The sequence below is a fragment of the Streptomyces sp. NPDC001941 genome (genome assembly GCF_040296945.1).
GTDB lineage: Bacteria > Actinomycetota > Actinomycetes > Streptomycetales > Streptomycetaceae > Streptomyces.
In genome coordinates this window covers 61,202-118,268 of the sequence record NZ_JBEOYE010000015.1, presented here as the reverse complement: position 1 = coordinate 118,268, position 57,067 = coordinate 61,202, and the positions used below count along the sequence as shown (strand labels likewise).

Below are 57,067 nucleotides of genomic sequence, written 5' to 3'. Positions count from 1 at the left end.
CGAAAGAGGGCCAGGAACGCTTCAGCCCTCTCCTTCGGGACGACGAAGGTGTTGGCCAGGACGATGGGCCCGGTCTTCTCCTTGAACTGCGCGAACATCGGCGTGTGCGGGTCGAGACTCTGCAGCTTGGCCATTTTCGGTACTTCCCTTCGCTATCGGTTGTCCCACGGCATCAAGGCCGGCCAGCGCCGTACTGGGTCCGGCGACGCTCACGACGCTCGCTAGCTGTGGCACGAGGAGATCTGACGGACGCTCAAGGGGTATCGCAGGTGACACCAGGGGCCTCCAACGACAGCGACCTTGCCAACACTGTTGGCCAACACTGTTGGCAAACGTAGAGCCGCAGCGATGGACTGTCAACACCTGTTGGTCTACGTTGTTGGCATGACCGGCACCACGGAGAACCAGCAGGCCGCCAGGCGTTCCGACGCCACCCGCGCCACGATCCTCGACGCGGCCCGCGAGCGGTTCGTGGCGGACGGCTACGAGAAGGCGACCATCCGGGCCATCGCGCGCGACGCGAAGATCGACCCGTCGATGGTGATGCGCTACTACGGCAACAAGGCGGGCCTGTTCGCGGCGGCCGTCGCGATCGATCCCGGGTTGCCGGGCCTGTCCCTCGAACCGCGCGAGGAGATCGGCCGTACGCTGGTGCGCCACTTCCTCACCCTGTGGGAGGAGAACGGGGAGCTCACCGCGCTGATGCGAGTCGGCGCCACCGACCCGGCCGCCGCCGATCGCATGCAGAGCGTGCTGCGCGAGCAGATGATCCCGCTGGCCCGCCGGCTGGGCCACGAGCCGGAGCAGGCGCAGGCGCGGGCGGCACTGTGCGTCTCGACCGTGCTGGGGCTCGCGCTGACGCGCTACGTGCTGCGGTTCCCGGCGAGCATGGCGCTCGGCCGCGAGGAGATCGTGGACTGGCTCGGACCCACGGTCCAGCGGTATCTCACCGCACCCACGCCCTGAAGAACGCGTCGAGGCATCCGCCGCGACCTCGGTCACGGCGGATGCCCTCAAAGGAAGACCGAAAAGATCAGCCCTGTTTCTGCGGCTTGCGGGACTTGCCACATGCTGGTCGTACAGGGCCGCAGCGACGACGCATATCTGGAGACGCTGACCCACGCGATCGAGGCGGCACTGAAAGCCGCCGTCCGCCCAGAGCCGTGAACGGGGCTTCAGCCGCTGTGGGCAGCCGGCTCGGGGCCGGCGTCGAGCGCGTCGAGGTCACGGCCTCCGGGTCACGCAGTGGCCGCGACCTGTCGACCGGCTCGCCCCCGTCCTCGTCAGCTCAGCTCGGAGCGCCGACTGACTCTCCTTGTGGACTGCGCGGGCCGGGCACCGTGGCCCCGGTGGCCGCAAGGTCCAGGTCGAGACGGCTGTTCATATCCAGTTCGAATCTTCCGTACGGGTTCACATGGGTCCAGAACAGAGGCGACAGCCCCCGCCGGTCCGCCTCGGTGAGCGTGTCCGCCCACTTCGGATCCGCCAAAACCTGCTGTACCAGCAAGGTATTCACATGCACGAGGCTGCTCTGCAAAAGGTGCAGGGCGAGCATGGAAACCTCCTGGCTCTCCTTGTCCGCGCCCGTCAAGTCGCCGCCCTTGCCGTAGAACAGGTCGGAGTTCGCCGAGTTCCAGTTCTCCACCACCTGCAAGCCCTCACCGATCTCCCTGCGCATGTCGGCATCCGAGAGGTAGTCGCAGATGAACGCCGTCCGCACCACGCGCCCCAGCTCCTCGATCGCCTGGTAGGTCGGGTGCTTGGGCCCGCCCTTGGTGAAGCGGCGCAGGACCTGCTCGGCCTCGGCGGTGCCCAGGCGGAGTGCGGTGGTGTACTTCACGATCTGGTCGTACTGCTGGGCGATGAGGTCCCAGTCGATGGTGCGGGTGGAGAGCACCGGGGCCAGGTGCGGCCAGTTCTTGTCCTCGCCCGCGGCCGGCCGGTACAGCCTCGCCCGCCCGATGTTCTTCAGCCTCGGCATCAGCTGGAAGTCGAGCATGTGCGCGAAGGCGAACCCGACAATGGAGGCGCCGTGGGTGTCGGTGTACTGCCGATCGACCTCCATGTCGGTGCAGTGCCGCAGCACGCCCTCGATCATCGACGCGACCTCGGAAGCCGAACAGGACTTCAGCTGGCTGTAGATGCAGACCGATTTTCGTTCCACGTGCCAATAGATCATGACCCCCGGGCCCCGGTACCGCTGGTGCCACTCCGTCATGAAGTTGGACGACCACGCACCGAACTTGCGGCTGTCGGAGGCGCACGCCGTCCCGGTGCCCCACCACATCTCGTCGCGGGCCGCGAAGGTGGCGTTGACCAGCTTCACCAGGGCCACACGCATATTGGCCCGGTTCACGAACAGGTGCCGCACCCGGCGAAGCGTCGCCTCCGACTCACCGTGCTTGCCCGTCACCGCGACACGCTTGATCCCCATGTTCGTGCCCAGTCCGAACAAGACCAAAAGCAGCCTTCTCCGGAGCACCTCCCGGGACAGGCTCTCGCGGGTGGCCACCGTGGTGAACTCGGCGATGAAGTCGGTGTCGAACTCCGCGTACTTCAGGATGTCCAGCAGATCGATGGTGCCCCAGCGCCGTTCGATCTCCCCCTTCACCGCGACCAGGTTTTCCGGCTCCTCCTGCTTGGGCCGCGGAGAGACCTTGATCCATCCCTCGCCGTTCTTCTTGACGATCGCCACCCCGCCCGTGGTGTCGTTGGCCAGCGCGGCCTCGAACCGGTCCAGGGCCTCGCGGTGCGTCCTTTGCAACTCCGCGATGAACTTCGCCGGGTCCTGGGGCTTCTGGATCGCGTCGTAGTGCACGTCCCGGTTGTCCTCGAAATCCTGCGGCAGGTCGTCCTCCGGGTTACGCCACCGGTTCGCCCCCACCACCCATATCTCCCGGCGTCGCAACGCCTCGCGCAGGGAGACCAGCACACACAGCTCGTAGGGGATGCGCTCGACGCGGCCCTTGTCGTCCACCACCGCGGCCCGCCACTGTTCGGGCACCACACCCTCCAGCGGCACGGCCTCCGCCGCGTCGAAGAACGCGCCCTCCTTCAGCGGTTGCTCCAGGTACCGCTGGAGCAGGTCGATGGCGTCCATCACCGGCCGGTAGGCGGTGTTGTTGCACTTGAGCGTCAACGCCTTCAACAGCGGGGTGAGCATCCGCCGCCAGTGCGCCGAGTACGCCGATCGCAGCACGGTGCGGATCCGCGCCTTGTACTTGGCCTCGTTCGCCGCGGCCTCCGCCGCGAGGGCCTTCAACGTCTTCTCCCCGCCGACGACGGGGTAGATCACCTTGCGGACCGTGCCGGAGGGCTCGGACAAGGCCGCCGCGGCGACCCGCAGCATCATCGCCTCCTTGCCCCGCACCTTCTTCAACTCACCGGTCATCTCCTTGTCGACCTTCTTCTCCGCCCGGGTGTTGATCTTCAGCACCAGCTGGATGAACAACTCCACCAGCGAGTCGGTGATCTCGGTGTGCCGCACATGGCACAGTGCGGCCAGCAGCGTCAGGCACATCGGCGGCTTCATCCGCTCCAGGTTCGCCGGGTACTCCTTCGCCGCCCGCGCCCGCCAGGCGTCCACCTGCTTCTCCGACACGTCCGCGAACAGGTCGGCCGGAAGATCCAGCTTCCGCACCCGCTGGAGCTTGTCCACCTCCGCGAACAAGCTCTCCAGCCCCGGGGCTCCCGGGTCGGCCTTGAGCTCGGTGAAGAACGATCGGCCGCCGCCGGCCACCGCCTGGTCCCCAGCCGTCTCGTCGCCATCCTCGCTGCCCGCGACCAGGTCCTCCAACCGCGAGCGGGTCGCGTGGGACAGCCGGTCCACGGTGGTACGGCAGAACCGCGTATCGAAGTCCCTGACCGCTTTGCCCACCAGGCGCCGGACCTTGGCCGGGGCCGGCGGCTCGACGAAGTCGTTGCGGCAGCGGGCCACGACCGCCTCCGCCAGCCGCTCCCGCGACAGTTCCACCCCGCACAGCTCGGCCGTCAGCCACTCGGCCAGCCGCTCCTGGTCCTCCTCCGTACCCGCCCGGAACCCGAAGGCTTTACGGATCTCCTTGCGGTGGCGCTTGATCCGGTCGCCATGCCAGTCGTACGCCGCCCACTGTTCCGCCGGCACCTTCACCTGCTGAGCCACGTAACCCACCGCGGCGACCGGGACTTCCCTGTCGGTCTCCGGGAAGCGGGCCTCCACCTCGAAGAACTTCAGCAGCATCGCGAAGCCCAGCCGGTTCGCCCCGGACTTGTTCCGCAGCCGCTTCATGTCGTCTTCGAGCAGCGTCCAGACCTCGATGAGGTCCTCCGGCTCCCAGCCCTGCCGCACTCGTGTGCACCTCGCTCCGAATCTGATGATCACCACAGCGTGGCGACCTGCCGGTAGGAGCGAAGCGGATAGATCCAATCCGTTGCCAAAGGGGTACTCAGTGCTACTCGCCACTTGGCGGCAGCTATACGAGAACTGGGCCTTCAGTGGCGGACCGGGAACCACCAGTCCGCCTTGCACAGCCAGGTGACGGCGAGCCACGGGGCGGCGGCCGCAGGGAGCGCCAGCACCCGGGACCACACGCCGAACAGGTCGAGCTCCAGGGCGAGCGGCACGAGCGCCGCGACGCCCAGGAGCAGGATCGCCAGCGCGGGCAGGTGGACCCCGGGGCGGAAGCGGCGCATCTCGTGCACGTCCCGCTTCGCCATCTGCGACTTGACCGCCGCACTCGCGAAGCCCGCGAACGGGACGATCCAGAACAGGAGGAACCCCCTGCCCCACCCGGCCCAGTCGAGCGGCGCACTGGTGCGCACTCCGGCTTCGGGGTGTGCGGGCGAGAACCAGAGGGTGACCGACTCGCCCTTGTGCGGGCGCCCGACCTGCTGGTGAGCGCGGAGCGTGAACTCCTGGGGTCCCCGGTCGAAGGGGATCCGGAAGACCAGGTCCGCGCGGTAGAGGTCCTGGCCGTCCTCGTTCCGCCCGGCGGGGGCGGGATCGGCCGCCACCCGGTGGACGCGCACGGTGTGCTCGTCCATCCCGGCTGCCAGCGCCCGCTCGGTCTCCTTGCCCTCGGCGCTCGTCGGGGTGAGGGCCAACAGCAGGGCTGCCGCGCAGGAGAAGGGGATGCCGAGGGCGAAGAGGTACGTCAGCGGACGGCTGGGCCTGCGCGTCTCCTCGTACGGATCGGCAAAGGGGTTGTCCCCGGCCCTTGCCCGCCAGGAGGTGCACACCCACACCACGGCGCTGACCGCGCTGAGCCCGGCCAGTGCCAGCTCCCCGGTGAGCGGTGGGTAGGAGGAGATGCCGACCAGCGAGCCCACCACGGCCCCCGCCGCGCTGAGCACCATCGTCCAGCCGCTGGCCGTCGTCCATCGGCTGCGCCCCGGTCTGAACCGCGTTCCCTGCTTCACATGGCCCCCCTTGTGTGTCGAGGCCTCGCAGCGTATGCGGAGGTTGGGGCGGGCCGTACGGCGCTCCACCTCCGGTCCTCGCTCCGTGAGCTCCGTGAGCTCCGTGAGGGAGGGCCGCACCGTGGTCCGGGGGCGTCGTGCCCCGAATCCGGTCGCATCCTTGAGCACCTCCGGGCAGTTAAGCAGAAAAAGTGCCTAGAGTTCTGGAGTCGTCATGCCCGCCCTCGACCCTCTGTCCGCCACCGGTCCGGCCTGGTGGACCGGCCTGACGTCCCAGAAGCTGCGCGAGTTCGAGGACGAGGCGCTGCCGCCGCGCCACGTGCGCCCGGCCGAACCGCTGGGGGCGGACGAGGACACCCTCGTCGTCGCGCGCTCCCTCCTCACGGCGCTCTGGGCCCTGGCCGGCGCGGGCGGCCCGGACTCCGAGGAGGCCCACAGCGCCTTGCGGGACGTGGAGTTCGCGGCGGACTGCGCGGCGCGGGCGGCCCGGGACGTGCTCGCCCTGCGCACCACCCGGGATGACGACGACGCGAACGCCCTGGAGGACCGCGACTGGGAGCGGAGCCGGCCCAGCTTCGGACCGCCCGCCACGCACCTGCTGGAGGCCACCTTCACCGTACGCCTGCCGGGATACGGCGCCGACACCGTCACGGGCAGCGTCCGCGTCGACGGCGACGGCGCGCTGGACCTCACCGGAAACGGCCCGCTGCACGAGACCGACGTGCGTGGGCACCTCGACGCGCGGGCGGTGGCCAGGAGCATCGAAGCCCTGGTGGACGGCCAGCTCGCCCAGCGGGACCTGCGAGCGGCGAGGACGAGCCCCTCGACCGCGTGAGCGCCGGGGGCGCGTGACGGCGGTGCTGTCAGGGGCGTGAAAGGCGGGTGACAGGGCCGGTGGCGAAAGTAAGGGCATCGAGAAACCGCACGGACCGCCCCGGACAGGGGCGGCCGGCCACACCACTGGAGAACGCCACCATGTCGAACAACACCCTCACCACCCAGGACAAGACCACCCTGCGCACCGCCGCCTACGGCGCCGTCGCCCTCCTCGCCGCCGCCGACGCGGCCGGGTCGCCCCACAAGACCGCCACCACCGGCAGCCTCACCCTCGCCTCCGCCACCGGCCTCGTCGGGCACGTGCTCGCCGAGAAGGCCGGGAGCATCACGATCGAGGGCAAGACCGTCGCCGCCATGGCCGACCACGTACTGCCCGCGCTCACCGAGTCGATGCGGCTGCTGAAGGCCAAGGACGCGGGCGAGGCCGAGAACTACCGCGCCACCGTCCTGCGCGCCGTCGAGGCCGGGATCCTAGCCGGGAAGGGCGACCCGAGCCCGGCCCTCGTCGACATCACGGGCAAGATCACCCAGGCCCTCGACGCCACGTGACGGCGGGAGAAGGGCGGGCGCGAGAAGGACGGACGTGAAGAGGACGGGCGCGAAGGGGGCGGGCGCGGGGGAAAGGTTCCCCGCGCCCGCCCCGTACCGCCTCACATCCGTGCGTACCCCTGAGGTACGACCGTCTCGAACGGCAGGCGCACCGTCGTGGCCGTTCCCGTCGACGCGTTTGTCAGGCGCAGCGCGTCCACCTCCTGGTCGCTCAACGCCCGCCGGATCAGGCGGAATTCGTCCAGCGAGCCCTTGAAGCGGTCCGCGCCGTCCGGGCGGGCGCCCAGCGTGAAGCCGGAGACCGCGAAGGCGTCCCCGTAGGTGAGCGAACCCGAGGGCGCCGGTGCCTCGCCCAGGGTCTTGCCGTCCACCGCCAGGGTCAGCGCCGTCCCCGTGCGGCGCAGTGTGACGTGGTGCCAGGCGCCGTCGCCGAAGCCGGCCGCCGTGCTCGCGTCCGGTGCGTAGACCATCGTCGTCGCCGTGTCCGTCTGGACGAGTGCGGCCAGGCGGTCCTGTCCGGGCTGGGTGCGCAGCCACAGCTGGCGCTCGCCGGCGCCGACCCCGTAGGCCCAGGTCAGGACCTGGCTGGGGCTGGAGGCGGTGGCGGTGTACTTCACCCAGGTGGAGAGGGTGAAGTCGCCCGAGCCCAGGGCTTGTTGGGCGCCGTAGGGGAGTTCCACGGCGTCGTCGGTGCCGTCGAGGGCGAGGGCGTTGCCGTAGCGTCCTGCGGTGCGGGCCGGGTTGCCGCGTACGTAGCCGTGGCCGCAGTGCTCCGAGGACGACGGGGTGGCCGGGCCGGTGGCCGGGCGGGCGACCGGGTGGACCTCGGTGTTGCCCGACTCCATCGACCACCACAGGACCGGCCGGTCGGAGGGGTAGCCGCCGCCGGAGCCCGGCGCGGACGCGGCGACCTTCGCCGTCTCGGCCTGGGTGAGCGCCCGCTGGTACAGCTTCACCTCGTCGAGGCGGCCGGTGAGGACGTCGCTGCCGCCCGGCTTGGAGCCGACGCGCAGCCCGTCCGGGTCGGCCGAAGTGAGCGAGCCGGTGAGGCCGGTCGTCTCGGTGGGTGAGGTGCCGTCCACCGAGAGCTTGAGGCGGTCGCCGGAGCGGGCCAGGGTCAGCAGGTGCCAGGTTCCGTCGCCGTACGCGACCGAGGTGCCCGGGTCGGGCAGGGCGATTTGGACGTTGCCCGCGGGGGTCTCGGCGAAGGCGAAGAGCCGGTCGCGGCCCGGTTGGGCGCGGACCCACAGGGAGGGCTGCCCGGTCGTGGAGCCGTAGGCCCAGAGGAGGGCGGCGTCCGGGGTGGAGGTGCTCGCGTTGTAGGAGAACCAGAGGGTGTACGTGAAGTCGTCCGCGCCCACGTCGAGCGCGGGCAGGTAGGGCACCTCGATGCCGGGGCGGGTGGCCGAGACCGACACCGCGCCCTTGCCGACGCGGCCGTCGACCTCGCCGGGCAGGCCGCCGAGCAGGGTGCCGTCCGCGCAGTGCCCGGACACGTCGTCCTCGATGCCCACCTGCGTGAGGGTGGGAGCGTCGGCCGTGTCGATCACCTGGAAGGGCAGCCGGACGGCGGCCGGGACCGGTTCGCCGTTGCCGCGCACCGACTGGAGCTGAGTGTCCGTCAGGGCCGTTTTGTAGAGCCGGAATTCGTCGAGGCTGCCGGTGAAGGCGTCGCTGGCGCCGCTGTCCTGCTTGGCGCCGAGGCGGATGCCCTCGGCGCCGTCCGCGCGCGGTGCGGCCAGGGGCCCGGAGGCGCCGGTGGCGGTGGCGGGGGCGCCGCCGTCCACGGAGAGGCGGACCTGGCTTCCGGTGCGGGTCAGGGCCAGGTGGTGCCAGTTTCCGTCGCCGTACGCCACGCCCGCCGACGGGTCGGGCAGCGCGACGCTGGCGGTGCCGCCCGTGCCCTGCACCCAGGCGAACAGGCGGTCCTGGCCCGGCTGTGCGCGCACCCACACCTGCGGTTTGTCCGCGCCCTGGCCGTAGGCCCAGAGCAGTGCCTGCTGCGGTGAGGCGGCGGTGGCCGAGTAGCGGAAGAACAGCGAGTACGTGACGTCCCCCGCGCCCGGGTCGAGGGCCGGGGCGTAGGGGAGGTTCGCGTGGTCGGGGGTGTTGTCGGAGGCGTCGAGCGCCAGGCCCTGGCCGTAGCGGCCCGTGCCCAGCGAACCACCGGTCAGGTAGGCGTCGTTGGCGTCGGGCGCGAGGTCGGGCGTGGTGCGGCCGGCCGGGGTCAAGGGCTGCGGGAAGACCCGCGAGGAGGACGTGCCGGGCACGCCGACCGCCGTGGGGGTGAAGCGGTTGAAGTAGATCTGCGCGGCGGAGAAGCCGGCGCCGCCCTCGTAGACCATGCCGAGCTGGCCGTCGGTGAGTTCGGCGAGGTCGGAGTAGCCCGCGCGCTGTGCGCTGATCTTGCCGCCGGAGGCGTCGTGCCAGCTGGCGCCCCGGTCGGTGGACCAGCGCAGCCGCATCTCCTGGCGGTCGGTGGGGTGCCCGGGCGCGGCGAACACCAGGGTGTCCCCGGGGACCTGGCGGTAGGTCTTCTCCAGGGCGAGGAGCGAGCCCTGCACCTGCGGCGTGGTGATCGGGACGATCCGCTGGGCCGGGACGGTGGTGCCGCCGTCGGCGGAGACGGCGTGGGTGCGGTGTCCGGCGTCGTTGTTGTTGCGGGCGTTGACGTACAGGCTGCCGTCGTCGAGCTCGGCCACGGCGGGCTCGCCCGGACTCAGGCCGTCCTGGTAGGAGTTGGCCGTGTCGCTGGCCTGCCAGGTGTCGCCGTGGTCGTCGCTGTAGAGCACGCCGATGAGCTGGGTGGCCGTGGCCGGGCTTTCGTAGGCGCCCACGACCAGGCGGCCGGGGTGCTGGGTGTTGCGCTTGAGCTGGATGCCGTGGGTGGGTCCGGTGCCGAACCAGCCGTTGTCCTGGCCGCTGAGGCGGGGCGTGCGGCGCGGGGTGTCGAAGGTGAGGCCGTCGTCGGTGGAGCGCTGCACCCAGGAGAGGCGCTTGCCGCCGGGGACGGCGAGTTCGGAGGTGGACAGCAGGAACACGTCGCCGGTGGTGAGGTCGGCGACGGGGGAGGCGTTGCCCCGGGTGGCGGGCGCGTTCGGGTCGCTCTCGGCGCCGGACAGGACCACGCGTACGGGTCCCCAGGTGCGGCCGTCGTTGGTGGAGCGGCGCACCACCGTGTCGATCGGGCCGCGGTCGGCGCAGGACGGGGAGACGCGGGCCTCGGCGAAGGCGAGGAGCGTGCCGGTCTTCGTGCGCACCAGGGTGGGGATGCGGAAGCACCCGTAACCACCGGTGCCGGACCGGAAGAGCACCTGCTCGGTGCCGATGAGGGCGTCGGTGGAGGGTGCCGCGCCGCTGGCGGAGGCGGGGGGCGCGGCGACGGCGCCGGCGGTGAGGAGGGCGAGGGCGGTGCCGAGGGCGCCCACGAGGGTGCGTGTGCGTGTGCCGGGGCGTCTGCGTGTGCGTATGCGTATGCGTAGGGATGACAAGGGACGTGCGTGCCTTTCGGTGGGGCGGTGGTCCGCGGTCGTGCGACGGATTGAAGTATCGCCGCACCGGTGGGTGGTGGGCTTCCGGGTTTCCGGTGGGTGGTGGACCGCCGCTGTTTCCGGAGGCGGCCGGGCTGCCGGAGGGTATGCCGAACCGCCGCCCGGCGCTGGGCCGGGCGGCGATCAGGGCGTGCCGAACCGCTGTCGTGCGGTTACGGAGTCGGTTACGGAGTCGGTTACGGGGTCGGCTACTGGGTCGACAGCTGGTAGACGATGTTCTGGTTGTTCGCGTTGCGGAACACGTAGGCCCAGGTCATGCCGCTGGGGCCGGTGTAGGTGAACGCCGTCGGGTCGGTGGCGGCCACGTCGGTGCCCAGCTTCTGCCAGCTGCGCCAGGTGCCGCTGCCCTGGGTCGTCTCACCGGTGTTGTACAGCGTGCCGTCGGTGGCGCGCACGACGACCTCCAGCAGGCCGGTGGTGGGCGACAGCACCGCGGTGGGGGAGCCCTGGGCGACCAGCGGGTCCACCGGGGTGCCGGGGTTGTTGGGGTCGTGGGCCGCGTCGCCGAGCGGGTTCCAGGCGCCGAAGGCGCCGCCCTCGTCGCTCTGGGCGGTCATCAGGACCTTGCCGTTGCCGTCGTTGGCTACGACGCGCAGCCGGTAGCCGGGGTAGACGACGACGGACGGGGTGCCGGTGACGGCCTGGTTGCCGAGGGCGGTCCACGCGGAGAGCGTGCCGGCCTCCTTGAACTGCGCGGTCTGCAGGACGCCGCCGGCGTTCTTGCCGAACAACTGGATCCCGTCGCGCACGGTGACGGCGGTGAAGGGGCCGGTGAACCCGGAGCCGCCCAGCGGCATCCAGCCCATGAAGTCGACGTTGGCGCGCTGCTGGATGCGGTACCAGGGCTTGCCGTCGGCGTCGGAGGCGAACTGCACCATCAGGCCGGAGGGCGTCTTCGCGGTGATGGCGTGCTGGGCCATGTGGCCGGACAGGTCGATCCAGCCGCCCCAGTCGGCGCTGGAGACGGCGGCCTGGTTGCGCTGCCAGAGCGCGCCGGTGACGTTCTGGGCGGTGACGACGACGCGTCCGTCGGAGTGCTGGGAGAGCGAGGGCGCGCCGCTGAAGCCCTCGTTGCCGGAGATCGTCGTCCACTGGATGCTGGTGATGTCGGCCGGGTCGCTGCGGCCGTGCACCAGGTGTCCGATGGCGTCGGTGTAGGCGAACTCCAGCTTGCCCGAGGAGCCCTGCATGGCGACGGTGGGCGTGCCGCCCTCGAAGTCCTGCTTCACGACGGCGGGGGTGTGCTCGGGGATGCGGCAGGCGTCGGGGGCCGCGGTGACCGAGGTGTAGGCGGCGTAGCCGGAGGCGGCCACGGTCTTGTTGTAGACCGGCCAGTCCCTGATCGTCTCGTCGAAGCGGTAGTAGACGACCGAGCCGTTGCCCTTGACGCGCACCAGGGTGTCGCCGCCGTAGGAGGCCATGGACTTGGTGTCGCTCCAGTCGGCGGAGGACTCCAGGACGTGGCGCTCCAGCCAGCGGTGGCTGGTGAGGTCGTAGCGGGAGCGGTAGAGCTTGTGGTCGGTGGCGGAGCGGCCGTAGATGACGCCCTTGTCGCCCGCGTAGATGGCGTCGTAGCGGTTCCAGCCCATGTCGATGATCTTGCCGCTGCCCGCGTCCATGGCGTTGGCCGTCGGGTTGTAGTGGTTCCAGCGGATGCCGCCGTTGGAGTCCAGGGTCCAGATGTAGCCGCTGCGGTCGATGGTGATGTCGTCCGCGGCGGTGCCGGTGCGGAAGCCGGTGAAGCCGTCGCTGATCTTCTTGTGGTGGACGTCCCAGGTGGCGCTGGAGCTGATCCGGTGGCTGTAGTAAAGGCCGTCCGACTTGATGCCGTAGAAGGCGGCGGAGGGGCCCGCGAGGATGCGGCCGTAGCCGGTCCACCCGGTGTCGATGGTGCTGCCCGCGGGCAGGTTGCCGCCGGTGGCGGGGGTCGGCATGTCGAGGCGCAGGAGCTTGCCGGCCGAGTCCAGGGCGTAGGTCGGGCCGGTGGTGGTGCAGGTCAGCGAGACGGCGGCCTGGGCGGTGCCGGGGAGCGCGACGAGGCCTGCGGGCAGGAGCGCCGCGGTCACGGCGACGGCGGTCCGGAGCCGTGCCGCCCGAGGTCTGCGGGGCTGGAACTTTGTCATGAGCCGGACGGTAAGGAAGTGCCGGTGAACGCAGCGGGGGCGTTGGGTTGCCCAAATGCGTTCTCTGTACGTCCAGTTGGTGAACCGGGTGTGTCGTGCGGGCCGGTCGTGGAGGGCCGGGGGACAGAAGCGGCTCGTCACGGGCCCGATCCCCAAGTCTCTTGTGTACGGCGGGAGTTCACAAGGTGAACGGACGGCGAACTAGTACATGCGTTCGGATCCGTGCGCCGACACGGGATTCGGCCACCCCGCGAGGGCCTCCGGCGGGGAGAAAGCCCTTACCAGGCACGGCGTGCGGCCCTTACGCGGCCCTTATCGAGCGATCACGAAAGGATCACGGCCACGTGAATGGTCTCCCCAGGCAATCGACAGCCGCCCTGACCCCGCATCAGGATCAACGCGCTCATCCACCGCCAGTCCTACGGGGGGACCGTGCCCGCCTACCGCGCCGCCGTGCGCAAGTTCCTTGTCGCCAGACTGGCCCGTGGCCGCTGGGGCCGGGCCGTCGCGCTCGCCCTGCTGCTGTCGGTGGGCCTCGGCTCGCTCGCCGTCGCGGGCAGCGGGCTGCCGCTCTTCCCCGAACTGCCGCGCCCCGCCCACGGGCCCGGCCAGCGCTGGGGCGATGCCGAGGGCCGCGGCCACCTCGCCGGAGGTGCCGGGAACACCCGCGCCCCGCGCTCGCTGCGCGCCAAGTACCCGGTGACCCAGCCGGTGGCGGCGCGCCCGGCCGCGGCCGGCAACAGCGCCGCCGTCGCCACCGCGCCCGAGCCCCGCGTCACCGGCTTCGACCGCGCCACCAGCGAGGAACTGCCCGCCGAGCGCGACGCCCGCAGCCGTACGTACGCCAACACCGACGGCACCCGCACCACCGAGGTCTCCGCCACCCCGGTCAACTACCGTGCCACCGACGGCAGCTGGCAGCCCATCGACACCCGCCTCACCGAGCGCGCCGGCGGCTGGGCCAACACCGCCGACTCCGTGGGCGTCCGCCTCGCCGACCGTGCCGACGCCCCGGCGCTGGCCACCCTCACCCTGCCGGGCGGCGGCAGCCTGGCCTACCGGCTGGCCGGCGCCGCCGCCGTCACCGGCACGGTCACCGGGTCGCGCGCCGCCTACCCCGGCGTCCTGCCCGCCACCGACCTGTGGCTCGACGCCCGCGCGGGCGGCCTCAAGGAAACCCTCGTCCTGCGCTCGGCCCAGGCCCCCGGCTCCTTCTCCTTCCCGCTCGACCTCAAGGGCCTGACCGCCCGCGCCCGTGGCGGCGCCATCGAGCTCGCCGACGCCGACGGCCGTACGGTGGCGGTCGTCCCGGCCGGATACATGACCGACGCCCAGGGCGCCGAGTCCCGGGCGGTGGCGTACGAACTCGCCGACGGCGGGCGGACCTTGAAGGTCACCCCGGACCGCGCCTGGCTCGCCGACCCGGCCCGCGCCTTCCCCGTGCTGCTCGACCCGTCCGTGGAGACGGGTGCCGCCTCCACCTCGATGTACGTCAAGAGCGGCGGGTCCGTCGACGGCAAGGACGAGCTCCGCGTCGGCAAGAGCGCCTCCGAAGGCTCCACCGCCTCCTACCTCGGCTTCCCCGGCCTCGACGACAAGCTGCGCCACCACCGCGTCTTCGGCGTCCAGCTCCAGGTCGTCAACTTCGACTCCGCCTCCTGCAAGCCCCGTTCGGTCTCCGTCCACCCGGTCACCCAGTCCTGGACCGCCTCCACCGGCAGCTCCAACGCCTACCCGGGCCCGTCCGTCGGCGGCGCGCTCGCCTCCCGCTCCTTCGCGCACGGCTACATCGCCACCGGCCAGTCCCAGTCCTCCTGCCCCGGCGCGGGCGAGCTCTTCGACCTGGGCAAGGGCGGCCGGGACCTGGTGCAGCGCTGGGCCGACGGCAGCCAGGCCAACTACGGCCTGTCGCTGCGGGCCTCGGCCACCGACACCGCGGCCTTCAAGCGGTTCACCGGCCACGGCACGGCCAACCCGCCCAAGCTGTTCGTCACCCACTCCCCGTACAGCGCGAGCTACTCCTTCCCCAAGCCGGTGCCCGACCCGCCGGTGCTGCAGAACCAGGACGGCAAGGTCAAGGTCACCGTCACCAACAAGGGCGCCGAGACCTGGACCCCGTCCACGTACTACCTCGCCTACCGGGCCTACAACTCCAAGGGCAAGATCGTCGGGCAGCAGCGGTCCGCGAACCTCACGGGGAACGTGGCCTACGGCGCGAAGACCACCCTGGACGCGACGATCAAGGCGCTGCCCCCGGGCGCGTACATGCTCGACTTCACCATGGTCCGCCAGGGCGGGAAGGTCTTCACCGACGAGCAGGTGCCGCCCGGCCGGCTGACGCTCCAGGTCTTCGACATCGCGCCGGTGGTCAAGGAGCAGTTCCCGCCCAACGGCTACCAGGCGCAGACGCTGACCCCGCAGCTGTGGGCGGCGGGCGTGGACATCGACGCGCCGCCCGGCTCCTCGCTCCAGTACAAGTTCGAGATCTGCGAGGCCGACAAGGCGGGCAAGCCGACCGGCTGCACCACCTCCGCGTACCAGACCGGATCGGCCTACCCCGTCCCGGCGGGCAAGCTGAAGTGGGGCAAGACCTACCTGTGGCGCGGCTTCGTCAAGGACGCCTCCAACGAGGTGCCCACCGCGCAGGTCGCCCTGATCGCCGCCGTGCCGCAGCCCGAGGTCACCTCGCACCTGTCCGCCGGGCAGGGCAAGGAGTACGACCCGAACGTCGGCAACTTCACCACCACCGCCATCGACGCCCCGGTCACCGGCATCGGCCCGGAGCTGACGCTGGTGCGCACCTACAACAGCCTCGACCCGCGCCGCGACCTCGCCTTCGGCGCGGGCTGGTCCACCCGGTACGACATGCGGCTGACCCCGGACGACGACGGCACCGGCAACGTCGTGATCCGCTACCCCGAGGGCCAGGACGCGCGGTTCGGCAAGAACGCCGACGGCACGTTCGCCGCGCCGCCCGGCCGGTTCGCCAAGCTGACGCAGGACGCCTCGCTGGGTACGTACAAGCTCCAGGACAAGTCCGGCACGACGTACGACTTCAGCGTCACCGGCCTGCTCACCAAGGTCACCGACGCGTACGGCACCGCCGTCGCCTACACCTACACCTCCGGCAAGCTCTCCACGGCCGTCAACTCCCGCAACGCCCGCTCCCTGAGCTTCACCTGGACCGGCAACCACGTCACCCGGGTCGCCACCAACGCCGTCGACGGCGCCGCGCTCGCCTGGACGTACTCCTACACCGGCGACCTGCTCGACAAGGTCTGCGACCCCCAGGGCGGCTGCACCCAGTACGCGCACACCACCGGCAGCCACTACCGCTCCGCCGTGCTCGACTCGCGGCCCGAGTCGTACTGGCGCCTGGGTGAGGACGAGGGCGCCGCCGCCAACAGCGAGGTGGAGACCAACCTCGGCAAGGACCGCGGCACCTACGCCAACGCCACCCTCGCCCAGGCCGGCGCGATCACCGGCGACCCGGGCACCGCGGTGTCCTTCAACGGCACCACCTCCCGCGTAGACCTGCCCTCCGGCACCCTGAAGAAGAGCCGCGACGCGGCCGTCGAGGTGTGGTTCAAGACCATCGCCACCGGCGTCGGCGGACCGCTCCTGGGCTACCAGAACAAGGCCTGGGGCACCACGCCCACCACCGGCGTGCCCCTGCTCTACGTGGGCACCGACGGCAAGCTGCGCGGCCAGTTCGCCACCGGCACCGTCGCCCCGATCACCGACACCACCAAGAACGTCAACGACGGCAAGTGGCACCACGCGGTGCTCTCCGTCTCCGGCTCCGACCAGAGCCTGTACCTGGACGGCAAACTGTCCGGGAAGCTCACCGGCAAGCAGCTCGTCCAGACCGACCTGACGTACAACCAGATCGGCGCGGCCAACGCCACCACCCCCGGATCCTGGCCCGGCTGGGGCGCCACCGGCGCCAAGTCCTTCGCCGGCACCCTGGACGACGTCGCCGTCTACCACCACCCGCTCGGCTCGGCCGCCGTCGCCGGCCACTACCGCGAGGGCACCCGCACCGCCGACCTGCTCGCCAGGACGACGCTGCCGTCCGGACGCACCGCCTCGGAGGTCTCGTACGACACCTCGCGCGACCGGGTCCAGGAGTACACCGACCGCAACGGCGGCACCTGGCGCCTGGGCACGCCCGCCGTGTTCGGCGACGACAAGGACCTGCGGCGCACCGTCGAGGTCCGCGACCCGGCCAACGACCCCTACTTCTACGAGTACGACGGCCTGTCCTCCCGGCTGCTGCGCTACGGCGAGCCCACCGGCATCGCCGCCCGCGAGGACGACGCGCCCTCGCCCTCGCAGTCCCCGTCCGACCCCGGCCAGGTGTGCACCAAGCCCGACCCGGGCGACCCGGCCTTCTGCACCAACCCGCCCTCGGGCAGCGGCACCGAGCCCGACTTCATCCGCTACCCGGCCGACGGCGTCGCCATCCGCACCTTCGCCTACGACGACAACGGCTTCCAGACCGGCGCCACCAGCGAGAACGGCGACACCGTCACCCTGGGCTACGACGACCGGGGCAACGTCACCAGCCGCACCACCTGCCGCGCCAAGGACGACTGCCAGACCGCCTACACCACCTACCCCGTCCCCACCGGCGACTTCGACCTGCGCGCCGACCAGCCCTCGGAGTCCCGCGACGGCCGCTCCTCGGGCCCCACGGACAACCGCTACCTGACCAAGTACACCTACAACGCCACCGGCGCCCCGCTCACCCAGACCATGCCCGACGGCGGCACGGTCGTCACCACCTACACCAACGGCGCCGAGATGGCCGTCGGCGGCGGCAACACGCCCGCCGGGCTGCCCGCCACCGTCAAGGACCCGCGCGGCAAGCTCACCCGCTACCAGTACTACAAGACCGGCGACCTGGCGCAGGAGACCGGCCCGTCCGGCCTGGCCACCAAGTACGCCTACGACGCGATCGGCCGCAAGACCACCGAGACCCAGGTCTCCGACTCCCAGCCCTCCGGCACCACCACCACCTACGCCTACGACAAGCTGTCCCGGCTGACCACCACCACCGAGCCGCCGGCCACCAACGCCGTCACCCTCGCCAAGCACCAGCAGCGCACCGTCACGGGCTACGACCCCGACGGCACGGTCGTGCGCACCGAGGTCTCCGACCTGCTCGGCGGGGACGCTCCGCGCGCGATGACCTTCGAACTCGACGACCGGGGACGGCCGGAGAAGGCCGTGGACGCCGAGGGCGGCGAGACGTCGTACACGTACGACGCGTTCGGCAACAAGACCTCGATGGTCGACGCCAACGGCAACCGCTTCAGCTACCTCTACACCGCGCGCAACATGATGGCCGAGACGCGGCTCGACGACTGGGACGACGACGGCGGCGACCCCGGACACACCGTGCTCGCGTCGTACGCCTACGACCTCGGCGGCCGGGTGGCGAGGCACACCGACTCGATGGGCCGCACGCTGGTCTACCAGTACTACGGCGACGACCTGATCAAGTCGATCACGCAGAAGGACTTCCACAACCCCGACGGCTCCAAGCGGGACCTGGTCGTCGAGGCGAACACCTTCGACGGCGCGGGCAACGTCCTGACCGAGTCGTCCAGCAACGGCAAGCTCACCACCTCGTACACCTACGACGCGGTCGGCCGCACCAAGACCGAGGTGAGCGACCCCAACGGCCTGGCCCGGCGCACCACGTACGCGTACGACCTCGCGGGCAACGTCCTCAACACGGTCGCCAGCGGCAACGCCTCCAACGTGCCCTGGCCGGTCAGCGTCAACACCGAGAGCGTCACCTACACCTACGACGACGCGGGCAACGCCAAGACGGAGACCGTCGACAACGGCTCCGACTCGCGCACCACGACCTACGACTACGACCAGCGCGGCCTGCTGAAGGCGCGGACCGAACCCGGCGGCGCCAAGAGCGAGTTCGCCTACGACGAGCTGGGCCGGGCGATCTCCACCACCTCGCCCGCCGTCAGCACCGAGTCCGGCGGCGCCGCCCCGGCAACCACCCGGCCGCAGACCTACATCGGCTACGACACCTACGGCGCGGTCACCGAGTCCGTCGACGCCAACGGCAACACCGGCCGCACCACCTACGACAAGCTCGGCCGCGCGGTCAGCGCCTCCTCGCCCTCCTACACCGCCCCCGGCTCCACCCAGGCGCTCACCCCGACCGTCACCACCAAGTACGACGCCCTGGGCAACGCCGTCGAGGCCACCGACGCGCTCGGCCGCACCTCGAAGTTCACCTACGACCGCCAGAACCGCCTCACCGTCAAGGACCTGCCCGTCGGCACCGGCGACGAGCGCGGCCAGTGGAAGTACACCTACACCCGCACCGGCGAGGTCCTGTCCGTCACCGACCCCAACGGCGCGCGCGCCGAGAACACCTACGACGACCTGGACCGCCCGGTCACCCGGACGCAGATCGAGCGCAAGCCGACGCCCGGCGCGTACACCACGCGCATGGAGTACGACGACGCGGGCAACGTCGTCCGCCAGACCGCGCCCGGCGGGGCCGTCAGCCGCTTCGACTACGACGCGCTCGGCCAGATGACCAAGCTCACCGAACCGACCGGCACCGCCACGCAGTTCGGCTACGACGCGGCGGGCCGCCAGGTCCGCATGACCGACGGCAAGGGCCGCACCTCCACCCAGCTCTACGACCAGCTCGGCCGCCTCGCCGAGGACACCGACCTCGACCCGGCCGGCAAGCTGCTGCGCCGCAACGGCTACGGCTACGACACGGCCGGCAACCTCACCAGCTCCACCGACCCGCTCGGCCGCACCACCACCTACGCCTACGACGCGCTCGGCCGCCTCACCGGCCAGAGCGAACCGGTCACCGACACCAAGTCCATCGCCACCGGCTTCGGCTACGACGCCAACGGCAACCGCACCCGCTACACCGACGGCCGCGGCAACAAGACCGTCTACACGGTCAACAGCCTCGGCCTGCCCGAGTCGGTGATCGAACCGTCCACCACCCGCGACCCGGCCGCCGCCGACCGCACCTGGACCACCGCCTACGACCAGGCCGGCCAGGCGGTCAAGCTCACCGCACCCGGCGGCGTCGTGCGCGAGCGCGAGTACGACAAGGCCGGGCAGCTGGTCCGCGAGACCGGCAGCGGCGCCGAGGCGGCCACCCCGGAGAAGCGGTTCTCCTACGACCCCGGCGGCCGGCTCACCAAGGCCTCCTCGCCCAAGGGCGACAACACCTACGACTACGACGACCGCGGCCTGCTCCTGAAGGGCCAGGGCCCGTCCGGCACCGCCACCTACGACTACAACCCCGACGGACAGCTGCTCAGCCGCACCGACGCCTCCGGCACCGCCGCCTTCGGCTGGACCAACCAGCGGCTCAGCTCCGCCAAGGACCCGCTCACCGGCACCAGCCAGAGCTACGGCTACGACGCCGCGGGCAGCCTGGAGACCATCGGCTACCAGGCCGGACAGCAGCGCAGCCTCAGCTACGACGACCTGGGCCGCCCCGACACCGACACCCTGAAGAACAGCGCGGGCCAGCCGGTCCAGTCCGTCGACTACGGCTACGACGCCGACGACCACCTGCGCTCCAAGACCACCACCGGCACGGCCAAGGCCGGCACCAGCACCTACGAGTACGACCAGGCCGGGCGCATGACGTCCTGGACCGCGGGCGGCACCACCACCGACTACGGCTGGGACGACAGCGGCAACCGCGTCAAGAACGGCGCCAAGACGGCCACGTACGACGAGCGCGACCGGATGCTGTCCGACGGCGACTACACCTACGACCACACCCCGCGCGGCACCCTGGCCTCCCGCACCAGCTCGGGCCTGAAGGAGGACTTCACCTTCGACGCCTTCGACCGCCTGACCAAGGCGGGCGAGTCCGGCACCACGTACACCTACGACTCCCTGGACCGGGTGGCCGCCCGCAACGGAACGGACTTCTCCTACTCCGGGCTGTCCCCGGACCCGGTCAAGGACAACTCCTCCACCTACGGCCGGGGCGCCGCCGACGAACTGCTCTCCGTCCAGGAGGGCACGGCCACGGCGGACCTCGTCCTGACCGACACCCACGGCGACGTCGTCTCCTCGATGTCGTCCACGAACGGGACGGCGACCGCACCCGCCGCGTCCACGGCGTACGACCCCTACGGCGTCCCCGCGGCAGGCACGGACGTGCCCGGCAACGCGGGCTACCAGGGCGACTACACCGACCCCGACACCGACCAGGTGAACATGGGAGCGCGCTGGTACGACCCGTCCGCCGGGGTCTTCGACTCCCGCGACTCCTACCAGTACGCCTCCGGCGCCTCCATCCTCGCCAACCGCTACGCCTACGGCGCGGGCGCGCCCCTGGACTACTCCGACCCGGACGGCCACTGGCCCAGCTGCGGCTGGTGCCACACGGCGGGCAAGTGGGTGGGCAAGAAGCTCAACGACGGCAAGAAGTGGGCTGTCAAGACGGCCAAGCAGGTCTACCACGGCGTCAGCTACGCCGTCCGCCACCCGATCGCGGCGCTGCGCACGGCCCTGAACTACGCGGGCAAGGCGGCCGGCTGGCTCTACCGCAAGTCCGGCCTGAAGACGGTCGTCGACAAGGTCGTGCAGGTCACGAAGTGGGTCGGGCAGAAGACCGGCGTCACGCAGTGGGCCCGGGAGAAGGCCGCGGCGGCCCGCCGTCAGTACCAGGAGATGCGGAAGGCGATCACGCGCAAGGCGCAGCGGGCCGCCGAGTTCGTCGCCAAGCACAACCCGATCCCGGCGATCGTGGCGGCCGCGAAGCCGCTGATCACGGTGACGAAGATGATCGTCACCGCGGACCCGGCGCTCCCCGCGCTGCTCCTGGGCGCCGCCCGCAACGTCGTCGCGGACGTGGCCAAGGTCGCCGACGACCTGCGCCAGGCCGTCGTCGACGAGGTCGGCGCGGTGATCGAGACGGTGAAGAACATCGACATGGACGACGTCTGGGAGGGCGTCAAGACCGTCGGCAACGTGGTCGGCGAGGTCACCGGCTTCAACGACATCAAGAACTGCGTCACCAAGGGCGACGCGGAAGCCTGCGCCTGGGCCGTCGCCACGGTCGCCGGTATCGCGCTGGGCGGAGCGGGCGCGGGGCTGGTCCGGGCGGCGAAGGCCGGGCGGATGGGGATGAAGGCCGCGAAGTACGCGGATGACATCGTCAAGGCGGCCAACAAGGCGGACGACGTCCTGGACAAGGTCGAGACGGCGGTCGAGTGCACGCAGCTCGCGGTGGACGTGGCGGGCAACAGCTTCGTGGCCGGCACGGAGGTCGTCATGGCCGACGGCAGCCGCAAACCGATCGAGGACGTACGGGAGGGCGAGAAGGTCGTCGCGACCGACCCGACGACCGGGAAGACCTCCGGCCAGGAGGTCACCCGCACGATCGTCGGCAAGGGCGAGAAGCACTTGGTCGAACTGACCCTGGACACCGACGGCGCCATGGGCACGGCCATGGAGAAGCTCACCGCGACGACGGGCCACCCCTTCTGGGTCCCGAGCCTGAAGAAGTGGCTGACGGCCGGCGAACTGAAGCCGGGCCAGTGGCTGCGCACGGGCAGCGGCACGTGGGTCCAGGTCCAGGCGGTCCGGGCGTGGACGCAGCAGGCCGCGGTCTACAACCTGTCGGTGGACACCGCCCACACGTACTACGTGTCGGCGGGGGCGGCGCCGGTACTGGTCCACAATTGTGACCTCGCCCTGGGCCAGAAGGTGACCAATACGTCCGGCATGGTGAAGTGGCTGAAGGGCAAGACCGGCCGCAACATCGACGACTACGTCAACGTGCCCGACGGCACGTGGCAGGACCCCGTCGAGCGGGGCATTAGGGACCGCAACGTCCGCCTGCACGTCAACCTGCCCGGCAGGGACTTCGTCGGCGGGGCTCAGCGCGGCCTGGACAACAGCGGCACCGCGACCGAGCTGGAGATGAGCTGGATCGCCCGGTCCGTCGCCAACGGGGAACGGGACTGGGGCTCGGTCCACTTCTACGAACCGCACGGTGACGGCTTCCGTGGGGTCGACATCGACGAACCGGACTGGGGCTCCGACTTCACCCGGTTGTTCGACAGGAGGAAGGGTCCGGAGAAGGCGAGGCCCAGGGCCTTCCCGGAGGACTCGTCGCCGTACTGTGGATGCTAGGGCTGACACGGAGAAGGGCGGTGCGCGGGTCGTGGCCGACGGCACTGGTGGAGAGAGCGGCGGACCCTTCGGCAGGGTGGAGCCGGCGCACTACCCGGACCTGGCGGCCGGAGGCGGACTGCTCCGCGTGCTGAGGAGCACCGCCCGTGAGCGAGGTGTCGATCCGGAGTCGATCGGCACCCGCTCACGGGGGGTGCACGCCGGCTACACCTCGGTGGTCATCGAACTGGGCACGGCGACCATGCGGGTCGGGCTGGCCATCGAGGAGCGGGGCTTCTCCGTCGGCATCGGCCGGGACTGGCTGCACGTGGCGAACGGCTGGACGGAGCAGCTGCGCGATCTGCTCGACCTGGCCCGGGCGTGGCGGGAAGGCGCCGGCTACGAGGAGTTGGCGCGCTCCTGGCCATTCCTGACGTTCAGCCCGCTCGCCATGGTCCTCGCGGCCCCGGATCCGGTCGCGGCGCAATGGGAGCTGCTGCTCACGGCCCCCGAGTTCGCCGAGGACCGTCCCCTGGTCGAGGCCGCCCACGCGGTCCTGGGGCTGCGTGACTTCTTCCCCGACCTCAGTCACCGCGCCCTCCGGCTCTCACGTTCCTACCGCGAGAGCGCGGGAGCAGTGACGATCACACCCCTCGCGGACGGTACCGCGCGGGTCGACCGGGTCGGCGAAGCGACGGCAGGGGAGACCTACGCCGTCTACCCCGACGCGGCGGAAGCGGCGGCGGCGCTCCTCGGACGTACCCCGCCGGCGAGCGGGGAGTCCAGGCCCTGACACCCGGGAGGCGACGCCTACGCCCGTCCGCCACGCCGCACGGGCCGGCCTTGCGGCACGAGCCGAACGACCCGGGTGGCACCGCCCGGTACGGGCCAGGCCGGGTCCGGGCTACCGGGCACACTGCGCCGACCGGCGCAACCCCCAGCTTGATCGCCCCCCGGCCGGGTACCAGCCCCACATGCCCACCGACGCCACCCCGCCCCCCGCCGCACCCCGCCCCACCCCCGGCTACGTCCAGCCCACCCTCGACGTACCCGCCCTTACCGCCCTCCTCGACGGGCCCTACGCCGACGTCCGCGACCTCGTGCGCACCAACCTCACCGCCCACGCCGAGATCCTGGACGACGCCGAGCGGCTCGACACCGACGCCTTCCGCGAGCGGGTGCGCGACCTCGTCGTGAAGATGGCCGCCACCGGGCAGACCGGCATGGGCTTCCCCGAGGAGTACGGCGGCGGCGGGGACATCGGCGCCTCCATCGCCGCCTTCGAGACCCTCGCGTACGGCGACCTGTCCGTCCTGGTCAAGACCGGCGTGCAGTTCGGCCTCTTCGGCGGCGCCGTCCTCCAGCTCGGCACCGAGCGCCACCACCGCGCCCACCTCCCCGACGCCGTCACCGGCGCCCTCATGGGCTGCTTCGCCATGACCGAGACCGGCCACGGCTCCGACGTCCAGGCGCTGCGCACCACCGCCACCTACGACGCGGACACCGCCGAGTTCGTCATCGACACCCCCGACGACCAGGCCCGCAAGGACTACATCGGCAACGCGGCCCGCCACGCCGAACTCGCCGTCGTCTTCGCGCAGCTGGAGGTCGGCGGCACGTCCGAGGGCGTGCACGCCTTCCTCGTCCCGATCCGCGTCGGCGGCGCCCCCGCCCCCGGCGTCCGCATCGAGGACGCGGGCCGCAAGATGGGCCTCAACGGCGTCGACAACGGCCGCATCTGGTTCGACGGCGTCCGGGTCCCGCGCGAGGCCCTGCTCAACCGGTTCGCCGACGTCACCCCCGAAGGCGTCTACGAGAGCCCCATCGACAACCCCTCCCGCCGCTTCTTCACCATGCTCGGCACCCTCGTCCAGGGCCGCGTCAGCGTCGGCGGCGCGGGCGTCAACGCCGCCAAGGTCGCCCTCGCGGTGGCCGTCAAGTACGCCGTGCGCAGGCGCCAGTTCACTGCCACCCCCGACTCCGGCGAGCAGCTGCTCCTCGACTACGGCATGCACCAGCGCCGCCTGCTGCCGCTGCTCGCGCACACCTACGCCCTGCACTTCGCCCAGGACGTCGTGCGCACCCAGCTCCACGAGGTCTTCTCCGGGCTCAGGGACGACGAGCAGACCCGCCGCGAGCTGGAGTCGCGCGCCGCCGGCACCAAGGCGCTCGCCACCTGGCACGCCACCCGGACGATCCAGGAGTGCCGCGAGGCGTGCGGCGGCGCCGGGTACCTGTCGGTGAACCGGTTCGCCGCCCTCAAGGCCGACAGCGACGTCTTCACCACCTTCGAGGGCGACAACCACGTCCTGCTCCAGCTCGTCGCCAAGGGCCTGCTCACCCACTACGCCGACGCGTTCGAGGACATGAACCAGCTCGGCATGGTCCGTTACGTGACCGAACTCGCCGTCGAGACCGTCATCGAGAAGACGTCCGTGCACAAACTCCTGGAGCGCGTACGGGACTTGCTGCCCGGCGGCGACGAATGGGACCAGGAGGCCGGGCTCCTGGACTCCGAGTACCACCTGGCCATGCTGCGCTACCGCGAGGAGCACATGCTGGCCGGGGTCGCCCGCCGCATCAAGCGCGGCACGGACCAGGGGCTCGACCCGGGGGCCGTCTTCTCCCGCGTGCAGGACCACGTCATCGCCGTGGCCCGCGCGCACATGGAGCGCCTGGTGCTCGAAGCGTTCGTCGAGCGGACCCGTTCGGTCCCCGACGGCGACAACAAGGTGGCGCTCGGGCTGCTCTGTGATCTCTTCGCGCTGTCGACGATCGAGGCGGACCGGGCGTGGTTCATGGAGCACGGGCGGCTGACGATCCAGCGCTCCAAGGCGATCAGCCGGGAGATCAACGACCTGTGCCGCAAGGTCCGCCCCCTCGCCGTCGACCTCGTGGACGCCTTCGGGATCCCGGAGCGGATGCTGAGGTCGCCGGACCTGATCGGCTGAGTCGTCGGATCCGATCGGCTGAGCGGAGCCGCCCGGAGCCGACCGGGTCGCCCGGAGGCCGCCAGGAGTGCCCGCACCCGTACGTGATCTACTGTGCGGGCACTTCCGGGGGAACATGAGGGGGAATCCGTGACGACCCGTTCGCGCGCCGCACTCGGCGCCGCGTCCGTACTGGCTCTCGCGCTGCTCACGGCGTGTTCGGACGGGGGCGGCCGGGCCGAGCCGTCCGCGCCCACGTCCCGCCCGCCGACGAGCGCGGCCCCGTCCCCGACGTCCCCGACCACGGCCCCGTCGTGGCAGGCGTCGCCCTCGCAGGCGCCGGGCCCCGCCCCGGCGGAGTCCTCCCCCGAGACGCTCCCGTCGAGCCAGGTGCGGTCCCCGAAGGGCAAGCCGCTGCGCTCGTACGACCCGGCGGCGAAGGCGAAGGCGAAGCGCCCGTCGCGCAAGCACTGACGTACGCGATCCCGGGCGAATGGTGCGCCGGGAACTACGCCCGGTAGCCGTACGTCGGACTGGGCAGAAGCAGCAGGAGCAGAGGCAACGGAGCGGCCCGGGCGGCAGCCCGGGGGAACGGGGGACAGGACCATGGAGACGACGAAGGTCACGCTGGCCGAAGAGGTCATGCTGTTGTCGCTGGACGACGACTCGGGCTCGGCGAAGCAGCGCCAGGCCGCCGGCTGGGCCGTGGCGGGCGGGATCCTGCTGGACCTGGTCCTGGCCGAGCGGGTGTCGGTGGCGGGCAAGTACCTGTCGCTCGTCGACGCGAAGACCCCGACCGGGGACCCCCTGCTCGACGGCCGGGTCGAGCTGATCCAGACGTGGCTGCGCGGCCGCGACAAGCGCCAGGTCACGCAGTGGCTGTCCAAGGACCACATCAAGTCGGTGCAGGCCACGCTGGACCGCCTGCGCGACCGCGGGATCGTGGTCGAGGAGCAGCGCAAGGCACTGGGCCTGTTCCCGGTCCGCCGCTACCCCGAGGCCGACGGCACGGTCGAGGCGGAGCTGCGGGCCCGGCTGGGCGCGGTGGTGCTCAAGGGGGCGGAGCCCGACGTGCGTACGGCGGGACTCGTCGCGCTCCTCCACGCCGCCAAGCTCCACGCCCTGGCCTTCCCCGGGGTCCCGCGCAAGCAGGTCAGCGGGCGCATGGCGGAGATCGCCGAGGGACAGTGGGCCTCCGAGAGCGTCCGCAAGGCGATCCAGGACATGCAGGCGGCCGTCATCGCCGCCACGGTCGCGGCCACGGCAGCGGCCACCGCCTGACGGCACGGCCGGGCGCCGGTGGCCCGCGCGGGGTACCGTCCGTGCGGGCCGCACTCGTGAACTCTCGTCAAGATCACCCGTGTTACAGCCCTGTCCCAGGCGGAGGCGCCGCGGAAAACTGCCCGTCAGAGACGGTGTGGCCCGCATCGGCACGGGTGGAGCGTGTGGAGTTCGAGTAGTGGGTGTAACAGGAATGTACGAGCGCGCCGACCGGTGGAACGGCTCGGGGTGCCGGGTGCCTCTTGGTGAGTACAAGGGCCCGCCCGCACCGACCGGTTCGCGGTGGGACCCACACCCTCAACCGACCTACGAGGTGCACTCCATGCGCGTTCACAAGCTCACCCTCGCCGCCCTGGCCGTCACCGCGGGCCTCGCGCTCACGGCCTGCCAGAACGGGGACGACGCTACGGGCGCGGGACAGGGCTCACCCTCCTCCGCGGCCTCGTCCTCGTCCACGGGCGGTGCGGCGCAGAGCGGTGGCAAGGACTCTTCCGGCAGCGGCACTTCGGGCACGGACTCGGCGGGGAAGGGCTCCGGCGGCCAGGGCGCCACCGGCGGGAGCGCCTCCGGCGGCTCCGACGCGAGCGGCGCGAGCGGCGCGGGCGGCAAGGGCGGTCAGGGCGGCAAGTGCCGCACCGGTGACCTGGCGATATCGGCGGTCGAGCGCACCATCGACGGGGACAAGGAAGGCACCGTCGTCGTCGAGTTCAAGAACAAGAGCGGCAAGGACTGCACCCTCACCGGTTACGCGGGCGTGGACCTGAAGACCAACGCGGGCAACGTGTCGGCCGCGCGCACCGGACAGAAGGGCGACACGTCCGTCCTCAAGAGCGGCAAGTCCACCTGGTTCGGCATCAGTTACCCCTTCAACAAGACCGGCGGCTCCGGCGTGCGGATCACCGGCCTGCTGGTGACGCCCCCGAACGAGACCAACACGGTCACGCTCGCCTGGCCGGGCGGCGCCAGCCTGCCCGTCACCGAGGGCGGCGGCGCGCAGGTCAAGGTCGGCCCCATCGGCAGCGCCGGCCAGGGCGGCTGACGGACCATCACCATCGCGGGGTCCCAGGACGGAGGACGGGGGCGCGTGACGGACACGGCACCTCGCCGTGTCCGTCACGCGCCCCCGTTCGGCGTTCGTCCCGCGCTCAGTCCAGGCAGAACTCGTTGCCCTCGACGTCCTGCATCACCAGGCACGACTCGTTCTCCTCGTCGGCCACCAGCAGACGCACCCGCGTCCCGCCGAGCGCCACCAGGCGCTCGCACTCGGCCTCCAGCACCCTCACGCGCTCCTCGCCCACGAGACCGGTGGCGGTGCGCACGTCGAGGTGCAGCCGGTTCTTGACCACCTTGCCCTCGGGCACCCGCTGCAGGTAGATCCGGGGCCCCGCACCGGTCGGGTCGGAGCACGCGAACCACGAGCCCTGCTGTTCCGCGGGGAGCGAGCGGTCGTACGCGTCCCAGGACTCGAAGCCCTCCGGGGCGGCCGGCCCCACGTACCCCAACACCTCGCACCAGAACCGTCCGACGCGTACGGGCTCCGCACAGTCGAACGTGACCTGGAATTCCTTGATCGATGCCATCCGGCCACCGTAGCAGCGGGTTCCGGTCAGTGACACCGATTAAGGAGCCGCCCTCCCAGCGCCCCTCACCTGCGCTTACTCCGCTTCCTGCTCCTACTCCGCTTCCTGCTCCTGCCCCGCCTCCTGCGGCGCGGGAGCGGCGCGCACCGCCGGAGCGCGCATCACGCGCGTCGCGTTCGCCTCCGCCTCCCGCTCGAAGCGGTCGGAGGGGTCGGACACCTTCAGCCCCGAGCCGTTGTCGGTGCCGGACACCGGGCCCTGGCGCTGCTGGATCACATGAGTGAGCTCGTGCGCGAGGGTGTGCTTGTCGCCGCCGCCGTCGCCGATGACGACGTGGTTGCCCGAGGTGTAGGCGCGGGCGCCGACCTCGGCGGCCGAGGCCTTGGCGGCGCTGTCCCGGTGGACGCGCACGTCGGAGAAGTCGGCGCCGAGCCTGCCCTCCATGTCGCTGCGGGTCGCGCTGTCGAGCGGGCTCCCGGGGGAGCGCAGCACGTCGTGCACCGAGGACCGCTGGACGGTGCCGCCTTCGGCCGCCGACAGCTGCACGTCTGCCTGCTCGTCCTCCTCGTGACCGCAACCGGCGCCGTGGTCGTGGCGCCCCTGCACCGAGGGCGGTCCGGACCGGCGGAGCATCTGCACGACGGCCGCGTTGCCCGCCGAGCCCTGCAACCCCAGCAGCCCGCGCGCCTGCGCGGGCGCGTCCGGGGTGCGGGACGCGGCCGTACGGTCGCCGGTGGTCCTGGCGTCTGCGTCTTTCCTGCGCTCGTGCACGGGGCCTCGCCTCGGATGCGGTGCGGGTTGAGTCTGCTTCTCCTCGATACGCGACGCGCGGGCGGGGGCGCCAGGTACGCGGGGGCAGCGTCGGGGCCCCGGGCGGGCAGCGCACGGTTCCCACGCACTGCCCGCCGGGGGCCGGATTCCCCGCGTACGCATCGCCTACCGCGCCCACGCCCCCCGCGCCGCCTGCGCCTTCGCCCACTCCTCCAAGCCGTTCGCCGGCCGGCCCAGCAGGGCCTCGACGCCCCGGGCGGGCTCGGCGGTGTGCCCCGCGCGGTGCAGGGCGAAGAGGGCATCCAGGGCCGACACCGCCTCCTCGGGCACCCCCGCCGCGCGCAGCTCCTCGCGGTAGGCCGCCGGAGTCAGCTCCTCGTACGCCACCGGACGGCCCGCCGCCTCCGCGACCACGGCCACGGCCTCCGCGAACGTCAGACCTTCGGGCCCTGACATCTCGTGGACGGCGTTCACGTGCTCACCCTCCCCGGCCGTGAGCGCCCTCACGGCGACCTCGACGACGTCGTCCAGGTCCACGAAGGCCTCGGGCACGTCACCGATCGGGAGCGCGAGGCGACCGGCCACCACCGGCGCGTGCCACAGGTCCTCGGTGAAGTTCTGGAAGAAGTTGTTGGGGCGCAGGACGGTCCACTCCGCGCCGGAGGACCGTACCGCGTCCTCCGCGACGAGCATCCCCTCGCCGAAGGCCGAGCCGACCGCGTGGTCGATGCCGCGCCCCGACAGCAGGACGAACCTGCGCACGCCCGAGGAGAGCGCCTCGGACACGAAGTCGCGTACGGGGGCGGGGTCGTCCGGTGCGACCAGGTACACGGCCCCGACCCCGGCCAGGGCGGGCGCCCAGGTGGCGGGCTCGGCCCAGTCGAAGCGCACCGCGCTGGACCGCGAGGCGGCCCGCACGGGCACCCCCGCCTCGCCCAGCAGACGGGCCACCCGGCGCCCGCTCTTGCCACTGGCGGCGAGCACCAGGACGGGGCGGGAGGGGGAAGCACCGGAAGCGGGAGTGGTGGTCGATGAGGAATCGTTCGTCGTCATGCGCCCAGCACACCAGCCGCGCCCCCGCCCGGACATGGCCGTCTGTGCGCCGCGCATAGGCATGTGTCCGGATGGGCGTGTGTCCGGATGGGCACGTGTGCGGGCCCGATCACGCGCAGGTCCGACGGGTGGTCCGGCACATAGGCTGAACGCATGGACGTGTTCGACGAGTTGTTGCGGGGTGTGCGCGGCACCGGGTCCGCCTTCGGGCGAGCGGTGCTCTGGTCGCCGTGGTCGGTGCGCTTCACGGACGGCGCGTACCTGACGCTGTGCCTGCCGTTCCGGGGCGAGGGCTGGATCGTCCCGGAGGACGGTGAGCCGCGTCTCGTACGGACCGGGGAGGCCGCGATCGTACGGGGCCCGCGGCCCTTCGTCTTCACCGACGACCCGGCGCGGGCCGCGACCCCGCGCGAGGTGTCGTGCACGTCCGACGGCGACCTGGACCTGACCGGCTCCACGGTGCTGCTCGCCGGGGCCTACGAGGTGGCGGCGGAGATACCGCGCCGCCTGCTCAAGGTGCTCCCGCCGGTCCTCGTGGTGCCGGACGAGGAGGACTGCGCACCCCTGCGCGACTACCTCCAGGCGCAGTTCACCGACTCCCGCCCGGGCCGCCAGATCGTCCTGGACCGGCTGCTCGACTGGCTGCTGGTGTGCACCCTGCGCGACTGGTTCGAGCGCCCCGAGGCCCGGGCGCCGCAGTGGTACGCCGCGTACGGCGACGAGGTCGCGGGACCGGCCCTGCGCGCCCTCCACGCGGACCCGGCGCACCCCTGGACGACGGCCGAACTGGCCGCGCGCGTAGGGGTGTCGAGGACGACGCTCGCCAAGCGCTTCACGGACCTGGTCGGCGAGGGCCCCGCGGCGTACCTCACGGACTGGCGCATGAGCCTCGCCGCCGACCTGCTGCGCCGCCCGGAGGCCACGGTGGCGTCGGTGGCGCGCCGGGTGGGCTACGCGGACGCGTTCGGCTTCAGCGCGGCCTTCAAACGGATCCAGGGGGTGAGCCCGACGGCGTACCGTAAGGCCCTGACGGAAGAACGGGGCACCGCTTCGGGGGCTGCCCCCAGCGGGGGAGGGGCGAGGGCATCGGCACATGGCCGTCATCTACGAACTGGTCGTGAACTTCGGTGACGACCACGACGCGGCGCAGGCGGCGGTACGCACGCTCGACCCGCCGCCGGTGCTGCCCGCCGGGCCGCACGCCATCCGGTTCTTCGAGCCCACCCTGGACAGGTGGGAGGGCTACCACGGCAACGAGTTCTGGCTGTGTTCGCTGGTGGCCAGGAACGTCGGGTACGGGTTGGCGAACGAGGACAGCGCGCAGCGGATCCCGATGAAGGCCGCCGAACTCACCCAGCTCACCACGGGGCTGTACGGAGTGCTGTCGGAGTTGCGCGGATACCGGGCGGCGTGCGTGGGCTTCGATCCCGAGAGCGTGATCGACCTCGCCGAGTTGAGAGAGGAGTTCCTGGAAGAGCTCGCGGGCGAGGGGCTGCCCGGTCTGGTGCTCTCCGAGGCGATGGGCCGGGAGCTGGGGGCGGGGCCGGCGTTCGTCCCGTACCGCGAGGGCTTCTCGTGGTGCCCGTACGAGGGGAGCGGCGAGGGTACGCTCGACGCCGAGGAGTGAAACCGTCCCCCTCGCGCCGATCGGCCCGTCACGCCCAGGGGTTGCGGTCCTCCGGTTGCCCGTACGGGGTGTCCGTCGGGTCGCTCGTCTTCGCCGCCGAGTCGTAGATCTTCTCGGCCAGTTGGATCAGGATCCCGTACGCGGCCATCCGGCCGTGGATCCGGATGAAGTACGACCGGTCCGTCACCCGGAAGACCTCCCGGCGGCGCACCTTCCACAGCCGGTGCTCATACGTGTTCGCCGCCTCCCACAGCATCGCCCCGGCCTCCTCCTCGGTGCCGTCGAACTCCGCCACCACCTGGGCGTCGCGGTTGCTGTCCGCGAGTCCGGAGAGCGGGACGGCGAGGACCATCCATCGGGCCATCGTGCGATCGGTTCCTTCCGGCGGGAGGGTGCTGGGTAGCGCGGGGTGGGCGCGGGCGTCGTACGGGCCGGACGCCGCCCGCCGGCCTCACTGGTCGACAGTGAAGACCACGGCGCGGCCCTCGCGCGCCGCCGTTCGGTAGAACGTCTGGAGGTCGGGGAGGAACGCCTGGGTGTACGCGACGTCATCCGCGTCCCCGGGCCCCTGGTAGTCGTCGAACGCGAGGCTCGCGAACCGCTCCCCGATCCACTCGCGGTCGAGCGGCTCCAGCGCCGCGGCGACGGCTCGCACCTCGTCGGCCGTGACGTAACTGACGATGTAGTCCTCACCGTCGAGCAGTGGCGCGCCGCCAAGGATGGCGTGCGACAGAGGGAAGTCGCCGTTCTCAAAGCTCAGTTGGCCGTCCGTCAGGCAGCGGTGGAGGGCGTCCCAGGACTTGTCCAGTTCGCAGACGTGGTCCTCCTCCCAGCGCTCCTCGACCTCCTCGACGACCTCCATGACCTCGTCGTCGCCCCGGCAGGCGAGGAGCCGGTCGACGTCCTTGGTGTCGAGTGCGAAGAGCACCGCGCGAGCGGCCATTGCTTCCCCCTGTGTCCGTCCGACCGTGCCGTCCCGACGTCCCCGTGTTCGGTACGGCAGGCAGAGATCCAACCACACGCCGGGGGTCTGGGGCAGGGCGGCGGCATGATCCGCCGTGCACCTCCTGGAGGGAGCCCCTGCGGCCCGCATCTAGGACGGAAGCTGGCCTACTTCTTCCCTAGGGTCCTCACATCGCCGGGAACCGCACGACACGAAGGAGTACGAGAGCGATGAAGCACACCGCACCCGAGGGTTACACCAGCGTCGCACCGTGGGTGGTCACCGATGACACCGGAGCGCTCCTCGACTTCATCACGGCGGCGTTCGGCGGTGAGGAGCTCGCCCGGGTGCCGGTGGAGGACGGCAGCATCGGCCACGGCGAGATCCGCGTCGGCGACACGGTGGTGCTCGCCTTCGACCGCCGCGCCGACTGGCCGGTGATGCCCTCGCTGCTGAGGGTCTACGTCCCGGACGCGGACGCCGCGATGGCGGCGGCCGTGAGCCACGGGGCCCAGGTGGTCACCGAGATCGCCGACAGCGCGTGGGGCGACCGAGGTGGGCGGGTACGGGACCCGTTCGGCAACATTTGGTGGGTGGTGAGCCGCGTCGAGGACGTCTCACCGGAGCGTGCCTGGGAGCGCATGGGTGAGGCGGTGTACGCCGCGTCGATGCGTACGGCCCAGGAGACCTTGGACTCCGCCCTGAGCGGCAGGAGCGTGGGGGTGGCGAGCGCCCCTCGGCGGCCGACCGCCTGAGCCTGGACGGGTGCCGGGGCGTGCCTCAGGGGAGCGCCGCCGTGGAGCGGCAGGGCTCCACGCTGGGCGTGAAGTGCCCTGTGGGGCAGGGGTGTTCGAGGCGCGGGCAGCGTACGGCTGCGGCGATGACATGGCGTGCGTCGTGCGTACGGTAGCGCCAGGTGACGTCGCGCCCGGCGTCGAGGTCCTTGGCGGTACGGGAGAGGAGTTCGGCGCGCCCGAACTGCCCTGCCAGGGCGGGGAGATCGGTCAGGAGTGCGTTCAGCCAGCTCTCCGCGTCGGAAGCCCGGACGAGGACGGCGCGGTGGAGGTCGAAGGGCTTGGCCAGCCAGTCTGCCGGGTCGAACGGCGGCGAGGAGCTGGAGGCCCGAGCCCGCACATGGGTGGTGGGGATGGCGAGCCCGTCCCAGGTGTAGGTGTGCCAGTGGGTGTGCATAGGGGTGCCCCCAGGCTTCGGTGAGGTTCGTGGTGGCGTGGTGGTCGTGATGCTCTGCTGGCGGGCCGCAGCGCAGGACTGGGCCTTGCCCGAAGGCGGCACTTCCTGTCGGTGTCGTCAAAGCTCGCTGGTATTGGGTGAGTTCGACTCGGTGCGTGTCGAGGAGCCGCGACAATAAGTTAGCGTGTGAACCAGCACCGTACTACCTGTAGAACGGTTCACATGTGAACCGGCATATGCCAAGCGTCGTTGGGCAACGGAAAGCCCCCCACCGCACGGTGGGGGGCGGGTCGTGCGCCGGCCTAGCGCGCGGCCTCGGTCGCCTCGCCCTTGAGGGCGTCCACGAAGGTCGTCCAGCTGTCGCGCGGGAACGCGAGGTGCGGCCCTTCGGGCCGCTTGCTGTCACGCACGGGGACCGGGTTCGGCCCCTCGGCGAACTCCACGCAGTTGTCGGTGTCGGTGGAGTAGGACGACTTCGTCCAGGTGATCGGCATGGTTCGTCCTTAGAGTTGCTTGGCGATGCCGCTGATGAACTCCCGCGAGGCGGCCGGGTCCAGCGAGAGTTCGTGCGCCTCGTCCAGGATCGTACGGTAGTTCTTGAGCGTGATCTCGGAGTCGATGAACGTGCCGCCCATCGGCAGGTCCAGGTGGATGGTGTCCAGTTGCTCGACCGGACCGCGCGCGTACACCACCGATGTTCCGGCGTTGGGGAATCCGCCCGCCGAGAACGGGATCACGCGCACGTCGACGTTGTCCCTCTCCGCGACGTCGAGCAGGTAGTCGAGTTGGGCGCCCGCCACCTTGGGGCCGCCGAACTGCATCCTGAGCGCCGCCTCGTGAATCATGAAGACGCAGTCCGGAGCGGGGGCGCGGTCGAGGACGTCCCTGCGGCGCAAGCGGTGCGACAGGCGCTGGCGGAGGGCTTGGGGGCTGAGCCGCGGCACCGCGTGGCTGAAGACCGCGCGGGCGTAGTCCTCGGTCTGGGCCAGGCCGGGGATGTGGGTGATCTGGAGGTAGCGGAAGCTGACGGAGTGGTGCTCCAGTTCCGCGAGGTCCAGTGCACTGGCGCCGAGGGTGTCGCGGTACTCCTCCCACCATCCTCGGTGGCGTTCCTCGGCCATGGCGACCAGGGCGTTCACGTACGCCTCGTCAGACTCCTGGTAGACGGTCGCGAGTGTGCGGACGCGTTCCTCGCTCACGCCGATCCGGCCGGCTTCTATCCCGCTCATCGTCGTGCGGTCGGTGCGCACCATCGCGGCCGCCTCGTTGGACGACAGCCCTGCGTGCTCGCGCATCTTGCGCAGCTCGGTACCGAGCCGCTGCTGTCGTGCAGTTGGAGCCTTACGAGGTGGCATCGAACCTCCCAGTCCGTCAGTGATCAGTCTGGCCCGTCGCCATCCCGGGGTCCACCACGTTCCACAATGTTTCCTATTTGAGGTTCACATGTGAACCGGCTGCCCTATCGTCGACAGCGCACCGCGCCCCACGGCACCCCGAAGTGCAGCAGCCCGCGCACGCCCATCCGCGTGCCCGGGCGGGTCCGGGCCACGGCGATGTCCGTGCGGCGCACGAGCGTTGGGAGACGACCCACATGACCACCACCGCCTTACCGCCCCGCCCACCGACCCCACCCGGAGGTGACGTGCAGACCTACCTGTCGTGCACCCCCAATGCCCCGTCCAGCGTGCGCGTATGCCGCGACTGGCTCGCCGCCGTCTGCGTCGCGGCCGACCACCGCGAACTCGTCGACCGGGCCCGCCTCTGCATCTCCGAACTCGCCACCAACGTCCTCCACCACACCGCCGAGCGGCACCTCCGCGTCGAAGTCACCAGCACCCGCGCCGGGATCCGCGTCGAAGTGCGCGACGACGCCGCGCACCAGCGTCCCAGGCCGTCCGAACCCAGCCCGGACGACACCGGAGGGCGGGGCCTGCTCCTCGTCGACCAACTCGCCACCCGTTGGGGCTCCTTCCTGCACGAAGAAGGCCAGACCGGCGCGCAGCACCTCAAGACCGTCTGGTTCGAGCTCACCCCTGACTTCACCCCTGAGCCGACCGAGGGAGCCCAGGCCCCCGACACGGCGGCGACTCCCGGCCCGCCCGCGCGGGGCCGCCCGTGAACCCCGCCCACCTCTGGACGGTCTTCCTCTGCGGCGTCAGCCTCATCCTCGGCGCGGGCACCTTCGCCCTGTGGACCCTGGGCGCCGAGCGCATCGTGCGCGAACCCCTGTACGGGCGGACCCTCGACCCGTACCGCTGCACCTGCCGTGGACACCCCGTCGACGTCCTGCTCGCCGTGGCCCCCGCCCCGGCCCCCGCCGCGCGGCACCGCAGACGCACACCCCGTGAGTGAGGTCCCCGCACCCGGCACCCCGTACCCAACCCCAACACCCACCCCGCCAGGCCCCCTGGCGCACCCCGCCAGGGGCCCCGGTCGCTTCCCCCGTGCGCGCTCCCTCAGGCCGCGGCCACCGGGGCGTACGTCAGGTCGTCGCACGCGCATCCGGTGCGGGTGCACGGGACCCTGCGGTCGTCCGTCACCCGGGCCGCGTGCCGTATCGCCGAGCAGCCGCACACGCAGCGGTACGCCGCGTTCGGCACCCCCGCCTCCGCCGCCCGCTGGTGCCGCTCGGCCAGGGCGTCCGCCACGGCGGCCTCGCGGTCGCACCAGCGGGCCGCCTGGTCCAGCTCGGCGGGGGTCAGCGCGTCCGCCTCCAGTGCGTCCAGGCTGACCGCGGCGAGCGCGGCCGCCAGGTGCGGGTGGGCGGCGGCGTGCGCGACGATCACGCGAAGGGCCGCCGCCTGTTCCTCGTAGAACCCGGGATCGGGTCGGTTCGTCTCCATACCCGCAGTGTGGGGGTGGGGTCTGACAATGGACCTCGGTGTCGCCCGCGAACCCGGGTCCGGGCCGGAAGCCGCCCGCCCTTTCGTCGACGCCATCAACCCCGAGTCCACGGCGCCCCGTTGGCCACCAGGCCGCTCACGCCTGCCCGGGCCGGGCGCCGCCGCCATGGCGAGTACTCGACAGACTCCGGCCCCAGCCGCCGGTCCCGCTCCCGCCCCGCACCCCTCACCCCGCATACCCTCGTCCCGTGCCAGCCGCTTCCTCCTCCGCCCTCCACCGCGTCGCCGTCCTCGTCCTCGAGGGCGCGAAGCCCCTCGACGTCGGCATCCCCGCGCAGGTCTTCACGACCCGCGCGAGCATGCCGTACGAAGTGCGCGTCTGCGGCGCCACCCCCGGTCTGGTCACCGGTGGCGACGGGCTCGCCTACAGCGTCGCCCACGGCCTGGACGCCCTCGCGTGGGCCGACATCGTCTTCATCCCCGGCTACCGCCACCCCGACCGCGAGGACCCGCCCCCGGCCGTCGTCGACGCGCTCGTCGCCGCCCACGGCCGGGGCGCCCGGCTCGCCGCGATCTCGACCGGTGCCTTCGCGCTCGCCGCCACGGGGCTGCTCGACGGCCGGCGCGCCACGACGCACTGGCACTACACGCGCGCCCTGATGGCCAGGCACCCGCTCGTCCAGGTCGACGAGAACGTGCTGTTCGTCGACGAGGGCAGCGTGCTCACCTCCGCGGGCGCCGCCTCCGGCATCGACCTGTGCCTGCACATCCTGCGCGGCGACCTCGGGGTCGCCGCGGCCAACCACGCGGCCCGACGCCTGGTCGCCGCCCCCTACCGCAGCGGCGGGCAGGCCCAGTACGTGCCGCGCAGCGTCCCTGAACCGCTCGGCGAACGGTTCGCCGCCACCCGCGAGTGGGCCCTGCACCGGCTCGGCGAGCCCCTCACCCTCGACGTCCTGGCGCGCCAGGCCGAGGTCTCGGCCCGCACCTTCTCCCGCCGCTTCGTCGAGGAGACCGGCTACACCCCGATGCAGTGGGTGATGCGCGCCCGCATCGACCTCGCCCGCGAACTGCTCGAACGCTCGCAGCGCAGCGTCGAGCAGATCGCCGCCGACATCGGCCTGGGCACCGGCGCCAACCTGCGCCTGCACTTCCAGCGCATCCTGGGCACCACCCCGACCGAGTACCGGCGGACCTTCACCCGGGGTGAGTGAGCCGCCCGAAGCGCTCGCCCGCCTGTGGGATGGGCTCAGCACCTGCCCGCTCAGCACTCGCCCGGTCAGCACCCGCCCCGCGCCGGGCACTCTTCCCTCCCCTGATGGCGGGATCCTTTTGAACCATGGCGATCCCGCCACTGTCGACGGCGCTCCCCACGGTCCAATCTTGGTGGCGAGGGAAGGGACACCACTCATGACTCGCATCGCCATCAACGGTTTCGGCCGCATCGGACGCAATGTGCTGCGCGCGCTCCTGGAGCGAGACAGCTCCCTGGAGGTCGTCGCCGTCAACGACCTGACCGAGCCCGCCGCCCTGGCCCGCCTGCTCGCCTTCGACAGCACGTCCGGGCGGCTCGGGCGCCCGGTGAGCGTCGAGGGCGACACCCTCGTCGTCGACGGCCGTCGCATCAAGGTCCTCGCCGAGCGCGAGCCGGCGCAGCTGCCGTGGGCCGAGCTCGACGTGGACGTCGTCCTGGAGTCCACCGGCCGCTTCACCTCCGCCAAGGCCGCCCGCGCCCACCTCGACGCGGGCGCGAAGAAGGTCCTCGTCAGCGCGCCCTCGGACGGCGCGGACGTCACCCTCGCCTTCGGCGTCAACACCGACGCGTACGACCCGGCCCTGCACACCGTCGTGTCCAGCGCGTCCTGCACCACCAACGCGCTCGCGCCGCTGGCCGCCGTCCTCGACGAACTCGCCGGCATCGAGCACGGGTTCATGACGACGGTGCACGCCTACACGCAGGAGCAGAACCTCCAGGACGGCCCGCACCGCGACCCGCGCCGCGCCCGTGCCGCCGGCGTCAACATCGTGCCGACCACGACCGGCGCCGCCAAGGCGATCGGCCTGGTACTGCCCAACCTGGACGGCAAGCTGTCCGGCGACTCCATCCGCGTACCCGTCCCGGTCGGTTCGATCGTCGAGCTGAACACGACGGTCGCCCGTGACGTGACCCGCGAGGAGATCCTCGCCGCCTACCGCACGGCGGCGGAAGGCCCGCTGGCCGGCGTCCTGGAGTACTCGGACGACCCGCTGGTCTCCTCGGACATCACCGGCAACCCCGCCTCGTCGATCTTCGACTCGGCCCTCACCCGCGTCGACGGCCGCCACGTCAAGGTGGTCGCCTGGTACGACAACGAGTGGGGCTTCTCCAACCGCGTGATCGACACCCTGGAGTTCCTCGCCACGGCCTGACGGCGCGAGGCACTCCCCCCAGACAACCGGACGCTCCGGCCGACCCCACCCCGACCCCAGGGGCCGGCCGGAGCGTCCGGTGAATCGTTTCTCAGGGCGCGCCGTTCCCGGCGGCGCCCGACACCCCCCACAGCGCGGCCACGTGCCGGGCGTCCGTCCCGCAACAGCCGCCGAGCACCTCCAGCCGGGGGAGCAGGGCGGCCAGTCGCGCGTGCTCCCCGGCCAGCTCCCCGGGTGACCCCTCGTCGAGTTCGGTGGCCTCGTCGAGTTCGGCGTGGCTCTTGGCCGAGGCGTTGTAGCGCAGGCCCCTGATGCGGGCGCGCCAGTCCCCGGGGGTCTCCAGGGCCCGGCGCACGTGCCGCGGATGGGCGCAGTTGACGAGGAAGTGGGACGGCGCGGCGATCTCGTCGACGATCTCCACGGCCTCGGCGAGCAGGGTGCCCGAAGGCAGTCGCCCGTCCGTCTCCACGGTGAAGGACACCGCCACCTGCAGCCCCGCCTCGTCGGCCGCGCGCACGATGCCGACGGCCTCCTCCGCGTACGTGAGGGTGTACGCGCACACCATGTCCGCGCCCGCGTCGGCGAACGCCCTTATCTGCGGCCGGTGGTACGAGGCCGCCTCCTCGACGGTCATCGTGGCGTCGGCCGCGTACCCGTCCCCGCGCGGTCCCACCATCCCGGCCACGACGACCGGTCCCGTGTCGACGGCGAAGCGGTCGCGCAGCGTGCCCAGGAAGGCGATGGCGTCGCGGTTCACGCGCGCGAGAGCGGCGTCGTCGTACCCCAGGGGCGGGCCCCAGTCCGGGTGCGCCCGCCAGGTCGGGGCCTCCAGCATCAGCCCCGCGCCCGCCGCCCGGGCGACGGTCGCGTAACCGGCGTAGTAGCCGGTCAGCAGCTGTCTGCCGCGCCCGCCGTCGAGGAGCGGGAACGCCGCGAAGTGGGGGAGGTCCACGCCGCGGTGGAAGATCAGGTCGGTCTCCATGCCGCCGTCGGTGACCATGCGGCGGCCGGTCGCCCCCGGCCCGCCGTTCGTGTGCCGTGCCATGGCGCCTCCTCGGCCGGGAACGCTCCTGCCGAACGCCCTTGCTTCGGGTGTAGCAGAAGACGCGGCCGAGGGCACCGGCGTACGGGAGCGGTACCGCGCCCGTACGCCGGTGACCGCTCGGCTCCCGGCGTCCCGTCCCACGGGCCGCCCCAAGGTGCCTTCATCCAGCTCCCGGCACCCGTCCTGCGGCGCTTCCGCTCGGCTCCCGGCGGCCATCCCGTGGCGCCTCCGCTCAGCTCCCGGCGTCCGTCCCGCGCCGCCTCCGCTCCGCCGTCCACGCCGTCGAGTCCTGGCTGTAGCGCATCGACGGCGGGCGCATCGTCCAGGTCGGCGGAGAGGTGCCGCAGGGCGCCCGCGTCCACGAGGCGTCCGGAGCCACGCTGCTGCCCGGGCTGATCGACGCCCACGTGCACACCAACCCGGACGCGCTCGCGCTCGCCCTCCGCTTCGGCGTCACCACCGAACTGGAGATGCAGGGCACCCACACCCGCGACAACCGCGCCCGGATCACCGAGGACGACACGGTCGCGGACGTACGGTCGTCGGGGTTCGGGATCACCCCGCCGGGCGGACACCCCAGCGAACTGTTCCCCGAGGGCTTCCGCCCCGGTCCGCCGCCCGGTGCGGGCGGGCACGCGGGACCGGCGCCCCTGATGCCGTTCTCCTCGACGCCCGAGGAGGCGGTCGCGTTCATCCCGCAGCTGGTCGAGCGGGGCTCCGACTACATCAAGTTCATGGTCGACGACGGCACGGTCGAAGGGCACCCGGGCCTGCCCGTCCTCGACCAGGTCACGCTGAACGCCGGTGTGGCCGAGGCCAAGCGGCACGGCATGCTCACCGTCGCCCACGCGCTGACCGTGGACGCCACCCGGATGGCGATCGAGGCGGGGATTGACGGCCTGGCCCACCTGTTCATGGACCGGCCCCACACCGACGAGGTCATCGCCCTGATCAAGGACGCGGGCGCGTTCGTCGTCCCCTGCGTCGTCCTCAACGCCTCGATGATGGGCATCACCGGCGCCGATCTCGCCGACGACCCCCGCGTCGCCGGGCGCCTCGACCCCGAGTGGGACAAGGCCCTGCGCTCCTGCTTCGGCCACTACCCGCAGGGCGACATCGACGACGTACTGGCCTCGGTGAAGGCGCTGAGCGACGCGGGGGTCGACCTGCTCGCCGGTACGGACGTCTCGATGCCGCTGCCGTTCCTGGGCGGCCTCGCGCACGGCGCCAGCGTCCATCACGAGCTCCAGTACCTGGTCCGCGCCGGCCTCACCCCGGTCCAGGCCCTGCGCGCGGCCACCTCGACCACGGCGCGCCGCTTCGGGCTCGACGACCGCGGCAAGGTCGCGGAGGGCCTGCGCGCGGACCTGCTCCTGGTGGACGGGGACCCGACGGCCACGATCTCGGACACGCTCAACACGCGGGCGGTGTGGCGGAGGGGGGCGTTGCTGGGGGAGTGAGGGGCGGGAGGCGTCACGTGCGTCCCCTCCGGTCCGGAAGCGTCACGCGGGTCCCCTCCGGAGGCGTTGCGCCCCGCCCTTCGGGAGGCGTCACACCCCGCCCTTCGGGAGGCGGCGGTGCGCGAGCGGTGATATCCACATTCAGTAATCGCATGATCGCATTGAGTGTGGACTGGAGAACGGCGTGCGCGTTTCCCCCGTGCTGTCCCTGACGCTGGCCGCGAGCCTGGGCCTGGCGCCCGTCGCCGCGCACGCCGCCTCGCCGCCGGACGTGACCGCGGTCGCGGCGAAGGCCGCCGAGCCGGGCCCGCAGGACCTCGAACGCCTCAAGCAGGTCGGGGACGCCGAGGCCAACGCGGTCGTGGACGACCTCTTCGCGCGCGGCCAGGTCGCGAAGGTCAACCAGCTGCTCACCCGGTGGAAGACCAACGGCCAGCCGCTGCCCGAGGGGCTCCCGCCGAAGCTGGCGTCCTTCCTGGAGTCGGCGCGGAAGCTGCCCGCGTGGGTGGACCCGGCGGCGCTGGAGCGGGCGCAGCGGTACGCGTCCCAGCGCCATGTACCGCTCGTGCTCACGGCGGTCGCCACGGCGACCGACCACATCCGCCACCCCGGGTCGGCCGCGGTCCTGGCCGGGGCGGTCGAGGGCGACCAGATGCCGCTCATGGTCGCCAAGGTCGGCAAAGTGCTGGAGTCCCAGGGCCGCCCCGGCGCGTTCGGCCCCACCGGTACGGCGGTGGTGCTCTGGCTCAAGACGCGGCTGGTGCACGCCGCCCTCAACCACCTCCTGCTGAACTCGGGCCACTGGGACACCGCGCGCTTCGGCGTCCCGTTCAGCCAGTACGCGCTGCTGGCGGACTGGGGCGCCTTCTTCCCGTACGTCCTGGGCGTCCTGGAGCGCGTCGACATCCCGATGACCGCCCAGCAGGAAGCGGACTTCATCCACATGGGGAGGGTGGCCGGTCACCTGCTGGGCGTGGCGAACGTGCCTACGAACCCGGCCGAGGCCCGTCGTGTCCACCGGCTGTTCGAGGCCGAGTACGCCAAAGCCACTGAGGACGGCGCCGCCGTGATGGCGGCCACGGTCGGCGCGGTGGCCGCTCGCACCCCGCTGCCCGACATCACCAAGCCGCTGCTGTCGAGCATGATCCGCTTCATGATCGGCCCGCGCGAGGCCGACCAGCTCCGGCTCCCGAAGAGCCCCTTCTGGGACGGCGTCGTGGGCCGTGGCCTGCCCGTGCTCCTGGGGCTCCAGGCGAAGGTCGCCGACACCGGCGTGCCCATGGGCGTCCTCAACGAACTCGTCGACGCCGCGTCCAACGCCGTCCTGGCGGCCGGACGCTCCCCGGAACTCCTCCTGCCGACCACCCTGGCCGCCCCCGGGGGCCGCACCGGCAATTAACTAAGGCAGACTTATAAGGTAGCCTTAGCAATATGAACGATGAGCTGGGCGCCCCGGGTCCTCCGGGCCCGCCCGACACCGACCGGATCGCCGCCGACCTCCTGGCCGGCTTCGGTCTGCTGGCGCGGCGGGTGCGCCAGGTCCCGATCAAGGAAGGGCTCTCCATCCCCGAGCGGAGCGCCCTGTCCTGCCTCGACCGCTCCGGGCCCACCACCGCCGCGGAGCTGGCCCGCGAGGTCCAGATCACCGCACAGGCCATGGGTGCCACGCTCACCGCGCTGCGCGACCGGGGCCTGGTGGAGCGGCGGCGCGATCCCGACGACGGACGGCGCATGGTCCTCTCGGTGACCGACGCGGGGCAGCGGGCCCTGGAGAACAAGCGCAACGAGCGGACCGAACTCCTCTCCGGGGTCCTGCGCGGCGGCGCCTTCAGCCGGACCGAACTGGAGCAACTCGCCGCAGCCGCACCGCTCCTGGAGCGGCTGGCCAAGCACATCTGACGGGCCATCAAGGGCTTCCCGGCGCGTCCCGGCGCGTCCCGGCGCGCGCCGAGGTGCCCACCCACCGACGAGGATGCGGGGCGAACAAGAGGCGATGAAGATCCCTCCCCCGGCGCGCACCGCGCGCCGCCCGGAACCTGGCGACGACCGCTACAAGTGGACCGCGCTCACCAACACCACCGCCGCCGTCTTCATGTCCGCGCTGGACGGCTCCATCGTCCTGATCTCGCTCCCGGCGATCTTCCGGGGCATCCACCTCGACCCGCTCGCACCGGGCAACATCGCCTATCTGCTGTGGATGATCATGGGGTACCGGCTGGTCCAGGCCGTCCTCGTGGTCACGGTGGGCCGCCTGGGCGACATGTACGGCAGGGTACGGATCTACAACAGCGGGTTCGCCGTCTTCACCTTCGCGTCCGTCCTGCTGTCCTTCGACCCCTTCGACGGCGGACGCGCGGCGGTCTGGCTCATCGTCTGGCGCCTGCTCCAGGCCGTCGGCGGGTCCATGCTGACCGCGAACTCCGCCGCCATCCTCACCGACGCCTTCCCCCAGGAACAGCGCGGCTTCGCGCTCGGCATCAACCAAGTCGCCGCCCTGGCAGGCATGTTCATCGGGCTGGTCGCGGGCGGACTGCTGGCGGCCTGGGACTGGCGGGCGGTCTTCTGGGTCAACGTACCCGTCGGGGTGTTCTTCACCGTGTGGGCCTACCGCACCCTGCGCGAGACCGGCCGGCGGGGCGGCGGCCGGATCGACTGGTGGGGCAACATCACCTTCGCGGTGGGCCTCAGCGCCGTACTCGTCGCTGTCACCTTCGGGCTCCAGCCGCACGGCGGCCACACCATGGGCTGGACCAACCCGCTCGTCGAGGTGCTGCTCGTCGGGGGAGTGGGCCTGCTGGTGGCCTTCGTCGCCGTCGAACGGCGCGTACGGGCGCCGATGATCGACCTCGGCCTGTTCCGCCAACGCGCCTTCACCTTCGGCAACCTGGCGGGACTCGCGATCTCCATCGGCCGGGGCGGACTCCAGTTCGTCCTCGTCATCTGGCTGCAGGGCATCTGGCTCCCGCTGCACGGCTACGCCTACGACGACACCCCGCTGTGGGCGGGCGTCTTCCTGCTGCCGCTGACCGCGGGCTTCCTGGCCGCAGGACCCGTCTCCGGGTACCTCTCGGACAGGATGGGCTCGCGGGGCCTCGCGACGGGCGGAGCACTGCTCTTCGGGGCGAGCTTCCTGGGGCTGATGGCCCTTCCGATCGACTTCGACTACTGGGCCTTCGCCCTGCTGATCGCGCTGAACGGGATAGCGAGCGGCATGTTCGCGTCCCCCAACTCTTCCTCGATCATGGGCAGTGTGCCCGCGCGGCTGCGCGGGGTCGCCTCGGGGATGCGCGCCACGTTCCAGAACTCGGGCACCGCCGTGTCCATCGGGGTGTTCTTCTCGCTGATGATCGCCGGACTGGCCGGGAGCCTCCCGCAGACGCTCACCGCGGGACTCCAGGCCCAGGGCGTACCGGCCTCCGCCGCCGCCGAGGCGGCGGGCCTGCCGCCGGTGGCATCGCTGTTCGCCGCGCAGCTCGGCGTCAACCCGGTCGAGCACCTGATCCGGCCCACCGGCGCCCTGGAACACCTGACGGCGGCGCAGCAACAGGTGCTGACCGGCGGGGAGTTCTTCCCGGGCCTGATAGCGGGGCCCTTCCACTCCGGGCTCGTCATCGTGTTCGCCTTCGCGGCGACCCTCGCCTTCCTCGCCGCACTCGCGTCCCTGATGCGGGGGCGCGGTACGGGACCGACGGTGGGGCTCCCGGCCCCCCGGGGCCTCGCCGAGGGTGCGGACGTCCCCGACGGCACGGACGCCCCCGACCGCGACGGTCGGGACCACGTGCAGAAGGGCCCGGACCGGCTACCGGACGACCCGGACCACCAGGACGAACAGGCCCGCCGGGACCCCCAAGACCACCACAACCACCGGGATCCCCAAGACCACCAGAACCACCGGCACCACCCGGACCAACGACTCGAGAAACCAGCACCATGACACTCACCGCGATCGACCCCAAGCCCGCACTGGTCGTCATCGACCTGCAGAAGGGCATCGTCGCCGCCCACCCCGACAGCCGCACCGCCGAGGCAGTCCAGCAGTCGGCCCGCCTCGCGTCCGCGTTCCGGCGGCACGGCCTCCCCGTGGTCCTCGTCAACGTGACCGGCCGCGCGCCGGGCCGTACGGAGACGACGCGCACGGCGGCAGCGGGCGGCGGCGCGCTCCCGCCCGACTGGGCGGACCTCGTCGACGAACTCGACGTCCAGCGGGGCGACCACCTCGTGAGCAAGCGGCGGCGCAGCGCCTTCCACGACACCGGACTCGACACCCTGCTGCGGGACCTCGGCGTGACCCAGGTCGTGCTCGCGGGCATCGCGACCAGCTCGGGGGTCGAGTCGACGGCCCGTTCCGCCGCCGACCACGGCTACCACGTCGTCCTCGCCGTCGACGCCATGAGCGATCCGGACGCCGAGTGCCATCGGCACAGCGTGGAGCGCGTCTTCCCGAAGCTCGGCGAGACCGCCACCACCTCCGCGGTGATCGCACGTACGGAGGCCATGATCACCGACACCCAAGACACCCAAGACACCAAGCACACCACGCACACCACGCACACCACGCACACCACGGAGACAACGCGATGACCCTGCTCGGCCGACTCCTCGCCAACAGCCGTGCGGACGAGACCCGCGCCGCCTGGCACCTGCCCAACCTCCAGGGCCCCGACCTGCTGACGGTCAGCAGCGAGGACTTCACCGACGGCGGCCCGATGCCCAAGGAGCACAGCGAGAAGCGCACCGGAGGCGGCAACCTCTCGCCCCACCTGGCGTGGACCGCGCCGCCCGCCGGGACGGCCCAGCTCCTGCTGGTCATGGAGGACCTCGACATCCCCCTGAGCAAGACGCCCGTCGTGCACACCGCCGCGCTGATCGACCCGACGACCGACCACCTCGCGCAGGGTGCCCTGGATGCCGAACACCCGGGCGTCGGGGTCCAGTTGATGCGTTCCACAATCGGCCGCGGCTACCACGGCCCCGGCCCCGTCAAGGGCCATGGCCCGCACCGCTACGTCTTCCAGCTGTTCGCCCTGGCCACCCCGCTGACCGCGCTGCCCGACGGCACCCCGGTGGCACGGGTGCGCCCCCGCAAGCTGCTGCCCGCCGTCACGGCGCAGGTCCTCGGCCGGGGGAGGCTGACGGGCACGTACGAACGCTGAGAGCGCGTACGCACATCGACGGCGGCAGCGAGCCGAGCCCGGCCGGGCGGGCGTACGCGTACCCGTACGACCGGCGTGTGCGCGTACGTCCCCCGGAATCCGGTGCCCCGGGACGCCGCTACGGACGACTCATCAGCGTCCCATCCGCCGGATGATCGAGCACCGGAGTCAGGAAAGTCACGTACGTCCGCGCGCCGCGCGTGCGACGGTTGAAGCATGGGCCCTTCACGGACGTACCGCGTGTACCGCACCCACGACCTGGACGACGCCTTGGCGAAGGCCCGGCGGCTGCGCGACCTGCTGCGGTTCCGGGAGGAGGAAGTCGTCGTCGACGGCACGGTGACCAGGGTCGACGCGCTCCAGCGGGTGCGCGGCCCCGCCGCCACCGCGCTGTTCTCCATGGTGCGCCCTCCCGACAGCCGCGGCGTCCACCTCTGGGAGTCGGAACTGCCGCACAGCCAGCCCGAGTTGCGGCGGCTGCTCCCGCTGGAGTTCTCGGCGGGCATCCCGGACGGCCCCCAGGTGGACGAACTCGCCCACGCCCTCGGCCGCTGCCCCGGCTCCCTACGGTGGATCGGACTCTGGCCCGACGAGCCGGAACTCGACGCCTACGGCGACCCGGGGTACGACGCGGTGGAGGTCGCGGTCAACGCGGAGGTCCCGCTCGCGACGACGGCCGCCCCCGGCGTGCACACCCTGCACGTGCGCGTCGCCCAGCACGGCCACCTCGGCTGCGCCCGCAGGCTGGCCGCACTGGTCGGCGGCGCCGTGGCCCAGGAGCACGCCTGGGGGCGGTGAGCGCCCGGAACGGTGCCCCAGGCTCCCAGGATGACCGCAGCCCTACGCACAACGCATGACGCCCCGGCTACAGAAGTCTGAACTTCCCTGTCTTTACCCGTGGTTGACGCAGTTCGCGCACGGACGACTCTGTACAGCGCGCTTGTCCTCCGGTGAATATGAGCACGGCGCATGCCTGCACGCCGTTCCGATTCCCTCGTGGGTTCTCCTGACGAGGGCGCCCCGTCAGGAGCTGACGGTCTCGACACCCCGGTGTCGAGGAGTGCGAGGAGATCGGATTGGACGAGGAGGAGGGTCCCCGCGGCGGTGGCGAGACGCACCGCGGCCGGGAGCGCGCCCCGGGGTGTGACCACCTCGGGATCAACAACACGGTCCGCCCCCACGGTTGGTGGCCTCTGGTCCGCACCGTACTGGAGGCGCTCGAAGCGGGGTTCGTGCTCACGCAGCACGACGCCCTCGCGGCGGGCACGAGGGCGGTCGTGATCACAGGGAACCTGGCCTTCGGCCCACGAAGCTAGAAGAAGCCAGGAACACAGGGTGGGTTCGGCGCGCCAACGCCGGGCCCACCCAACTCGCGCGCTTCATCGGGACGTGACAGTCCTTCACCCGGGCGAAGCGCATTCATAGGAGGCTACGGCCCCCGGGCCGACCGGACACGGCAACATTGCGGACTTCGGCCGCCTGATGGAACATGACGGAGCCCACGGGAGAGGAGGGGCGTGAGCACGACCGACGAACTGGCCGAGGCGCTGCTGGCGCTGCACCGCGACGCCGGCTCCCCTTCCTACCGGGACATCGAGGCCAGGACCGAGCCGCGGGTCAGTCGCACCACGCTCTCGGACATGTTCGCCGCCCGCCGCCTGCCCCGTCTGGAGACGCTCCTGTCGGTCGTGCGCGCCCTCGGAGGAGCGGACGAACCGTACCGCGTGCTGTGGACCGAGGCGCGACGGCAACTCACCGAAGAACGGGCCGAGTCGAGCCCCGAGCCGGACGCGGTACCGTCCGGTCCGGGCGCGGAGCGAGTCGCTTCCAGGACCTCGGGGCACGCCCGTCACGCGCCGGTCGTCCGGGACGACGGGCGGTCACCGCTGGTCACGCGCCTCGTCGAGAAGGGAGTGCCGCGCGTCTACTCCGCGGGAGAAATCCTGCTCAGGCAGGGGGAGCGCGGCGGGGTCGTCCACGTCCTCCTGAGCGGATTCGTGTCGGAGGAAGCGGTCACGGACCGGGGGGACCGCGCGCTGCTCGGCTTCGCCGGCCCCGGGGACGTCGTCCCGCTCGACTTCATGGCGGGACTGGAGGCGCTCTTCTCGGCGGTGGCCAGGACGGAGGTCCTGACGCGTGTGGTGCCGGTCTCCACCGCGGCGCAGCTGATCGGCAGCGACCCGGCGGTGTCGGCGGACCTGCTGCGGCGGCTGGTGGCCAACCTGCGGACGCGCGACCGGCGGCGGAGCCTGCGGGGCACGGCGAGCGCCGTGCTCGCCCAGGTGCTCCGCGTGCTGGTCGACCGCTACGGCGATCCCGCCGGGACCCTGCCCTTCCCGCTGAGCCAGTCGGACCTGGCCGCTCTCTGCGGTACGTCCGAGCGCTCCGTCCACGCGGCACTCAACGCGCTGCGATCCGAAGGAGTGCTGGTCAGTGGCTACCGGAGGATCCGGATCCTCGACCGCGACGCCCTGGACGAGGTCGCCGACGGCCCGCACTGGTAGCGGCGGCACGCGGCCTTCACCCACATGGCGCAGTGCGCCGCCCGAGGGCCGTCCGGACGCGCTTGAGTGGAGGAGACAGTGAACCGCCCCACCCGGAAGGACCCGCCCCCGTGAAGAACCACCTGGCCCTCGCCCTGGCGTTCGGCGCCTGTGCGCTCGTGCCCCTGGCCTCCTCGGCCGTCCCGGCCGCCGCCGCTTCCGGCGGGGCCCCGGTCCCGGTCTGCGCCGGAGTGGGACCCGTCGAGCCGAGCCCGCCCCTCCCCGGCGGCCTGTCGGCGATGGACCCGGCCGGTACGGAGGCGCAGCGGCTCCTTGCCCGCTACCTCGGGCAGTACAACGCGGCCAACGGCCCCGACTTCAGGCCCACTTGTGTACGGGCCGCGAGCACGCAGGTCGTCGCCGGGACGGTGTTCCGGTTCGAGCTTGACGGCACCTGGGACGGCGCCGACCACGCACCCGCGGCCCCCGGCCGGTACACCCTGAAGGCCTTCCAGAGGCTGGACGGCGCCGCCGAGGTGACCCTGGAGCGCTCGGCCGGGAGCTGAGGAGCCTGAGGAGCGGTTACGCGCCCAGCGCCCGCAGCAACTCCTCCTCCCTGCCCCGGCTCAGCCCCGCCTTCCGCTCGCGCGCGAAACCCTGCTCCCGCTCCCAGGCCAGTACGTCGGCGATCAGTTCCGCGCGCGGGCGGTGCCGCAGCCCCGCCGCCTCGGCCGCCGCGCCGCTGCGGGCCGACCAGCCCTCCCAGCCGGGTTCGAGCAGCCACATCGGCAGCGACTCCGGGCCCATGAACCCGGCCACGCCCTGGTCGAGCAGCCACCGCTCGTCGGCGCGCACGACGGGACCGGTGTGCCCCGCCACCTTCCGCACCAGCTCGATCCACTCGCCGAACGGCACGACGGGACCGACCGTGTCGTACGTGCCCGTGGTCCCCGCCCCCGCCGAGTCCAGGATCCAGGACACCAGGTCCCGCACGTCCACCACCTGCGTGGGCGCGCTATCGGCGTCCGGCACGAGCAGCGGGCCGAGCGGGTCCCGCGCGGCGCGCGCCGGCCAGTACCCGGAGCGGTCGCTGACGTCTCCGGGCCCCCCGATCAGCCCGGCCCGCGCGATCAGCAGACGGTCGCCGACCGCCTCGCGCGAGGCCACCTCGCAGGCGACCTTCGCCTCGCCGTACAGGCCGCGGTCCACCCGCTCCTCCGCCGTCGGCTCCAGAGTCGCACCCGACTCGTCGGCGCCGACGGTGGCGTGCGAGGCGTAGGCGTTGCACGACGACACGTACGTCCAGTGGCCGGCCCGCCCGCCGAGCGCGGCCAACGCGCCGCGTACGAAGGCGGGTTGCCAGGACACCTCGACCACGACGTCCCACGTGCGGTCGAGCAACTCCTCGTACGCCGAGTCCGACGCACGATCCGCGGCCACCAGCCGCGCCCCCGGCGCGACCTCCCCGCTCTCGCCCCGCGCCAGGCACGTCACCGCGTGCCCGCGCTCCACCGCCTGCCGGGCAACTTCCCGGCCCAGCCACGCCGTTCCACCCAGAACCAGAGTCTCCATGCGGCCACCTCAGCAAATCCCGGCAGCGAGCACCAGTGATCTACGCCGTGGGCGAATCCGCCGAAGGTGAACGGGGCTGTGCTCCCCGGGCGTCGGGGCCGGATGCCCGCTCGGTCGCCGCATCAGGGAGAGCCGGGTGCTCACCTTGGCGTGGGCGGCCGGACGCGCGGCGCGCCGCGCGTACTCGTCCCGCACAGGCCCTAACCCTCGCGGCGGAGCCGCCCGTCAGGCTTCGGGCCCCGGGCCCCGGGCCTCGGGCCGCAGGACTCAGGACGCGAGGCCGACCCCGGTGGTGCCCTCGCTGCTGAAGACGGCCAGGGCGCCCAGGGCCGTACCGAGCGCGTCGCTGAGGACGATCAGCCGGACCGGGCTCGTGAGGGTCCTGCCGTCGGAGTGGAGGGCGGGGACGTCCAGGACGACCTCGCTCAGGGCCGGGTCCTCCATGGCCCTGGAGTACCCGGCGCTGTGGGCCGCGCGGTGTTCCTCGGGGACGATCAGTTCCACGGACCGGCCCACCGCGTCCTTGGCGCTGTGCCCGAAGAGGAGTTCCGCACCGGGGGACCACTGGGTGATGATTCCGTGCACGTCGGCGGTGACGTAAGCGTGATAAACCATGCCGGAATCGTATGAAAGTACCTGTCGGGGCGGAGTGAGGACGCAGCGGCGCGGACCGCCGGTCCACCCGATGGAGCACCGGCGCCCCGCTTCCGTCCGCTCAGGCGTCGCCCTGCCGCCGCGCCACGCTCAGGGCCCACAACACCAGCGGCGCCTGGAGCGGGAGGCGCGCCAGCGCCGCCGCCTTCTGCGGGGCCGGGCGGTCGCGCCAGTCGGCGGCCATCTGCACGTTCGCCGGGAACACCGCGACGAAGAAACCGGCCGCTGCCAGCGCCGCCTTGCGCCGGGTGCGCGGCAGCGCGATCCCGGCGGCCAGGGCCAGCTCCACGGCCCCGCTGGCGTAGGTCCAGGCGCGCGGCGACCCGGGCAGGGCGCGGGGGACGATCGCGTCGAACTGCTTCGGCACGGCGGCGTGCGCGGCGGCCGCCCCGGCGAGGAGCCCGGCGAGGTAGAGGGGGGAGCGAGAGGACAGTGACATGGCGCCTCCGTGGATGGTCCCGGACTCGGGCGGTCCGGGTGGCCCCGGACCGGTGCGTCATGCGTGGTCCGGGGCGTACGCCCGTCACATTACTCCACGGTAAGTTGGGCGGGGCGGCCTCATCGGGTCGTGTGCGCACCGCCGTTCACGGGTGAGTCCGACGCCTGGTCCTCGTCGTCCTCGTCGGGGGCGTGCCTGTGCCGTGCCTGTGCGCGTGCGTCAGTGACAGCCGTACCCGGTAGCCGTCTTACCGGGTCCGGCTGTCTCCGGGGCCGGGCAGCCCGCTGGGGCCGGTCCGGCCCCAGTACTGGGGGGCGCGTGGTACGGCTAGAAGCGCCGGCCGCCGTTGCCGTCGGCTCTCGTGCGGCCGGGGGCCAGGTGGTCGAGGCGCTGGTACAGGGCCTGGATCAGGCGGGCCTGGTGCTGGACGCCGTGAAGGGTGCCCCGGGACGGCTGGGAGAGGCGGCTCTCGGCCTCGCTGAGGACGATCCGGCTGATGTGGCCGCGCCTGTCGTCCTTCCCCAACTGGTCCACGCGGTGGCGGAGTTCGGCGGCGACCACGTGCGCGGCGCCGCTCAGGAGCAGGCCCATCTGTTCGTAGTCGGCGGGGTGGAGGGGAGCGGTGTCCTGCCAGGAGAGCACTGCCCGGACGAGTCGTTCGTGGGTGGGCCGGTCGGGAGGCAGGTCGCCCTCGGCGAGACCCGCGCGGTCGTGGACCACCGTATGGATGTCGTTCATGGCGCGCAGGACCTTTCGTGCCGGGCGTGGCGGTTCCGCATCGCTCGCGGCGCCGGATGACGGGACGTGCCCACCTACGTACGTGCCCGAGGGGTCCATCTGTTCGTGCCGCGAACAACTCTGTAGCTGAGCTTGACCGCCTCCAGCCACCGCGCCAACTCGCATCGATCGCGCACTGTTTGGCGACGTGTCCGATCCGATCCCGGCCGCGGCCGGTGCCGTCCGGACGAGTCAGCTCTTGGACAGCTGCTCGCGCAGTACGTCGGCCATGGTGCGGGGCTCGCGGCCGATCAGGGTCGCCAGTGTAGGGTCGACGGCCGAGAACTCGCCCGCGCGGGCGGCCGCGAAGATGCCGAGCAACTGGTCGGCGCGCTCCAACGGAAGTCCCTGGCCCACCAGTTGGTCGCGGAAGTCGTCGTCGCGCACGACCGTCCTCGTCATGGTCCGGCCCGTCACCTCGCTCGCGACCGCGGCGATCTCCTCGAAGGTGAGCGTCCCGCCGGCGGTGAGGGGCGGCGTGGGGCCTTCGAAGCGCCCCTCGTCGGCCAGCACGGCCGCCGCCGCGTCGGCGAGGTCGTCGTGCGCGGTCCAGGCGACGGGCCCGTCGGCGGGCAGTTCGAGGCGCCCGGAGTCGAGGGCGTGGCCGAGGAAGTGGGCGCCGCTGGCGGCGTAGAAGCCGTTGCGGAGGGAGGTGAACGGTACGCCGCCGGCCCGCAGCGCGTCCTCGGTGGCCGCGTGGTCGCGGCACGCCTCGAAGCGGGAGGTCGCGCTCGCGCCCATCTGGCTGGTGTAGAGGATGCGGCGGGCGCCCGCCGCCACGGCCGCGTCGATGGCGGTCCGGTGCTGGCTGACGCACTCCTCGCCCATCTTGTCGACGGAAACGATCAGGACCTGCGAGGCGCCCTCGAAGGCGTGGGCGAGGCCGCGGGCGTCGGTGAAGCTCCCCTGGCGTACGCGTACCCCCTGGTCGGCGAGGGCCTTCGCCTTCTGCGGATCGCGGACGCTGACGCCGACCTGCCCGGCCGGTACGCGGGTGAGCAGGCTCTCGACGATGCGGCGGCCCAGCTGTCCGGTGGCTCCGGTGATGATGATCATGGTGTGCTCCAGTTCCTGTTTCTGTGGGTTTCCGCGCGTATCCGCGCGTTCCCGTGCACAGCTGATTCCAGTGATACTGCTGCAACGGTAACACTGATAATAACGATGGAATCATGAGAGCGGTATCATCGATTCATGCCTTCACGACGTCCACGTGCCGCAGGCGGCGACGACAGTCCCGCCGCCAAGCCCGATACCGCGCCCCCGGCCCGGGAGCAGACCCGGCAGCGGGTGATCGAGGCAGCCATCGGCCTCCTGACGAGTGGAGGGCGCGAGGCGGTCACCACCCGCGCGGTCGCCGACGCGGCGGGCCTGCAGCCGCCGGCCATCTACCGGCTGTTCGGCGACAAGGACGGGCTGCTCGACGCGGTCGCCGAGCACGGCTTCGTGGCGTTCCTCGCCACCAAGCACGTCGACCCCGACCCCCGGGACCCGATCGAGGACCTCAGGGGCGGCTGGGACATCGCGGTCGAGTTCGGCCTGGCGAACCCCGCGCTGTTCACGCTGATGTACACCGAGCCCGCCCGGACCGACTCGGCCGCGTTCGAAGCCGGGATGGAGATCCTGATGGGCCGCATCCGCCGCCTCGCGGCGGGCGGCTGGCTGCGCGTCGACGAGGACCTGGCGGCACAAATCATCCACGCGACGGCGCGCGGCGCGGTGCTCACCTGGCTGTCCCTGCGCGAAGACCGGCGCAACCCGGCCCTGCTGACGACACTGCGCGAGTCGATGGTCACCGCCGTCACCAACGAGCGCCCTGCGGTACGGGACGCGGGCCCGGCGGGAGCGGCCTGCGCGCTGCGCGCCGTACTGCCGGATCAGACGAAGCTGAGCGGCGCGGAACAGCAGTTGCTGACGGAGTGGCTGAACCGGCTTGCGGCTGAGGGCTGAGGAGTGAGGGCGGAGGGGTGAGGGTTGCGGCTGGGGGCTGGGGACCGGCCTGTTAGCTCGCCTTTACGGGGCGTGGCGTAAGTCCCCCTACTTTCTGCAACATTCGCACGGGTGCGTCCGTGTCATCGGCGGCTGCGCTCACCCCTACCCCCTGGGGGTTAGGGGTTCGAGGCGTACCCTCGGCGCTCCCCAACTGGCTTGCGACGGGGTGGACCTGGCCCGGAGTGCCCGCGTCCCGCCTTCGTGGCGCGATCCGGACAGCGACTGTCGCTGATGGTGATAGCTGAGCGTTGTTCATGTATTTCCGATACATGCCCTAAATCTCTTCATGGCTAGGTTTCTCGACGTCAGAGCAAGACAGCGAACACCGACGTCACTTGGAGCCATCCATGAACATCAGCAAGCGCATCGCCGTCGTCGCCGCCACCGTCGCGGGCGCCACGCTCGCCCTGGGCGGCGTGTCCATGGCGGCCAGCCCGGCGCCCGTCCTCGACGCCAAGCCCTCCGTGGCCCAGGCCAAGCACTCCACGACGGTGAAGAAGGCGATCGACCTGACCGCGGCCGAGAAGGCCGGGACGGCCAAGAAGGCCAAGAAGGCCGACAAGAAGGTCGCCGAGGTCAGCAAGGCCAGCACCGTCAAGAAGGCCGCCAAGACCGGCAACGCCAAGACGGCGATGAAGGTCAAGCCGGTCGGCTGAACCGTCCCCCACTGAGCACAGCAGACCCGAAGCGGGGCCGCGAGGAACGCCGGTCACTGGCTCTCGCCCGGGGCAGGGGTCACTGACTCCTGCCCTGGGGCGGCGGGCGCTGCCCCTCTGGACCGACGCGTGCTCGGCACAAGCACCTTGAGGACCGAGCACGTCGCATAGAGCAGAAGGACGCTTACATGGCAAAGCACGCACGCACGCGCGTGAAACCGATGAAGAAGATCGTCGCTGTCTCCGGTATCGCGGCGGCCACGATCATCCCGGGAGCGGGCTCCGCGTTCGCCGACAGCCCGGCACCCGCGCCGGTGGAGCGGGCGGACGGGGCCGACACGGCGAAGGGTTCCGCGAACGGTACGGTGCAGGGCTCCGCGAACGGCACAGCGAGGGGGTCCGCGCAGGGCACGGTGCAGGGTTCCGCGAACGGGACCGCGAAGGGCTCCGCGAGCGGGACGTCCGGTGCTGTCGAGTCGGGCAGCAAGAAGACCGGCCAGCGTGGCGTGGACGACAGCCGCCAGAAGCGGGCGGGCGAGACCGCCGACGGCAGCCGTGGCGGCGCCGTCGCGAGCGGCGAGGGCAGGGCCAAGGAGAAGCCGCGGCAGCAGTCGTCTCAGGCCGACCGCGAGTCCACGGCCGCCGCCGCCAAGCGGCAGGCCATGGAACAGCTCAAGCGGTGGGGCGCGCAGCTCGGTGTGAAGCAGGTGGACGTGCGGGGCGGCAAGCCCGTGTTCGCGTACACCGATCAGCTTGCTGAGCTGATGCGGGCTGGTGTGACGTGTGTGACGTCGGCGGACGGCACGGTCGCTCTGAAGTTCCGTGGTGAGACGGTCGGCTTCATAGCGAAGAAGCCTGCGGTTCGAGACGCCTCGGGCGTACGGACCCCCGTCGCGCAGAAGGCCGAGGGATCCACGGCAGCGCTGAAGGATCACGCGCGGACCGCCCACAAGGTCGACAAGGCGGCCGAGGCCAAGGAGGCCAAGCAGGCCAAGCAGGCGAAGAAGGCCCAGAAGGCCCAGAAGGTCGCCGCCGAGTGTGACTGCCTCGCCGTCGACAACACCGACCACAAGACGGACTGCAAGACGCGCGAGCCCGCACCGACGCAGGCTTCCAGCACGAAGGCGCCCGCCGGCCAGAAGGCCGAGAACGTCGCCGTGAAGCCCGGCGTGAAGACCGGTACGAAGGTTGGCGTGGCGACCGGCGTGAAGGCCGGCGCCCCGAAGGCGTCGCCCGTGCAGCCCACCACCCCGAAGCCCGCGGCCGCGCAGGGTGCCACGCCCAAGGGCGGCGTGAACGCCGGTGCCGAGCTCGCCGCCACCGGCGGCAACAGCAGCCAGATGGCCTGGGCCGGCGTCGCCGGCATGGGGCTGCTGGGCGCGGGCGGGACCTCGATGCTGGTGGCCCGCAAGCGCACCGCGAACGGTTCCTGACACCACCCCGGCTGTGCACCGCGGCCGGTGCTGACCGGACCCGGCCCCGGTGACCATCGGCGTGGGTGGGGTGGGGGGCAACCGGTGGGAAGAACCCCCCCAAAGCCCCCGCGGGTGGGGGGGGGGGCGGCGGAGGGCCCGGGGTTGGCCGCCATGGGGGGGGGCCGGGTGT

Annotated in this window: 46 protein-coding genes and 3 pseudogenes (1 of these 49 only partly in view); 29 read left to right on the top strand and 20 right to left on the bottom strand. The window is 72.0% G+C overall.

What is annotated here, in order from left to right; translation table 11 throughout:
• Positions 1–134, bottom strand: partial view of an antibiotic biosynthesis monooxygenase family protein gene (locus tag ABT160_RS14070; RefSeq protein ID WP_351647236.1) — the 5' portion only. Its footprint begins 217 nt before the window's first position; the window shows 134 of its 351 coding nt (coding positions 1–134); the start codon lies at positions 132–134; its stop codon lies off the left edge, out of view.
• Positions 135–384: 250 nt separating this feature from the next.
• Here ABT160_RS14070 and ABT160_RS14065 point away from each other — a divergent pair, with 250 nt between their 5' ends.
• The gene (locus ABT160_RS14065) at positions 385–966 is read left to right on the top strand and encodes a TetR/AcrR family transcriptional regulator (RefSeq protein WP_351647234.1); all 582 of its coding nucleotides are present in this window, start codon (positions 385–387) and stop codon (positions 964–966) included.
• A 322-nt stretch (positions 967–1,288) separates the two neighbouring features.
• Here ABT160_RS14065 and ABT160_RS14060 read toward each other — a convergent pair whose 3' ends face one another.
• Together ABT160_RS14060 and ABT160_RS14055 are read right to left on the bottom strand one after the other, a co-directional pair.
• Entirely contained in the window at positions 1,289–4,327 is a 3,039-nt protein-coding gene (locus tag ABT160_RS14060; protein ID WP_351647232.1) for a Tn3 family transposase, read from the bottom strand.
• Positions 4,328–4,470: 143 nt separating this feature from the next.
• Positions 4,471–5,397 carry a hypothetical protein gene (locus ABT160_RS14055; RefSeq protein WP_351647231.1) on the bottom strand — a complete coding sequence of 309 codons (927 nt, stop codon included), beginning with the start codon at positions 5,395–5,397 and terminating at the stop codon, positions 4,471–4,473.
• Positions 5,398–5,611: 214 nt separating this feature from the next.
• Here ABT160_RS14055 and ABT160_RS14050 point away from each other — a divergent pair, with 214 nt between their 5' ends.
• Both ABT160_RS14050 and ABT160_RS14045 read left to right on the top strand, forming a co-directional pair.
• Positions 5,612–6,232, top strand: a complete 621-nt coding sequence (locus ABT160_RS14050; RefSeq protein WP_351647229.1) for a hypothetical protein — start codon at positions 5,612–5,614, stop codon at positions 6,230–6,232.
• Positions 6,233–6,372: 140 nt separating this feature from the next.
• Positions 6,373–6,783 (top strand): hypothetical protein, encoded by a 411-nt coding sequence (locus ABT160_RS14045; protein ID WP_351647228.1) that lies wholly within the window; start codon positions 6,373–6,375, stop codon positions 6,781–6,783.
• Positions 6,784–6,884: 101 nt separating this feature from the next.
• Here the strand turns inward: ABT160_RS14045 and ABT160_RS14040 are convergent, their stop codons facing one another.
• Together ABT160_RS14040 and ABT160_RS14035 are read right to left on the bottom strand one after the other, a co-directional pair.
• Positions 6,885–10,211 carry a LamG-like jellyroll fold domain-containing protein gene (locus tag ABT160_RS14040; protein ID WP_351647226.1) on the bottom strand — a complete coding sequence of 1,109 codons (3,327 nt, stop codon included), beginning with the start codon at positions 10,209–10,211 and terminating at the stop codon, positions 6,885–6,887.
• 311 nt (positions 10,212–10,522) lie between these two features.
• Positions 10,523–12,457, bottom strand: coding sequence for a tachylectin-related carbohydrate-binding protein (locus ABT160_RS14035; protein ID WP_351647224.1), 1,935 nt, complete (start codon positions 12,455–12,457; stop codon positions 10,523–10,525).
• A gap of 432 nt (positions 12,458–12,889) precedes the next feature.
• Here ABT160_RS14035 and ABT160_RS14030 point away from each other — a divergent pair, with 432 nt between their 5' ends.
• The 6 genes from ABT160_RS14030 to ABT160_RS14005 all read left to right on the top strand — a co-directional run bounded on the left by ABT160_RS14030 (position 12,890) and on the right by ABT160_RS14005 (position 27,856).
• Positions 12,890–22,627 (top strand): polymorphic toxin-type HINT domain-containing protein, encoded by a 9,738-nt coding sequence (locus ABT160_RS14030; RefSeq protein WP_351647222.1) that lies wholly within the window; start codon positions 12,890–12,892, stop codon positions 22,625–22,627.
• Between the two features lie 31 nt (positions 22,628–22,658).
• The gene (locus tag ABT160_RS14025) at positions 22,659–23,399 is read left to right on the top strand and encodes a DUF6193 family natural product biosynthesis protein (RefSeq protein WP_351647220.1); all 741 of its coding nucleotides are present in this window, start codon (positions 22,659–22,661) and stop codon (positions 23,397–23,399) included.
• Between the two features lie 181 nt (positions 23,400–23,580).
• Complete coding sequence (locus ABT160_RS14020) at positions 23,581–25,557, top strand: acyl-CoA dehydrogenase family protein (protein WP_351647219.1); 1,977 nt, start codon at positions 23,581–23,583, stop codon at positions 25,555–25,557.
• A gap of 129 nt (positions 25,558–25,686) precedes the next feature.
• Positions 25,687–26,010: a hypothetical protein gene (locus ABT160_RS14015; protein ID WP_351647217.1), complete on the top strand. Its 324-nt coding sequence runs from the start codon at positions 25,687–25,689 to the stop codon at positions 26,008–26,010.
• A 132-nt stretch (positions 26,011–26,142) separates the two neighbouring features.
• Complete coding sequence (locus ABT160_RS14010; protein WP_351647216.1) at positions 26,143–26,817, top strand: GOLPH3/VPS74 family protein; 675 nt, start codon at positions 26,143–26,145, stop codon at positions 26,815–26,817.
• 322 nt (positions 26,818–27,139) lie between these two features.
• A complete protein-coding gene (locus tag ABT160_RS14005; protein WP_351647214.1) occupies positions 27,140–27,856 on the top strand; it encodes a DUF4232 domain-containing protein in 717 nt (238 codons plus the stop codon).
• A gap of 106 nt (positions 27,857–27,962) precedes the next feature.
• Here the strand turns inward: ABT160_RS14005 and ABT160_RS14000 are convergent, their stop codons facing one another.
• From ABT160_RS14000 to ABT160_RS13990, 3 genes and pseudogenes are all read right to left on the bottom strand, one after another.
• Complete coding sequence (locus ABT160_RS14000) at positions 27,963–28,397, bottom strand: VOC family protein (RefSeq protein ID WP_351647212.1); 435 nt, start codon at positions 28,395–28,397, stop codon at positions 27,963–27,965.
• Positions 28,398–28,526: 129 nt separating this feature from the next.
• A pseudogene (locus ABT160_RS13995) lies at positions 28,527–29,168 on the bottom strand (eCIS core domain-containing protein); the annotation flags it as partial.
• Positions 29,169–29,333: 165 nt separating this feature from the next.
• The gene (locus tag ABT160_RS13990) at positions 29,334–30,221 is read right to left on the bottom strand and encodes an NAD(P)H-binding protein (protein WP_351647210.1); all 888 of its coding nucleotides are present in this window, start codon (positions 30,219–30,221) and stop codon (positions 29,334–29,336) included.
• 153 nt (positions 30,222–30,374) lie between these two features.
• Here ABT160_RS13990 and ABT160_RS13985 point away from each other — a divergent pair, with 153 nt between their 5' ends.
• Together ABT160_RS13985 and ABT160_RS13980 are read left to right on the top strand one after the other, a co-directional pair.
• Entirely contained in the window at positions 30,375–31,352 is a 978-nt protein-coding gene (locus tag ABT160_RS13985; RefSeq protein WP_351647208.1) for an AraC family transcriptional regulator, read from the top strand.
• On the top strand, positions 31,315–31,848 hold the full coding sequence (locus ABT160_RS13980; protein WP_351647207.1) for a hypothetical protein: 534 nt from the start codon (positions 31,315–31,317) through the stop codon (positions 31,846–31,848). Before ABT160_RS13985 ends, ABT160_RS13980 begins: the two co-directional genes overlap by 38 nt.
• A 28-nt stretch (positions 31,849–31,876) precedes the next feature.
• Here ABT160_RS13980 and ABT160_RS13975 read toward each other — a convergent pair whose 3' ends face one another.
• Together ABT160_RS13975 and ABT160_RS13970 are read right to left on the bottom strand one after the other, a co-directional pair.
• Positions 31,877–32,212 carry a hypothetical protein gene (locus tag ABT160_RS13975; RefSeq protein WP_351647205.1) on the bottom strand — a complete coding sequence of 112 codons (336 nt, stop codon included), beginning with the start codon at positions 32,210–32,212 and terminating at the stop codon, positions 31,877–31,879.
• 87 nt (positions 32,213–32,299) lie between these two features.
• The gene (locus ABT160_RS13970) at positions 32,300–32,791 is read right to left on the bottom strand and encodes a YfbM family protein (protein ID WP_351647203.1); all 492 of its coding nucleotides are present in this window, start codon (positions 32,789–32,791) and stop codon (positions 32,300–32,302) included.
• A 230-nt stretch (positions 32,792–33,021) separates the two neighbouring features.
• Between ABT160_RS13970 and ABT160_RS13965 the strand changes: the two genes are divergently transcribed.
• Positions 33,022–33,546: a VOC family protein gene (locus ABT160_RS13965; protein ID WP_351647202.1), complete on the top strand. Its 525-nt coding sequence runs from the start codon at positions 33,022–33,024 to the stop codon at positions 33,544–33,546.
• A gap of 25 nt (positions 33,547–33,571) precedes the next feature.
• Here ABT160_RS13965 and ABT160_RS13960 read toward each other — a convergent pair whose 3' ends face one another.
• From ABT160_RS13960 to ABT160_RS13950, 3 genes are all read right to left on the bottom strand, one after another.
• Positions 33,572–33,982 carry a hypothetical protein gene (locus tag ABT160_RS13960; protein WP_351647200.1) on the bottom strand — a complete coding sequence of 137 codons (411 nt, stop codon included), beginning with the start codon at positions 33,980–33,982 and terminating at the stop codon, positions 33,572–33,574.
• 302 nt (positions 33,983–34,284) lie between these two features.
• Positions 34,285–34,476, bottom strand: coding sequence for a DUF397 domain-containing protein (locus tag ABT160_RS13955; RefSeq protein ID WP_351647198.1), 192 nt, complete (start codon positions 34,474–34,476; stop codon positions 34,285–34,287).
• Between the two features lie 9 nt (positions 34,477–34,485).
• Positions 34,486–35,337 (bottom strand): helix-turn-helix domain-containing protein, encoded by an 852-nt coding sequence (locus ABT160_RS13950; RefSeq protein ID WP_351647197.1) that lies wholly within the window; start codon positions 35,335–35,337, stop codon positions 34,486–34,488.
• 287 nt (positions 35,338–35,624) lie between these two features.
• Between ABT160_RS13950 and ABT160_RS13945 the strand changes: the two genes are divergently transcribed.
• A complete protein-coding gene (locus ABT160_RS13945) occupies positions 35,625–36,101 on the top strand; it encodes an ATP-binding protein (RefSeq protein ID WP_351647195.1) in 477 nt (158 codons plus the stop codon).
• The gene (locus ABT160_RS13940) at positions 36,098–36,334 is read left to right on the top strand and encodes a hypothetical protein (protein ID WP_351647193.1); all 237 of its coding nucleotides are present in this window, start codon (positions 36,098–36,100) and stop codon (positions 36,332–36,334) included. The genes ABT160_RS13945 and ABT160_RS13940 overlap by 4 nt, the downstream gene beginning before the upstream one ends.
• A gap of 104 nt (positions 36,335–36,438) precedes the next feature.
• Here ABT160_RS13940 and ABT160_RS13935 read toward each other — a convergent pair whose 3' ends face one another.
• Positions 36,439–36,825 (bottom strand): hypothetical protein, encoded by a 387-nt coding sequence (locus tag ABT160_RS13935; RefSeq protein WP_351647191.1) that lies wholly within the window; start codon positions 36,823–36,825, stop codon positions 36,439–36,441.
• Positions 36,826–37,073: 248 nt separating this feature from the next.
• Here ABT160_RS13935 and ABT160_RS13930 point away from each other — a divergent pair, with 248 nt between their 5' ends.
• Together ABT160_RS13930 and gap are read left to right on the top strand one after the other, a co-directional pair.
• Positions 37,074–38,039: a GlxA family transcriptional regulator gene (locus ABT160_RS13930; RefSeq protein WP_351647189.1), complete on the top strand. Its 966-nt coding sequence runs from the start codon at positions 37,074–37,076 to the stop codon at positions 38,037–38,039.
• 196 nt (positions 38,040–38,235) lie between these two features.
• On the top strand, positions 38,236–39,234 hold the full coding sequence (gene gap, locus ABT160_RS13925) for a type I glyceraldehyde-3-phosphate dehydrogenase (RefSeq protein WP_351647187.1): 999 nt from the start codon (positions 38,236–38,238) through the stop codon (positions 39,232–39,234).
• Positions 39,235–39,325: 91 nt separating this feature from the next.
• Here gap and ABT160_RS13920 read toward each other — a convergent pair whose 3' ends face one another.
• Positions 39,326–40,279, bottom strand: a complete 954-nt coding sequence (locus ABT160_RS13920) for a homocysteine S-methyltransferase family protein (RefSeq protein ID WP_351647185.1) — start codon at positions 40,277–40,279, stop codon at positions 39,326–39,328.
• A gap of 302 nt (positions 40,280–40,581) precedes the next feature.
• On the opposite strand from ABT160_RS13920, the pseudogene ABT160_RS13915 reads away from it, so the two are divergent.
• The 10 genes and pseudogenes from ABT160_RS13915 to ABT160_RS13870 all read left to right on the top strand — a co-directional run.
• A pseudogene (locus tag ABT160_RS13915) lies at positions 40,582–41,739 on the top strand (metal-dependent hydrolase family protein); the annotation flags it as partial.
• Positions 41,740–41,923: 184 nt separating this feature from the next.
• Positions 41,924–43,138, top strand: a complete 1,215-nt coding sequence (locus ABT160_RS13910; RefSeq protein WP_351647183.1) for an oxygenase MpaB family protein — start codon at positions 41,924–41,926, stop codon at positions 43,136–43,138.
• Positions 43,139–43,170: 32 nt separating this feature from the next.
• Entirely contained in the window at positions 43,171–43,638 is a 468-nt protein-coding gene (locus ABT160_RS13905; RefSeq protein ID WP_351647181.1) for a MarR family winged helix-turn-helix transcriptional regulator, read from the top strand.
• A gap of 94 nt (positions 43,639–43,732) precedes the next feature.
• The gene (locus ABT160_RS13900) at positions 43,733–45,673 is read left to right on the top strand and encodes an MFS transporter (RefSeq protein WP_351647179.1); all 1,941 of its coding nucleotides are present in this window, start codon (positions 43,733–43,735) and stop codon (positions 45,671–45,673) included.
• A pseudogene (locus ABT160_RS13895) lies at positions 45,670–46,218 on the top strand (isochorismatase family protein); the annotation flags it as partial. The gene ABT160_RS13900 and the pseudogene ABT160_RS13895, both read left to right, overlap by 4 nt.
• A gap of 98 nt (positions 46,219–46,316) precedes the next feature.
• The gene (locus ABT160_RS13890; protein ID WP_351647177.1) at positions 46,317–46,892 is read left to right on the top strand and encodes a YbhB/YbcL family Raf kinase inhibitor-like protein; all 576 of its coding nucleotides are present in this window, start codon (positions 46,317–46,319) and stop codon (positions 46,890–46,892) included.
• Positions 46,893–47,108: 216 nt separating this feature from the next.
• Complete coding sequence (locus tag ABT160_RS13885) at positions 47,109–47,690, top strand: hypothetical protein (RefSeq protein WP_351647176.1); 582 nt, start codon at positions 47,109–47,111, stop codon at positions 47,688–47,690.
• 278 nt (positions 47,691–47,968) lie between these two features.
• The gene (locus ABT160_RS13880; RefSeq protein ID WP_351647174.1) at positions 47,969–48,208 is read left to right on the top strand and encodes a hypothetical protein; all 240 of its coding nucleotides are present in this window, start codon (positions 47,969–47,971) and stop codon (positions 48,206–48,208) included.
• 201 nt (positions 48,209–48,409) lie between these two features.
• On the top strand, positions 48,410–49,396 hold the full coding sequence (locus ABT160_RS13875) for a Crp/Fnr family transcriptional regulator (protein ID WP_351647172.1): 987 nt from the start codon (positions 48,410–48,412) through the stop codon (positions 49,394–49,396).
• 110 nt (positions 49,397–49,506) lie between these two features.
• The gene (locus ABT160_RS13870; protein ID WP_351647170.1) at positions 49,507–49,941 is read left to right on the top strand and encodes a cystatin domain-containing protein; all 435 of its coding nucleotides are present in this window, start codon (positions 49,507–49,509) and stop codon (positions 49,939–49,941) included.
• 16 nt (positions 49,942–49,957) lie between these two features.
• On the opposite strand, the gene ABT160_RS13865 is transcribed toward ABT160_RS13870, so the two are convergent.
• The 5 genes from ABT160_RS13865 to ABT160_RS13845 form a co-directional block, all read right to left on the bottom strand.
• The gene (locus ABT160_RS13865; protein ID WP_351647168.1) at positions 49,958–50,947 is read right to left on the bottom strand and encodes an NAD-dependent epimerase/dehydratase family protein; all 990 of its coding nucleotides are present in this window, start codon (positions 50,945–50,947) and stop codon (positions 49,958–49,960) included.
• 267 nt (positions 50,948–51,214) lie between these two features.
• Positions 51,215–51,562: a PAS domain S-box protein gene (locus ABT160_RS13860; protein ID WP_351647166.1), complete on the bottom strand. Its 348-nt coding sequence runs from the start codon at positions 51,560–51,562 to the stop codon at positions 51,215–51,217.
• A gap of 100 nt (positions 51,563–51,662) precedes the next feature.
• A complete protein-coding gene (locus tag ABT160_RS13855; protein WP_351647164.1) occupies positions 51,663–52,040 on the bottom strand; it encodes a DoxX family protein in 378 nt (125 codons plus the stop codon).
• Between the two features lie 327 nt (positions 52,041–52,367).
• Positions 52,368–52,778 (bottom strand): restriction endonuclease, encoded by a 411-nt coding sequence (locus tag ABT160_RS13850; protein WP_351647163.1) that lies wholly within the window; start codon positions 52,776–52,778, stop codon positions 52,368–52,370.
• A 231-nt stretch (positions 52,779–53,009) separates the two neighbouring features.
• On the bottom strand, positions 53,010–53,873 hold the full coding sequence (locus tag ABT160_RS13845) for an NmrA family NAD(P)-binding protein (protein WP_351647161.1): 864 nt from the start codon (positions 53,871–53,873) through the stop codon (positions 53,010–53,012).
• A 135-nt stretch (positions 53,874–54,008) separates the two neighbouring features.
• On the opposite strand from ABT160_RS13845, the gene ABT160_RS13840 reads away from it, so the two are divergent.
• The 3 genes from ABT160_RS13840 (at position 54,009) to ABT160_RS13830 (ending at position 56,895) form a co-directional block, all read left to right on the top strand.
• A complete protein-coding gene (locus ABT160_RS13840) occupies positions 54,009–54,764 on the top strand; it encodes a TetR/AcrR family transcriptional regulator (protein ID WP_351647159.1) in 756 nt (251 codons plus the stop codon).
• A gap of 389 nt (positions 54,765–55,153) precedes the next feature.
• Entirely contained in the window at positions 55,154–55,462 is a 309-nt protein-coding gene (locus ABT160_RS13835) for a hypothetical protein (RefSeq protein ID WP_351647157.1), read from the top strand.
• 188 nt (positions 55,463–55,650) lie between these two features.
• On the top strand, positions 55,651–56,895 hold the full coding sequence (locus ABT160_RS13830) for a hypothetical protein (RefSeq protein ID WP_351647155.1): 1,245 nt from the start codon (positions 55,651–55,653) through the stop codon (positions 56,893–56,895).
• Positions 56,896–57,067 lie beyond the last annotated feature (172 nt).

What these genes read in the sequence shown, in the direction of transcription:
- ABT160_RS13960 (WP_351647200.1), bottom strand. Translation starts at nt 33,982, where the DNA reads ATGCACACCCACTGGCACACCTACACCTGGGACGGGCTCGCCATCCCC.
- ABT160_RS13865 (WP_351647168.1), bottom strand. Translation starts at nt 50,947, where the DNA reads ATGGAGACTCTGGTTCTGGGTGGAACGGCGTGGCTGGGCCGGGAAGTT.
- ABT160_RS13890 (WP_351647177.1), top strand. Translation starts at nt 46,317, where the DNA reads ATGACCCTGCTCGGCCGACTCCTCGCCAACAGCCGTGCGGACGAGACC.
- ABT160_RS13970 (WP_351647203.1), bottom strand. Translation starts at nt 32,791, where the DNA reads ATGGCCGCTCGCGCGGTGCTCTTCGCACTCGACACCAAGGACGTCGAC.
- ABT160_RS13840 (WP_351647159.1), top strand. Translation starts at nt 54,009, where the DNA reads ATGCCTTCACGACGTCCACGTGCCGCAGGCGGCGACGACAGTCCCGCC.
- ABT160_RS13850 (WP_351647163.1), bottom strand. Translation starts at nt 52,778, where the DNA reads ATGAACGACATCCATACGGTGGTCCACGACCGCGCGGGTCTCGCCGAG.
- ABT160_RS14035 (WP_351647224.1), bottom strand. Translation starts at nt 12,457, where the DNA reads ATGACAAAGTTCCAGCCCCGCAGACCTCGGGCGGCACGGCTCCGGACC.
- ABT160_RS14050 (WP_351647229.1), top strand. Translation starts at nt 5,612, where the DNA reads ATGCCCGCCCTCGACCCTCTGTCCGCCACCGGTCCGGCCTGGTGGACC.
- ABT160_RS14000 (WP_351647212.1), bottom strand. Translation starts at nt 28,397, where the DNA reads ATGGCATCGATCAAGGAATTCCAGGTCACGTTCGACTGTGCGGAGCCC.
- ABT160_RS13855 (WP_351647164.1), bottom strand. Translation starts at nt 52,040, where the DNA reads ATGTCACTGTCCTCTCGCTCCCCCCTCTACCTCGCCGGGCTCCTCGCC.
- gap (WP_351647187.1), top strand. Translation starts at nt 38,236, where the DNA reads ATGACTCGCATCGCCATCAACGGTTTCGGCCGCATCGGACGCAATGTG.
- ABT160_RS13900 (WP_351647179.1), top strand. Translation starts at nt 43,733, where the DNA reads ATGAAGATCCCTCCCCCGGCGCGCACCGCGCGCCGCCCGGAACCTGGC.
- ABT160_RS13830 (WP_351647155.1), top strand. Translation starts at nt 55,651, where the DNA reads ATGGCAAAGCACGCACGCACGCGCGTGAAACCGATGAAGAAGATCGTC.
- ABT160_RS13985 (WP_351647208.1), top strand. Translation starts at nt 30,375, where the DNA reads ATGGACGTGTTCGACGAGTTGTTGCGGGGTGTGCGCGGCACCGGGTCC.
- ABT160_RS13975 (WP_351647205.1), bottom strand. Translation starts at nt 32,212, where the DNA reads ATGGCCCGATGGATGGTCCTCGCCGTCCCGCTCTCCGGACTCGCGGAC.
- ABT160_RS13885 (WP_351647176.1), top strand. Translation starts at nt 47,109, where the DNA reads ATGGGCCCTTCACGGACGTACCGCGTGTACCGCACCCACGACCTGGAC.
- ABT160_RS13990 (WP_351647210.1), bottom strand. Translation starts at nt 30,221, where the DNA reads ATGACGACGAACGATTCCTCATCGACCACCACTCCCGCTTCCGGTGCT.
- ABT160_RS14045 (WP_351647228.1), top strand. Translation starts at nt 6,373, where the DNA reads ATGTCGAACAACACCCTCACCACCCAGGACAAGACCACCCTGCGCACC.
- ABT160_RS13860 (WP_351647166.1), bottom strand. Translation starts at nt 51,562, where the DNA reads ATGGTTTATCACGCTTACGTCACCGCCGACGTGCACGGAATCATCACC.
- ABT160_RS13905 (WP_351647181.1), top strand. Translation starts at nt 43,171, where the DNA reads ATGAACGATGAGCTGGGCGCCCCGGGTCCTCCGGGCCCGCCCGACACC.
- ABT160_RS13955 (WP_351647198.1), bottom strand. Translation starts at nt 34,476, where the DNA reads ATGCCGATCACCTGGACGAAGTCGTCCTACTCCACCGACACCGACAAC.
- ABT160_RS13950 (WP_351647197.1), bottom strand. Translation starts at nt 35,337, where the DNA reads ATGCCACCTCGTAAGGCTCCAACTGCACGACAGCAGCGGCTCGGTACC.
- ABT160_RS13980 (WP_351647207.1), top strand. Translation starts at nt 31,315, where the DNA reads ATGGCCGTCATCTACGAACTGGTCGTGAACTTCGGTGACGACCACGAC.
- ABT160_RS14010 (WP_351647216.1), top strand. Translation starts at nt 26,143, where the DNA reads ATGGAGACGACGAAGGTCACGCTGGCCGAAGAGGTCATGCTGTTGTCG.
- ABT160_RS13835 (WP_351647157.1), top strand. Translation starts at nt 55,154, where the DNA reads ATGAACATCAGCAAGCGCATCGCCGTCGTCGCCGCCACCGTCGCGGGC.
- ABT160_RS13920 (WP_351647185.1), bottom strand. Translation starts at nt 40,279, where the DNA reads ATGGCACGGCACACGAACGGCGGGCCGGGGGCGACCGGCCGCCGCATG.
- ABT160_RS14065 (WP_351647234.1), top strand. Translation starts at nt 385, where the DNA reads ATGACCGGCACCACGGAGAACCAGCAGGCCGCCAGGCGTTCCGACGCC.
- ABT160_RS14020 (WP_351647219.1), top strand. Translation starts at nt 23,581, where the DNA reads ATGCCCACCGACGCCACCCCGCCCCCCGCCGCACCCCGCCCCACCCCC.
- ABT160_RS13965 (WP_351647202.1), top strand. Translation starts at nt 33,022, where the DNA reads ATGAAGCACACCGCACCCGAGGGTTACACCAGCGTCGCACCGTGGGTG.
- ABT160_RS14005 (WP_351647214.1), top strand. Translation starts at nt 27,140, where the DNA reads ATGCGCGTTCACAAGCTCACCCTCGCCGCCCTGGCCGTCACCGCGGGC.
- ABT160_RS13845 (WP_351647161.1), bottom strand. Translation starts at nt 53,873, where the DNA reads ATGATCATCATCACCGGAGCCACCGGACAGCTGGGCCGCCGCATCGTC.
- ABT160_RS13935 (WP_351647191.1), bottom strand. Translation starts at nt 36,825, where the DNA reads ATGGAGACGAACCGACCCGATCCCGGGTTCTACGAGGAACAGGCGGCG.